Here is a 49,431-nt window from a genome sequence, read left to right as displayed (position 1 = left end):
AACAATTATACCAAAAAGAGGGGGTCATTGTTTTTTTGTTATAAAAACAGTTTAAACCCTTGCTAAAGCAGGGATTTATATAAATAAAACAAAGATAGTGTTAACACTATCAAACAATGCTAGGAGGATATAAAATGAAAGTACCAGTTAAATGGCTTAAAGATTATGTTGATATAGATATTTCACCAAAGGAGCTTTCCGATAAACTAACTATGTCCGGTTCAAAAGTAGAAGAGATTATTATATCCGGTGCTGAAATTGAAAATGTAGTTACGGGTAAGATAATAGAAATAGTAAAACATCCGGATGCCGACGCATTAGTTGTATGTCAAGTAAATATAGGACTAGACCTGCCAATACAAATTGTTACTGCAGCTACTAATATGAAGGAGCAGGATATTATACCAGTAGCGCTTCATGGATCAAGTTTGCACGGAGGATTAAAGATAAAAAAAGGGAAGCTTCGTGGTATACTTTCTAATGGTATGTTCTGCTCTGAGGAAGAGCTAGGAATTGCTGGGGATGAACCCGTTCATGGACTAATGATTCTTCCAGGGGATACACCTATTGGAAAAGACATAAAAGAAGTTTTAAATCTTCAAAGTGTATTAATAGATTTTGAAATAACTTCAAATAGGCCAGATTGCTTAAGTGTTCTAGGCATAGCTAGAGAAACAGCTGCAACTTTGGGAATTGAATATAGAAAACCAGCTCTTGATTACACTGCTACTTGCGTCGAGAATGTGGAAGATGCTTATAAAGTTAATATTAAAGATGAACTTTGCAGAAGATACATGTTAAAGGGTATAAGAAATGTAAAAATAGAGCCATCTCCACAATGGATGCAAGAAAGACTAATAGAGGCGGAACTTAGACCTATAAATAATATAGTTGATATTACAAACTTTGTAATGCTTGAGCTTGGTCAACCTATGCATGCTTTTGATGCTAGGCAAATTACTACTAATAATATAGTGGTTGAAAGAGCTAACCCTAACGAAAAATTTATTACGTTGGATGAAGTAGAGAGAGAATTAGATGAAAGCATTTTAAATATTAAAGATGGAGATATAACTATAGGTCTTGCAGGCATAATGGGAGGCTTAAATTCCGAAATTAAAGAGGATAGCAGTAGCATAATATTTGAGAGTGCAAACTTTGATGGGGTAAATATAAGGCTCGCTTCTAAAAAATTATCACTAAGAACTGATGCCTCTTCAAAATTTGAAAAAGATTTAGATCCTAATATGGTACAAATGGCTATGGATAGAGCTTGTCATTTAGTACAAGAATTAGGTGCGGGTGAAATAATGGAAGGATGTATAGATGTATATCCAAAAATTTTAAAACCTCATACACTAGAAGTAGATTCAAATTGGATAAATTATTTTTTAGGAACTGATATATCAAAAGGTTATATGAAAATATACCTCGATAGATTGGAACTAGCTACAGAAATACTAGGTGACTTACTAATAATAAAGGTACCTACAAATAGAGCTGACATTAATATCAGAGAAGACATCGCCGAAGAAATAGCTAGAATATATGGCTATGATAGTATACCATCAACTGTACCTAATTGTGCAACTTCAAAAAGTGGAAAAAGTGAAAAGCAGAAATTAGAAGATAAAGTGGTACTTTCTTTAATTTCCAGTGCGCTTAATCAATCCATAAGCTATTCCTTTGTAAGTCCTAAAATATTTAATAAAATTCTAGTGCCAGAAGATAGCCAGCTTAGAAAAGTAGTTACTATAAAAAATCCTCTAGGAGAAGATTATAGTATAATGAGAACTACTACCATAGCGTCTATGATGGAATGTTTAGGTCGGAATTATTCAAGAAATAATGAAGAAGCTAGATTATTCGAAATAGGAAAAGTTTATATACCTAATGAAGATTCTACGATGCTCCCAGAAGAGAGAAATATATTAACTATAGGAATGTATGGAAATGTTGATTATTTGGATTTAAAAGGGGTTGTGGAAAATGTAATAGATAGTTTGGGACTAAGAAATATTTCATTTAAAAGAGAAAGTGAGAATTCGACTTATCACCCTGGAAAAACCTCGAATTTATATGTAAAGAGAGAACTTATAGGTGTTGTTGGTGAAATTCATCCTAAAGTGTCAGAGAATTATGAAGTGGAACAAAGATGTTATATAGCAGAATTAAACCTAGATATTCTTTATAAATATGCTGACTTAAATAAGAAATATACTTCACTTCCAAAATTCCCTGCTGTAACAAGAGATATTGCACTTATAGTTGATGATGAAATTCTAGTTCAAGATATTGAGGATGTAATTGTAAAACAAGGTGGAAATATTTTAGAAAGTACTAAGTTGTTTGATGTATATAAAGGCATACAAATAGCTGAAGGTAAAAAAAGTATTGCCTATGCTATTGTGTATAGACGTGAAGATAAGACTTTAACGGATGAGGAAGTAAACAAAGTGCACGAAAAAATATTAAGAACTTTAGAACATAAATTAGGTGCTCAGCTTAGATAATAATCTCAAATAAAAACTCTCTTAGGAATAAGAGGGTTTTTATTATTACTAGGAATATTAAAGAAATATTCTGTTAATTAATTTCAAGATATGGTTTTATTAAAAGGTATATTGTGGTACAATGAATATAACTAATCTGTCTAAGAGGGTGTTTTAGATGAACGTTGTAACAATAAAGATAAATGGCAATGAATATAACTTAAAAGGTGAAGAAAGAGAAGAATATTTACATATGGTAGCTAGCTATGTGGATAAAAAAATTAAGGGCATAATGGGTAACAATGAAAAGCTTAGCACTTCTTCCGCAGCAATTTTAACTGCTTTAAACTTAGGCGATGATTTGTTTAAAAGTCATTCACTTTGCAAGGAGCTTTCAAATAAAAGTGAATCTTTAGAGAAGCATGATAAGGAATCTGTTCTGCAACTAGAAGATTTTAAAAAACAATTAAATCATATGGAAGCATATAATGAGGAATTGCACAATAAATTCAAAAATATAGAAAATGGTGAGTATATAAAAACCTTAGAGCAAGAAAATATAAGGATTGGGAAAGAATTAGAAGCAATGAAAGAGTCTACGAAATTTTGTATTGAAGAAAATAGAAAAATAAAAGTAGAGAATAAAGACATGAGATTTAAGCTCCAATCTTCTAAGTACAAAATAATTGATTTACAAAACAAATTGATAGAGTACCAAATTAGTTTAGCTAAACAAAGAAAAATTAGTAATCCGCTTTTAACTAAGGATCAAAAATAAATTTATTTCATAGAATACAGCTAAATTATCGCCGAAAGGCGGTTTTTTTTATTGGATATTATACACAGATATACAATGTTTAAACTAATATAAAATCCGTAAAAATTGTGAAAAAACAATTAAAAAAATTAACGTAATGGAGTAATAGAGGCCTTGTGACATAATATAATTTATAAATATTAAAAATATGTATTGCATATTTATGCAATGTAATGTATTCTTATAGAGGTAATATATATACAAGGGGGAATAACATATGAAGAATATTAATAGTAAAAAGATAATTAGTATGATAATAACAATTCTTATAGCCTTTAGTTTGTCTGGGTGCGCACAAGGAAAAGCGTCCGCTGGACTTTCAAAAATGGACAAGCTCAAAGAGAAGGGGAAAATAGTAATTGGTACAAGTGCAGATTATCCACCCTATGAATTTCATAAATCAATTGATGGCAAGGACACAATTGTGGGTTTTGATATTGAAGTAGCAAAAGAAATAGCAAAGGATTTAGGCGTTGAGCTTGAAATAAAGGATATGAAGTTTGATGGCTTGCTTGCAGCCTTGCAAACAGGAAATGTTGATTTTGTTGGCGCAGGTATGAATCCTACAGAAGATAGAAAAAAGAATGTAGATTTTTCTAAAATCTATTATACTGCGGTACAATGCGTTGTTATAAGAGCGGAAGATGAGGGAAAAATTAAGTCTATAGAAGATTTAAAGAGTAAAAAAGTAGGAGTTCAAATGGGTGCGACACAAGAGCAGTTAGCAAAAAAACTACTTTCAGGTTCAGAAATAAAACCATTAGGAAAGGTATCAGACCTTATACTGTCTTTGAAGACTAAAAAGGTGGATGCGGTAATTGTTGAATCACCAGTTGCAAAATCATACATTCAACAGAATCCTTCGCTAATAATATCAACAGTACAGATTAAAAGTGAGGAATCTGGTTCAGCCATAGCAGTAAAAAAAGGAAATGAAGATTTAGTAAATTCTGTAAATAAAACTATTGATAGATTAATCAAGGCTAAAGCTATTGATAAATTCGTTGCAGATGCTGATAAAATTTCTGAATAAGGCAATTAAATAAATAACTAATATAAAATAATTATTTAAATTATAGGAGAAGAGGAATATATGGATTTTTCATTTTTGAGTGAATACTACATGTTTTTTATAAATGGTGCTAAATTTACCTTGATAATTGCATTTTTTTCTGTGTTACTCGGAGTTATAGGTGGAACTATTTTTGCACTAATGAAAATATCTAAAAGTGTAATTTTAAACATTATAGCATCAATATATATTGAGATTATAAGAGGAACACCGGTTTTAGTGCAGTTATATATTATTTTTTATGGCTTGCCATATGCTGGAGTACAATTGCCAGATATGGTAGCAGGAATTATCGCTCTTTCTATAAATAGTTCTGCTTATGTAGCAGAGATTATTCGTGGAGGAATAAATTCTATTGATAAGGGACAAATGGAAGCGGCTAGGTCACTTGGGATGTCTTATAACATGGCTATGATAAGTATTATAATTCCACAAGCTGTTAAGACTATAATACCAGTGCTAGGGAATGAATTTATAGTAATTATTAAGGAATCTTCTATAGTTTCCATAATAGGAATTCATGAGTTATCTTATAATGCAGATACGGTAAGAGGGAACATATTCAAACCCTTTGAGCCATTACTAGTCTCAGCTTTTATATATTTTGTTATGACATTTACACTTTCTAAATTTATGAAACGTGTGGAAGAGAGGTTGAAAATTAGTGATTAAAGTTTGTAACTTAAAGAAAAGTTTCGGAAAATTGGAAGTACTTAAGGGTATTGATATTCATGTAGAAAAAGGAGAAGTTGTTGTAGTTATTGGGCCAAGTGGTTCAGGAAAAAGCACTTTTTTAAGATGCTTAAATTTACTAGAACAGCCAACTTCTGGTGATATATATTTCCAAGAGGTTTCAATAATAAGTAAACATAATAATATTGATATGCAAAGACAAAAGATGGGTATGGTTTTTCAAGGATTTAATCTCTTTCCGCACATGACAATACTAGATAACGTAGCTTTTTCTCCTATTAAGGTTAAAAAACTCTCAAAACAAAGTGCAGAAAAATTAGCCTTTGAATTACTTGAAAAAGTTGGACTGGAAGGTAAAGCGAGCAGTTACCCAGCTCAATTATCAGGAGGGCAAAAACAAAGAATAGCAATTGTTAGAGCTCTTGCTATGAAACCAGATGTAATGCTATTTGATGAGCCAACCTCTTCTCTAGATCCTGAAATGGTAGGAGAAGTTCTGGAAGTTATGAAGGATCTAGCCGTGGATGGAATGACTATGGTAGTTGTAACTCATGAAATGGGCTTCGCTAAAGAAGTAGGAAGTAGAGTGTTATTTATGGACGATGGATATATTGTTGAAGATGGAACACCAGAAGAAGTTTTTAATAACCCTACCAATCAACGAACAAAAGAATTTTTAGCGAAAATTTTATAATAATTTTAAAGTCATATATTAAAAAGAACTAGAAATAGTTCTTTTTTTATTTATGCACTTTTATAAGCAGCAACCTTCATGATTATAATTTATCTCCATAAATACAAATAAAATATATTTTAAATATTTACATTTACTCTATATAATTAATTGTAGTATTATATATTTATAGCTATTTATTGGGTTATAAAGATAGTTAAGTATTAAAAGGAAAAGTATTGAATACAATAAAGAAAAAAATATTATTTGACAGGAGATAGAGTATGAAAAAGCAATCATTTATAAATATTAAAAAGTTTCAAAAGGTATTAAGCGTATTCCTAATATTATTATTTTTAAATCCCATATACGCTAAGGTACTAGCCCAGCCTAATGTACTTCAAGAGGGGAAGGCTATTATACAAAGCAATTATGTAAATACAGTGTCAGATTACGTATTAAATGCACCGGATTTAACAGAAATGGTGAAGAGACTCGATGATCCTTATTCTGATTATTTTACAAAGAAGGAGTATACGGAATTTGTAGATAGTATAAACAATACAGTTAGTGGAATAGGTATTGGAATTGACCTAGTGCCTGAAGGAATAAGGGTATCTAAGGTTATGGAGAATTCTCCAGCAATAGATGCGGGACTCGTGGCAGGAGATATTATTGTACAAGTAGATAACAATAGTTTAGTTGGAATTTCGTCTACTGAAGAAGCAATAAAATTTATAAAAGGCGTTGTAGGTACTTATGTGAAAATTACAGTTAGAAGAGGCTCAGAAGTACTTAATTTTAATATTCAACGTAGAGAAATAAAGTCACCAACAATAAGCAGCGAAATGCTAGCGGGTAAGGTAGCGTATATATCTATCCTGTCTTTTGGAGAGGATACTGGTGATTTGTTTTCAGCAGCAGTAAAGAAAATGAAGGACTTGGGAGCTAACAGTTACATTATAGACCTTAGGTATAATGGTGGGGGGTATTTGGGTACAGCACTAGATATAGCGGGCCACTTTATTGGAAATGTCCCTGGGATTATTATAGAAGAAAGGGATTTAGTAAAATATAATATTAAAGCTATAGATCATGGAAAAATTATAGACAAGCCAATAATTTTTTTAATAAATGAATATTCTGCTAGTGCATCGGAGATATTAGCAGCTGCTGTTAAGGATTATGATAAGGCCACTTTTATAGGCACAACAACCTATGGAAAAGGAGTTGCTCAGCAACTCTTCCCATTGTCTGACGGTAGCTATCTTAAGCTTACTGTGGAAAAATTTTACTCTCCCTATGGAAATATAATTCATAAGACGGGAGTGTCTCCAGATTTTGAAGTAGTTGCTGATGGGATTGATTCTTTGAAGGTAGCAAATTTACTTCTAAGTAGTACAAGTGTGCCTAAAGACAAAAGCGGTTATATGAAAATTGATTTGGATGGCAAAGAGTTTTATATTAACCTTAAAATGGCTAGAAGTGAGGAATATTGGACTGAATTTAAGTACATGCTGAGCAAAAATTTATCTTACAATGCTTATCGTGGAAGTAAAGTAGGTTGGGAAAAAATAACCAAGGAAGAGTTAAGTAATAAAATTATTCAGGGTTTTTCTAACTATAAGATATTAGCTGACTTAAAAAAAGATATAAATGTAGATAAGCATTTTACCATCAATTTTAATATGCCTATAGATTACGATAGTATAAAGTCACAAGGAATTGAACTTATGAATGAGACAACGGGAAAAAGAATTCCAATAAAATTAGATGTTAATAATAAGTCCGTAATAGTAACGCCAAATGAACAGCTAGAAAAAGGTCAAACATATTATTTAATAGTCAATGATAGCGTATTGGATGCAAAGGGAAAAAACATTGAACGAGGTACTGTAATTAAATATATTGTACCTTAAAGCACATGGTATTTTTAAAATTCATATAAGGTTTAAAACTTTAGAAAACAAATGAATATAAGGATAAGGGTATATTCCTAAAAGACTCACAATTTTAAAAAAATTGTGAGTCTTTTTTATATTACAGTGAACCGATAAATTTTATACTAGGCTAGGTGGTACAGCGCTTTGTAGATAGAGTGTTAAGAGAATGGAATTAGTTGAAAAAATCTTATGAGGTAATCCTTACATTTTTTAACTTAGTATTTGTACAATATAAAGACTGAATATTGCAAAAACAATCACATTTCCCAAAAATGTGTAAATGAAGAAGGGAAATAGAAGTCGAAGGAAAAATATTGCCATTGTATACCAATAACATTATAATTTAGTTAAATTGTAATGAAATAACATTAAATTATTTACTAACCCATATAATTATATGGGTAGCAAAATTAGAGTCTATTAAATTAAAAGGGGGAAAAAGCATTGAAAAAGAAAATTGTTGGATTTTTAAGTTTAGCTATGTCAATGACCCTATTATTTTCGGGTTGTGGTCAAAGCGGTAATGGAGGAGCAGGAAAGGATTTGAAGGCATCAGAAGTCATAGCTGCCGTAAATCCAGAAAAATTGCCAGCTACAGCAGCAAATAGAAAAGATACTATAATTATTGGATTTACAGCACCAGAAGGAAAGTTCAATCCAATATATGGGGGCTCAACAGATGATGGTTATGTTTATGAGCTAGTTTTTGAGGGATTAATGTCAAATGATGTTCAGGGAAATCCTATAGGGCTTGTAGCTAAGAAGTGGAAGATTTCAGAGGATAATAAAACCTATACCTTCACTTTAAATAAGGGAATTAAGTTTAGCAATGGGGAAGAATTAACTGCGAAAGATGTTGAATTTACTTATACAGCTATTTGTGACCCGAAGTATGATGGGCCAAGAGCAGATGCAGTAGAAAAATTAGCTGGATACAAGGAATACAATAAAGGTGATGCTAAAACTGTCACAGGAATAAAGGTTATAGATGATTATACAATTTCCTTTACTTTAACGGAAGTTAAAGCACCAGCTCTAAGTGGTGATTTTGGTTATGGAATTATGTGTAAAAGCTATTACACTTTTGAAAAGGGTAATGTAGCCAGATTAAAAGAATTATTTTTAAAACCAATGGGCTCTGGTCCATATGTTTTTAAAAATTATAAGGCAGGTCAAGAAGCTGACTTTGAGAAAAACCCTACTTATTGGAAGGGTGAGCCTAAGATTAATAAGTTAATACTAAAAGTTACTAATGCACAGACTGCCATTCAATCATTATCAGCTGGTGAAGTAGATATTGATAGAATTGGAACTTCACCAGAAAACATTCAAATGCTTAAAACTGCAGCATTTGTAAATATGCAACTATATCCAGGAAATTCATATGGATATATGGGTTTAAACCTTAAGGATGAAAAATTAAAAGATGTTAAAGTACGTCAGGCGCTTACTTATGGTTTAAATAGAAAAGGCTTTATAGATGCTAGATATAAAGGCTATGCTGAAATTTGCAATGCACCAGTGTCACAAGTTTCTTGGGCATATACTGATGATGTAACCAAATATGCATACGATCCCGTAAAAGCAAATGCTTTATTAGAAGAAGCAGGTTGGCTTAAAAAGGATGATGGCTTTAGATATAAGGATGGCAAAAAGTTCACAATTCATTGGATGACTTACAAAGGAAGTAAATACGTTGATATGTTAATCCCAATAGTAAAAGAGAATTGGAAGGCTATAGGAGTAGATGTTATTCCTGAATTAATGGAATTCAATACTTTATGTACAAAGGTTTATGACGAGCAAAAATTTGAAATGTTCAATATGTCTTGGAGTTTAAGTATAGACCCAGATCCATCAGGAATTTTTTCAGCTAAACAAGCAGAACTAGGTGGATACAATGCAGGAAACTGGATAAATCCACAAAGTCAAAAATTAATGGCAGACGCTCTTAAGACTACGGATACAAAAGAAAGAATGAAATTATATGGAGAGTGGTTTAAACTATTTACAGAGGAAGTTCCATATATTTTATTAGACCAAAGTAAAGAGATGTGGGCTGTGAGTTCAAGAGTTAAAGGTATAAGCTTATCTCCATATATTAAGTTTACTTATCAAATTGCAGAGGCAGAATTAATTGTGCCTAAGGCTAAATAGTTAAATAAAACTTTAATTATGTTAATATATTTTACTATGCTTGGTTAAACCCAAGCATAGTTTAAAAGGGGGATTATCATGAGGCAATATATAACTAGAAGATTGCTGCAAATGATACCAGTTTTAATAGGGGTATCTATAGTAATATTCTTAATAGTGCAGTTGGCTCCAGGTGATGCATTAACAGGCAAAATGGATAAAGGATTAACAGCAGAAAGAAAGCAAGAATTAAGACACCAAATGGGTCTAGATCTACGATTGGACAAACAGTACCTTAGATGGGCAGGTGGAGTGATTCAGGGGGATTTTGGCGAGTCTACTAACTTTAAACAACCAGTAGGAAAAGTTATGAACACATATATATGGAATTCTTTTTTATTAGCTGTACTTTCATTAATACTAAGTGTATTAATTTCAATTCCAATCGGGGTAGTTTCTGCTACAAAACAGTACTCAAAATTTGATGGATTTTTCACCGTATTTGCCTTGATAGGGATTTCTATGCCCTCTTTCTTTTTTGGAATGCTTCTCATTAAAATATTCGCTGTAGATCTTGCAATACTCCCAGTTACTGGCATGACAACAGCAGGAAATGTATCAACAGGTCTTTCCTATGGGCTAGATGTAGCCCGTCATATGCTACTTCCATTAATTGTGCTTACGTTAGGTAGTGTTGCAGGTCTTATGAGATACACAAGGTCTAGTATGCTAGAGGTTATAAGGCAGGATTACATAAGAACTGCTAGAGCTAAAGGCCTTAAGGAAAAAGTGGTTATATATAGACATGCACTTAGAAATGGTATGATTCCTGTTATTACATTACTTGGATTTTGGCTTCCTGGATTATTTTCTGGAGCCTTTATTACAGAGACAATTTTTGGGTGGCCTGGTATAGGACCTATAGCAATTGGTGCAGTAAGTAACCGCGATTATCCACTGCTTATGGGTATAAATATCTTACTTGCAGCGTTAACGTTGTTTGGGAACTTAATTGCAGACGTTACTTATGCTGTAGTTGATCCGAGAATAAGGCTTAAATAGGAGGTATCAAAATGCAATTAGAAGTAAAACCAAAAGTGAAGGTAATTAAAAAAGAAGAAATTTTAAGCCCTTGGAAGATAATAAGAAAAAGATTAAAAAAGAATAAGCTAGCTATGTTTGGAATGTATATACTGCTTTTTATGATACTTATGGCGGTTTTTGGTCCAATCATATCTCATTATAAAATGGAAACCATAGACTTATATAATGTATCGGCACCTCCATCTTTTAAACATATTTTGGGTACGGATGATGTGGGAAGGGATGTTTTAGTAAGAGTTATGTATGGTGGTAGAATATCTCTTTCAGTAGGAGTACTTGCAGTACTAGTTGAAGTGATAATTGGTAGTATATTAGGGGGAATAGCAGGCTTTTATGGTGGAATGGTGGATAGCATAATAATGAGGATAGTTGATATATTTTTATGTTTTCCATCACTTCCACTACTTATAATGCTGGCGGCAGTAATGTCAGATTTACAAGTTCCAACACAGTATAGGATGTATGTGGTTATGTTTATTATAGGATTACTTGGATGGCCAGGGCTTTGTCGTATTGTTCGTGGTCAAATATTATCCCTTAGGGAACAAGAATTTATGCAGGCAGCAGAAGCTTTAGGTCTTAAAGACAGAAGAAAAATATTTAGTCATCTACTACCAAATACTTTTTCGTCTATTATAGTTTCAGCTACTTTGGGTATAGGCGGTGCAATACTAACGGAGTCAGCATTGAGTTTTCTAGGACTTGGAGTTACTCCACCAACACCATCTTGGGGTCAAATGATTCAGTCAGTTAACGATGCATATATATTACAATTTCAACCTTGGGTTTGGGCGCCACCTGGTATATGTATTTTCTTAACGGTAATGGGTATAAATTTATTTGGAGATGGACTTCGGGATGCCATCGATCCAAAACTAAAGGTTTAGGAGGCATGCTATGAGTAAAAATTTAGTTGAAATAAAGAATTTAAAAACCTATTTTTATACGGAAGATGGCATTGTAAAAGCAGTTGACGATGTTAGCTTTAACATTAGAAAAGGTGAAATTATAGGTGTGGTTGGAGAATCAGGTTGTGGCAAAAGTGTTACAGCAATGTCCATAATGAAATTAATTCCGTCACCACCAGGAAAAATAGTTGGGGGAGAAATTATATTTGAGGACAAAAAGATATTAGAACTTAAGGATGATGAAATGAGAAAAATTAGGGGCAATGACATAGCCGTAATATTTCAAGAACCTATGACCTCCTTAAACCCTATATTTACTATAGGCTACCAAATAGAAGAAGTAATTCTGCTCCATCAAAAATTAAGTAAAGTTGAAACTAAGAAAAAGGCAATAGAAATGTTAAAGCTAGTTGGGGTACCAAGACCAGATGAAATAGTGAGGTGCTATCCTCATGAACTTAGTGGGGGCATGCGTCAAAGGGCAATGATTGCCATGGCAGTGTCATGTAATCCAAAGCTTTTAATAGCAGATGAGCCAACAACTGCCTTAGATGTAACCATTCAAGCACAGATACTTGATATTATGAAGGATTTAAAGAAAAAGCTTAATACTTCAATAATGCTTATTACTCATGACCTTGGAGTAATAGCTGAAATGGCAGAGTATGTAGTAGTAATGTATGCTGGTAAGGTTGTTGAGGAAGCATCTGTAATTGAATTATTCAAAAATCCAATGCATCCATATACTGATGGCTTAATGAAATCTAAACCTTCACTAGATAAAGAGGTAGATAGATTATACTCAATACCAGGACAAGTTCCAAATCCAATTGATATGCCAGAAGAATGTCATTTTTGTCCAAGGTGTCCAAAGGCTTTAGATATTTGTAGAAAGCAGCAACCACCTATTAAAGAGATAAGACCAGGACATAAGGTAGCCTGCTTTTTATATGAGGAACAAAGCAACCTATAATTGTTTTGTACTACGGAGTAACGCATGCAATGTAATGCAAGGGGGGGAAAGTAAGTGCAAGAATCATTAGTTAGAGTAGAGAATTTAAAAACATATTTTCCTATTAGAGGTGGAATACTTCAAAAGACTGTAGGTTATGTTAAAGCTGTAGATGGAGTATCTCTATATATAAATAAAGGAGAGACTTTGGGACTAGTTGGTGAATCTGGTTGTGGTAAAACTACAGTTGGTAGAACTATGTTAAGACTTTTAAACAAAACAGATGGAAATGTTTATTTTAAAGATCAAAATGTATTTGAACTTTCAAAAAAAGATTTAAGAAAAATAAGACCAAAGATGCAAATAATTTTTCAAGACCCATATAGTTCTCTTAATCCAAGACTTACTGTAGGGCAAATAGTTGGAGAAGCACTAATAGATCATGGGATATTACCTAAGAGTGAAATCGCAGGTAGAGTTCAAGAAGTTCTAGAAATTTGTGGACTTGCGCCTTACCATATAAGAAGGTACCCCCATGAATTTTCAGGTGGGCAAAGGCAAAGAATAGGAATAGCAAGAGCTCTTATATTAAATCCAGAATTTATAGTGGCAGATGAACCGGTATCGGCACTGGATGTTTCTATTCAATCTCAAATAGTAAACTTAATGTGCGAACTTCAAGAAAAAATGGGCTTTTCATATTTATTTATTTCACATGATTTAAGCGTAGTAAAGCATATTAGTCATAGAATAGGGGTTATGTATTTAGGATCTTTGGTGGAATTGGCATCGAAAAATGAATTGTATAATAATCCTCTTCATCCATATACAAAGGCATTGTTATCTGCTGTACCAATGCCAGATCCAACAATAAAGAGGGAGAGAATTATATTGCAAGGGGATATACCAAGTCCCGCAAATCCACCGTCTGGCTGTAAATTTCACACCCGATGCCAATATGCCATGGAAAGGTGCAAAAATGAGTGCCCACAGTATAAAGATGTAGGTGGAGAACATTTTGTAGCTTGTCATCTATTGTAAGGTAGCAATTATGAACTGCTATTTATTTCAATGGCATTAAATACAAGGGGGAGAAGTGTATGAGAAAGGCAAAAGAAGTTGAAAGGATAAAATATATCAATTTACAATGTAAGGACATGCAATTTAATGAGACTATAGGTTGGAAGGATATTGTAGGAATTATTATAGCACAATTTCAAATATTGATGCCTATAATGATTGGAGCAGCCTTTGTTATGGGCTTCTTATTATTTATTATAATGAAAGTATGGATTAGAAGTTAATAAGAGAAAATAAATATACGTATCATAACCCTGTAAAATGGAGTTTGAACTTAAATAAATACGCCCCAGTGATAGCGGAAATTTGCCTATTATAAATTTCCACTATCACTGGGGTGTTTATTTGGGTATAATTAAAGTATAAAGTTATAACATGAAAAGGGTGGTACGTATGAATATATTAACAATTGAAGAAGTGAGTAAAAGTTATAGTGAGAGAATACTCATTAATAAGGCATCACTGGGTATAAGTGATGGTGATAAAATTGGATTAATCGGAGTTAATGGTACGGGAAAATCCACTTTTTTAAAAATAATAGCTGGACTTGAAGTTCCTGACGCCGGAAGAATTTTAAAAGGAAGTATGATCAATATAGAATATTTACCTCAAGATCCTGAATTTGACCCAGAAGCTACAGTGCTGGAGCAGATTTTTAAAAGTGATACTGATGTTATGAAGGTAATTAGAGGATATGAAGTTGCTATAGAAAAATTACAAGAGAACCCAGAGGAGGAAATACTCCAAAGGTCTTTAATGAGCCTCAATAATAAAATGGATGCTTGTAATGGATGGCAAGTTCAAAATGAAGCTAAAATTATATTAACAAAGCTTGGCATAACAAATTTTAAGGAGCGCATTGGAAACCTTTCTGGTGGACAAAGAAAGAGAGTTGCCCTATGTAGTGCACTAATTACTCCTTCGGATTTATTAATTTTAGATGAGCCTACAAACCACATGGATAATGAAATAATAGATTGGCTAGAGAACTTTCTAAACAATAGAAAAGGCGCACTGCTTATGATTACCCATGATAGATATTTTCTGGATAGGATAACAAATAAGATTCTGGAACTTGATCGTGGCAATTTATATAGTTACCAGGGAAATTATAGTGTGTTTCTGGAAAAGAAAGTTGAAAGAATGGCTTTAATGGATGCACTAGAGAGAAAAAGAGAGAGTTTATTTAAAAAGGAACTAGCGTGGATAAGACGTGGGGCAAAAGCTAGAACTACAAAACAAAAGGCTAGAATAGATCGCTTCGAAGAGCTTCAAGATGGGAAAATAGACATTTCAAATGATAAATTAGAACTATCTTCTGCATCAACTAGGCTTGGGAAAAAGATTATTAATGTAGAGAGCATTTATAAAGCCTATGGGGAAAAAAAGTTAATTGCAGATTTTAGTCATATATTTACCAAGAGAGATAAAGTTGGAATTATAGGACCTAATGGTATTGGAAAGTCCACTCTTATGAATATTTTAAGTGGAATGATAAGTCAGGACGCAGGCCAAATAGAATGGGGAGAAACAGTTAAAATTGGCTATTTCCATCAAGAAAATGGTGCTATGGATGAAAATATGAGAGCCATTGATTATATTCGTGAAGGAGCAGAATATGTATCTACAGGGGATGGGGAAAAGATTACAGCGTCTCAAATGCTGGAGAGATTTTTATTTGATGGAACTACCCAATATTCTTTTATTTCTAAATTATCTGGTGGGGAAAAAAGAAGATTGTACTTATCAAGAATTCTTATGGAAGCTCCAAATGTACTGTTTTTAGATGAGCCCACCAATGACTTCGATATTCAGACCCTAGCAATACTAGAAGATTATTTAGATGGGTTTGCAGGTGTGGTTATAGCTGTATCACACGATAGATACTTTTTAGATAGAGTTTCAGAGAAAATATTTAGTTTTGAAGGTAATGAAAAAATAATTCAATTTGTAGGAAACTATTCTGAGTATCAAGAATATATAGAAAAAAATTCAAATTTACTCCAAGATAATAGTATAGTAATTAAAGAAGATAAAAAGACTAAAAATTACGATGCGCAAAAGGATAAGCCTTTGAAGTTTACTTTTAAAGAGCAGAAGGAATTCCAGGAAATTGATGAAAAAATTGAGGAAAAAGAAGCAGAACTAGAAGAGATGAATAAAAAAATTAATGGTGGTAGTAGTGATTTTGAATATTTGCAAAAACTAGTGGGCCAGCAAAAGGAAATAGTAGCAGAACTTGAACACTTGATGGTGAGATGGACTTACCTAAATGAATTAGATGAAGAAATAGAGTCTCAGAAAAACAACTAAAACTTATTGATAGTAAAACTTATTAAGAAGGTAAAATTAATGGAGAAAAATAGAGATATAAAGATATCTGTGCGTAATTTAGTAGAGTTTGTACTGCGTGCTGGTGATTTAGATATGAGATTTATGGGCAGTAATAGAGCTGTAGAGGGTACCAAAGCTCATCAGAAAATTCAAAAGGAAAACAGAGAAAAATATTCTGTATTTCTTGGAGAAGAATATTTGTCTGAAGTGAGTTTAAAGCATAGTGTACCTTATAATGGTGGCAATATTCTAATTGATGGGCGTGCTGATGGTATTCTAATAGAAAATAAGGTCGTAACTATAGATGAAATCAAAACAGTTACTAAAGATTTAGAATTGCTTCGTGAGGATCATAATAGTCTTCATTGGGCTCAAGCCAAGTGTTATGCATATATATATGGAATTCAAAATAATCTACAGGTTATTAATGTGCAATTAACCTATTACCAAATAGATAATGAAAAAATTAAAAGATTTATTAAAGTTCTTTCAATTAAAGAACTTCAAGAATTTTTCGATGAAATTATATCTAATTATTTTATATGGGCAAATATTACAAGTGATTGGAATGAAACAAGAGATAACACTATAAAAAATTTGAAATTTCCTTTTGATAATTACAGGGAAGGTCAGAGGGAACTGGCTGTTTCTGTATATAAGACAGTAGTAGAACATAAGAAAATGTTCCTGCAAGCCCCTACTGGAGTAGGTAAAACAATATCTACACTGTTTCCAGCTGTTAAAGCAATGGGAGAAGGCTATACTTCAAAAATTTTTTACTTAACAGCTAAAACGATAACAAGGCAGGTTGCAGAGGATGCCTTCAGTAAAATGAAGGACAATGGGCTAAAATTTAAGACTATTACAATAACGGCAAAGGATAAAGTCTGTTTTAGTAAGGGGAGTGCCTGTAATCCTGAGCAGTGTAAATTTGCAAAAGGACATTTCGACAGAGTTAATGAAGCTCTGCTGGATATTCTAGAGAATGAAAATACATTTAGTAGAGAAATCATTGAGATTTATTCAAATAAGTATAATGTTTGTCCCTTTGAATTTTCATTGGATTTAACGATATGGTCTGATTGTGTTATATGTGATTATAACTATGTATTTGACCCAAGAGTTTACCTGAAGAGATTTTTTATGGATAATAATGGGGATTATACTTTTTTAGTTGATGAGGCTCATAACCTAGTGGATAGAGCTCGTGAAATGTTTTCGGCAGAGTTTCATAAAAAACCGCTTCTAGGATTAAAAAGAGAAATAAAAGGTCGCGACGACAACTTGTATAAAGTTTTGAATAAGTTAAATGCTTTTATGCTCAGTATGAAGAAAATGTGTAATGAAGATGGATATTACAAACAAAATTCTCAGCCTGTGGATTTATATAATCTTCTTAATAACCTTACTAAAATATTAGAAGTATGGCTGACAAAGAACGAAAAATCTGAAATGTTTGATAATTTTTTAGACTTGTATTTTAATTCTTTGAGCTTTATTCGCATAGCCGAGCTTTATGATGATAAATATGTAACCTATGTAGAGAGTACTGCGGAAGACGTAGTATTAAAGATGTTTTGCTTGGATCCATCTAAGCTTTTGAGAGAAGCCTCGAAAAGAGGGAAATCAGTGGTATATTTCTCTGCAACTTTGCTACCATTATTATACTTTAAAGAAATTTTAGGTGGAGAAAATGAAGATTACCATCTAACGTTAGATTCTCCCTTCGATAAAAAAAACCTTAAAGTAATGATAGCTAAGGATATTTCTACTAAATATAAATGTAGAGAAAATAGTTACTCCAAAATAGTAGAATACATATATGCTGTAACAAGTGCTAAAAATGGAAATTATATGGTATTTTTCCCTTCATATAAGTATATGGAGGGAGTTAGTGATATGTTTGTTCTAAAATACCCACAAATTAAAGTAAGGATTCAAACTAGTTTTATGACTGAAGAGGCCAGAGAAGCTTTCCTACAAAATTTTAGTGATATTGATTCTGAAAATATTTTGGGTTTTGGAGTTTTAGGTGGTATATTTTCGGAAGGCATTGATTTAAAAGGTGACAGGCTAATTGGTGCAATAATAATTGGTGTAGGACTTCCTATGATTTGTTTTGAAAAAAAAATTATTGCGGAATACTATGATAAAAAAAGCAATTGTGGTTATGAATATTCTTATATGTACCCAGGAATGAATAAAGTACTACAGGCAGCGGGACGAGTAATTAGAACAGAAGAAGATAAAGGCACTGTGCTCTTAATAGATGATAGGTTTCTTCACCAAAGGTATAGGCGACTATTTCCAAAGCAATGGGATGATTATCTTAAAATAAATAATAAGGCTGATGCCAAAAGACAGATTTGTGAATTTTGGGAATAAAAAAAACTTGAGCATTCGCTCAAGTTTTTTTATAATAATTTTAAATTATCTACAAAATATATTGGGGGGGATAAAGAAAAGGAAACTAGTTACTCATAATTGCTACAAATATATCTACATTAATATAAGATATTTACAACCATGAATACGATAATAGTTCTCTGTTTGTTAGCACCAATATTAGTACAAATAATCACCATCATTGCTAAATATTTATAAGTAACAGTTTCCTTCTTATCTTTTGTTTTTGGGGAATATTAATCTTTGTAGGTTTTTATCGAAATAAGATTTATCTTTAGTAGTTACACTGTTGCTGTGTTTCGACTTATTTCTTATTTAAAGAATAACATCATTAGCACAAATAGTCAATAGATTTTTGTAAAATTTAATATGATAAAGAGTATAAATAAAAAACTATAAATATCTTCGACAAAAAATATAAAATTTGGAAAACAAACATCGTAAGTTGAGATTTCATTAATATATTTCAACAATTTACTTACTACAATGTTTGGAAAAAAATGTTGAAATATGCTATCTGCTTCTGAAAATCATTCTGAAAGGGTAATTATAGGAGTATTTTTTTTATTTCTAATAAAGAATGAGATACTACCAATAAGTCTAAAGAAGCCAGAAGCGCATAGTACAAAATAAATATTTGTGTGGCTAAGCATGAAATCACCCAAGGTGGGTGCTAAAAATAATGTAATATTTGTTAATGTAACATGAACTCCAATATATAAAATTCTATTTTTCTCGGGGGTAACTTCTAAAAGGGAGGTGAGTAAACCAGTAATAGTACCAGCAGTAAAAAATCCCGTTATTAATCCCGTTATTGTAATTATGTATAAGTTTGGAGATAGCGCAAAAAGTATAGGGGTTGCGGCCATTCCAAGGGTGGCAGTGGACATAACAAAAGAGTTTCCCTTTTGGTGAATCAGTTTTTTCCAAAATCCAAAACTGAAGAACATAACTATAGATGAAGATACAGTAAGGAGGGTAAGCCACCATTCATCTGCGCCTAAGTATTTTATTTGATAAATACTGAAGAGTGGCCAGCCCATTTGCCAACCAAAATGAAAAAGTAATGAACAAATAAGAAAAATATTAAATTGTTTATTCCTAAAAATTTCTGAAAATGCACTTTTTAAATCTATATTTAACTTTGGAGAACATGAGGTTTCCTTTATTTTATTGAAAGTATATATTTCAAATAAGCCAATTATAAAAGCTAACACAAAAAATATTTGATACATCATAATAATTCCATTGCCTGAATCTCCAAAACCTTTAAGGATTCTACCAACTATAAGTACGCTAATAATTTGGGCCAATGTAGAAAATTTATTTCGCGCAGATATAGCTGTAGGGCGCATTTCTTCTATGAAGATGTCTCCAGAAAAACTTTGCAATGCGGTTGAAGATACAGATTCAGGAAAATTCATCAAAGAAGATAAAATTACAAAAGCCATAGGCTGTAAAGATTTTGGAAAAAAGGGAATTGTGGCGAAGGATAAAATAAATAATCTGCTACCTAAAAAAAAATTAATCATAATTCTTTTCTTGTTTGATGCATTAGTCATGAGTATTAATGAAGGTATTGTAACAAATACAGCTATTAAACCTGGTAATGAAGTAGAAAGAGCTACATGAGAGTCAGTTCCGCCAAGCCTAAATATAAATTTGCTGGCAAAGGGTTTGTATAGATTGACTACTATAGTAAATAATATGCCGTTTAGCGCATAATACATAATATTGTAGTCTTGAATGGAAAATTTATGTTTTTTATTGAAAAATTTTTCAAACATAGTTACCATAATCACACCTCTAAATTTTTTTAAAATAGTAAATTATTTTTTTTCACAAGAACAAAAAGAAGAATTATATATTATGTCTAAATATTTTATGAATTCTATTCTATTATCAGAATCTGTCGATTTCAACGCTTCATTTACAAATTCACATCTTTCATTTACCACTTTATCAATAATATTGTAGCCTTTTGGCAGCACAGTAACTCTAACTACCCTTCTATCCTTTATATCTCGAGACCTTTCTACAAGTTGACTACTTTCCATTCTGTCCACTAAATCAGTAATTGTACTAGGAGCTTGAAAGAGTTTTAAGCTAAGGTCGCTTATAGTTAATCCTCCATTATTTATTAAACACTGTAGGGCATCAAATTGAGGTGGAGTAATTTTATATTCTTCAAGGATAGCTCTACCTCTTTTTTTAATGCCAAAACATACTTTTCTTAATAAAAATTCGATTTTAATTATATTTTCATCATAATGTTCATCCATATTTAACCCTCCTCGTAATTTTTTATAGAGTGACAAAATTTAATCATAGCCTTTTGAATATATTTCGTTACACGAATAATTATATACCCTCAAATTTAGACAGTCAATTAAAATCTTACTGTGATTCCTTAATTAACCAAATACATCTTAAATGTAATTAAATTAAAATTTTTACATAAATTTGTGAACTTTTACCAATATTTTTTACAGAAAATTAATAATGATTCATGCATTATAGTGCTAAAATATAAGTATGAATAAGAAGGATAATAGCAATTGTGAATTGTTATTGACTCCAGAAAATAATAGGAGGAATAGTATAAATGTCTGTTAATTTTGCTAGAGAATTTTATGGCTGGGATGGATTTTCAAAAGTAATCTTATTTGTAGGAATACTTTTGTTAGTAACTGGATATGCAGGGGTTTTAGGAACAGCACTTATTATCTATTCAATTTGGAGAAGCAAATCACTTAAAGCAAATGGTAGAAATAATAAAAAATTTGTTTTTGAGAGTACGAAAAGAGGTTTTGATCATAAAATGAGTAATATCAAAAAAAACATGAAATTAATCAATATCAAGAAAAATATTGAATTACTTAATATTAAGGAAAGTATGGAACTACTTAATGCTAAAATTAAGAAATATAAACCTATTGAAAAATTAAAAGAAAGAAGAAAGTATATAGTCACTAGTTGTCCTAAATGTGCGCAAAAGTTAAGGCTACCAAAAGGAAAAGGTAAAATCATTGTAACTTGCTCTAAGTGTTGTAGTGAGTTTAGGCTGAAAACATAAAAAAGACAAAAGAGATTTCCTAGTTAAAGAAATCTCTTTTGTCTTTTTTACTTTATGACCTAGTTTATTTAAGTCATGGTTTAAATAAACTAAAAAATTTTTAAATTATTTACCTGAACCTAATTCAGCAAGACAATCTTTACAAATATTCTTACCTTTGTAGTTGACAACATCTCTTGCGTTTTGACAGAAAATACAAGCTGGCTCATATTTTTTAAGGATGATTTGTTCACCATCTACATAGATTTCTAAAGCATCTTTGATATCTATATCCAAAGTCCTTCTTAATTCTATAGGAATAACAATTCTTCCAAGTTCGTCCACTTTTCTTACTATACCTGTTGATTTCATATAATTTCCTCCTCAAACATCTTTCGACTTATTTATAATTAAATTATAGCAAAACTAACATAAAACGTCAATAGGTTTATGAAAATATTTAATAATAATAATGATATTAAATAAACTTTTACGTATTATGCAAAAAGACCATAATAGTCTGTCATTTTTAATAGTATTATAATGCCATCTACATTATACATAATTTTTTATATAAATACAATATATATAATGAATTGTAATTAGTGTAAAATATTAAAGTATATAAAATTAAAATAGCATTAAAACAAAAGTAAATAAAAAGGTTAGTACCAGAGGTACTAACCTTTGAGCATATAACTATCTATAATTAGTGAACTGAAGGGCAATATCAAAATCTTTTGATTTTACCAGTGTCATTACTTCTTGCAAATCATCAAGGTCCTTACCAGAAATTCTTAGTTGGTTATCCATAATTTGAGCTTGAACTTTGATTTTACTAGCTTTAATTTCTGCAATTATTTTTTTTGCTTTTTCTGTAGAAATGCCTTTTACAATTTTAGCGGTTTGTCTTGCAGAACCTAAGGTAGCAGGCTCTTGCTTACCTAGATCTAATGCTTTCCCAGATATACCTCTTTTAATTAATTTACTTACAAGAACTTCTATAACTGATTTCAATTTAAAATCATCATCAGATATTATTTTAATATCTTCTTTCACTAAGTTGATCTCAGTAATAGTGTTTTTAAAATCATATCTCTGTTTGATTTCTTTCAATGCCTGATTAATCGCATTGTCTACCTCTTGTAAATCTACATCAGATACTATGTCAAACGAATGTGCAGCTGCCATAATTAAAAACCTCCTCTATACTTAATAGAATTCATCTATTAATAGAATTCTCTTAATTAATAGTAAATTAATAATAAGAAAATGTAAAGGAGTTAATTAATAAAGATTATAATTCACATGAATTTAAAACAATCTTCAAGTTTTTTTAAGAAAATTTAGCGGTGAGAAATGTATTGGTAGAATATATAATTTTTTTCCTAAGGTATTTACAAAATTTATCGATATACTTACTAGATATAAAAACAAGATATAAAAACAAGATATCTTAAAACTGCACAGATCATGGAATACGTAATATGCATAATAATGTGTAGCATAAATAGCAATAAGGAGAAAAAATGGGTGAGAGTACATGAAAAAAATTAAATTAAATAGCATAAGCAATATTCAAATCGATAAGGACCCTAAACAAATGCTACCTTCCATAAATCAACATTTCTTGTTTAATACATTAAATAGCATACTATCCTTGTGTAGGGAAAATTCTGAAGAAGCTAGGAAAGTTGTTTTAGAGCTTAGTAGCTATCTAAGATTTAATTTTGATGTAACTGATGGAATCGTTTTTTTGCATGAGGAAATAGAGTGTATAAAATCTTACTTATATATTCAAAAGGTAAGGTTTGGTCACAGATTAAAAATTGTGTGTGATATCCAAGGAGATGTAAATTTTTTAATCCCTAAAAATTCACTATACGGTATAATAGAAAATGCAATTAACCATGGAATTTTAAAGAAAAATCATGGAGGAACAATAATTTTTATGGTTATGCGTGACAGTGAAAAAATAATAATAAAAATTAGTGATGATGGTGTTGGTATGGATGATACGCAAATAAGAGGCTTATTTAAGGATGAAAATAGAGGCTCAATTTCAACTTTAAATTCTCAATATAAAAATTTGTATAATGCAAAATTAGAAGTAGTTAGTAAATTAAACATTGGTACCTACATAACAATATATATACCAATAGAAAATATAAAATATGAATAGCTTTACTTTTATTATTTTAATGAAATTTAAATGTGGGTGGGGTTTATATGTTAAGAGTAGTTTTAGTAGATGATGAAAAATTGTCCTTAGAGGAACTAAGTTTTATTTTAAGTAAAAACAATGAGATAGAAATTATAGGTAAGTACGTGGACCCATTAACTGCTTTAGAATTTATAAAAAAATCTAAACCGGAAATTGTGTTTCTCGACATAGAGATGCCAGAGATTGATGGGTTTACCTTAGCTGAAGAAATATGTAATATGGATTTTCCAGTGAGTATTGTATTTGCAACAGTATTTGATAAGTATGCCGTAAAAGCTTTTGAAATTAATGCTGTTGATTATGTTTTAAAACCATTTTCTGAGAAAAGGCTACAGATTACCATGGAAAAAATAAATGACCGATATAATTGTGATGAAAATATACCTGAATGTAGCTATAATAATATAATTCCTGAAAAACAAGAAATTAAAGGGATGAAAAAGATACCGCTTTGGAAGGATGAATGCATATATCTTGTGCATCCACAAGATATATTATATTGTACGGTGTTAAATAAAGAAGTGCTTGTTTTAACTAAGGATACGAATTTTACAACACAATATACTTTAAATCAATTAGGAAATAAATTGAGCAATCATAATTTCTTCAGGAGTCATAAAAGTTATTTAGTTAATTTAGACAAAATTCATAAAATAGTGCCTTGGTTTAATAGTACCTTTGTCTTGAAAATAGAAGGATGGAAAGAAGAAGTGCCTGTAAGTAGACACTACGTTAAGGATTTTAAAAAGTTAATTGATATGTAAAGTTAATTGATATGTAATGTATAGTTAATTTTTTGATTTTTATAATTATTATCATGAATAAAGGTAGTGAGAGATAAATGAAAAAGATACTAATAGTAGATGATGAAGTTAATAATAGATTATTATTAGAGGAAATACTTGAAGAATTTAAAGAACAAGGAGTAGAAATACTTCTTGCGGAAGATGGAAGGCAAGCACTTGGTATAATACTAAGTGAGAGACCAAATTTGGTATTTTTAGATATTATGATGCCTGAAATAAATGGTTATGAGGTATGTTATATAGTGAAAAAGGAATTAAAGCTACTCCATACCTATATAGTCCTCCTAACTGCAAAGGGACAAACAGAAGATAAAAATAGAGGTAAAGACGTGTTATGTGATAAATACCTTACTAAGCCTTTTTATTTTGATGAAGTTTTAGCTATAGCTGAAAAGGTATTGGGATTAAAACTTAATTAGAATCACTATAGATTTTTAGATTTATTCTTTCATTTTCGCAATGTGAAAATGAAAGAATAAGTCTTTTTTATTGGGTTATATTATTTTCGTGTGCATTAAAGGATAAAAATTCAATGCTAGCTATGTTTTAAAAATATAAAATTGGCGAAAATAATTATGAATAGTTTTTTTGTTTACAACAAATGCAAAGTTTGCCACCATAGTGGTACAAAGTTTTAAAAACAATGTTATACTATTATAAGAAATTATTACGGATGAGAGGTAGGATTATATGTTACTGAAGGCACAAGAAAAATTAAAGAAGTATTATGGATATGATAGTTTTAGAAAAGGACAAGAAAGTGTAATTGAAAGTATCATAAGTGGGAAGGATACTTTTGCTGTAATGCCTACAGGTGCAGGTAAATCAGTTTGCTATCAGATACCGGCACTACTCCTACCAGGAGTAACTCTTGTAGTATCACCACTTATATCTCTTATGAAGGATCAAGTAGATACCTTAAATAGTGTAGGTATAGCGGCTACATATATAAATAGCTCACTCAGTATTAATGAAGTTAATGAAAGAATTGATAAGACTTCCAGAGGAGAATTTAAACTTCTTTACGTTGCCCCTGAAAGGCTAGAATCAGAATTCTTTTGCAGTATGTTAAATAGATTAACAATATCGCTTTTAGCAGTGGATGAAGCTCATTGTGTATCTCAATGGGGACATGATTTCAGGCCTAGTTATTCAGCAATTTCTAGTTTGATAAAAAAACTTTCTGTAAGACCAATTATAGCAGCTTTTACTGCCACAGCAACAGAGGCGGTAAGAAAAGACGTTATAAAATTATTAGAACTTAGACAGCCAGATGTTTATGTAACTGGTTTTAATAGAGAGAATTTAAGCTTTACTGTTATTCGTGGAGAAAACAAAAGAGATTTTGTATTTAAATATATTGAAGATAACAAAGACAAAGTAGGTATAATATACACTGCTACAAGAAAAGAAACAGATAATCTTTATGAACTTTTGAATAAAAAGGGATATAATGTTGGTAAATATCATGCGGGGCTAGGAGATGCAGATCGGAAACAAAATCAAGAAAAGTTTTTGTATGATGATATAAACATTATTATAGCTACAAATGCTTTTGGAATGGGAATCGATAAATCAAATGTTCGATATGTAATCCATTATAATTTAACGAAAAGCATGGAGGCTTATTATCAAGAGGCAGGGCGTGGAGGCCGTGATGGAGAACCAAGTGAATGCATATTATTGTTTTCGGCTGCAGATGTACTTCTTCAAAAGTTTTTTATAGAACAAAGTGTTGTATCACCTGAAAGAAAAATAAGTGAATATAAGAAACTTCAAGCCATGGTGGATTATTCGCACACCAGTAGATGCCTTAGACAGTTTATTTTAGAATATTTTGGGGAAGAAAATGTTAGAGATATTTGTGGTAATTGCAGTACCTGCAATGATGAAAGTGAACTGGTAGATATAACAATTGAGGCTCAAAAAATATTTTCTTGTATCTTTAGGATGAAGGAGAGGTTTGGTACCACATTAATTGCAGAGGTGCTCCGTGGTTCTAAGAATAAAAAAGTTTTGGAGCTGGGATTTGACAAGCTATCTACTTATGGAATAATAAAGCAATATACTGTTAAAGAGATAAGAGATCTTATAAATGTGCTTACGGCAGAAGACTATTTGTCCCTTGCAGATGGTCAATTTCCAGTGGTTCATCTAAAAGATAAGGCTGTGGCAGTACTCAAAAATCAAGAAAAAGTCTATCAGAAGGTTGAGAAGAAAAAAGCTAAGGTAGCTCGAGATACTGGCTTATTTGAAATATTGCGTTCACTTCGAAAAGAAATTTCAGAGAGAGAAAAAGTTCCACCATATATTGTTTTTGCAGATAGTGCCCTAAGAGAAATGAGCGAATATTTCCCAGTAAATAAGAGTGAGATGCTTAATATCAAAGGGGTAGGTGAATCTAAGCTTAATAAATATGGCGAGGAATTTATTGCAGTTATAAAAAAATATATGAATGAAAATAATATAGAATTCAAGGAAGAAATACTATATAATGAAGAGGGTGATAGCCCGGCTTTAAATGAATTCGAGGTAGAACAGAAAAGTGAAAATGATGATAAGGTGCCTAGCTATCTTATTACTTATAATATGTATAAAGAGGGTAAAAGCATAAATGAGATAATTTTAGAGAGGCAATTGAAAAGTCTTACAGTACAAGATCATATATTAAAATGTGCTTATGAGGGTTTTGAAGTGAATTTAGATGATTTTATTCCGGAAAATCATGAAGCACTTATTATAGAGGTCATAGAAAAAATTGGAGCTTCAAAGTTAAAACCTATTAAAGACGCTCTGCCAAAGGAAGTAGATTATTTAGCTATAAAAGCAGCTATATTTAAGCATGCAAACAATAAAATTTCTTAGAAAAAAGGAGAAAATATGGAAAAAACATTTACGGAATTAGGATTACAAGAAAGTCTTATAGGAGGTTTAAAAAAACAAGGAATTGAAAGCCCTACAGAAATTCAAGAAAAGGCTATTCCCTTAGGACTTGAAAACAAAGATATCATAGGAGAATCAGAAACGGGCACGGGTAAAACACTAGCGTACCTTTTGCCTATATTTCAAAAGATAGACATAACATCAAAGGATATTCAAGCAATTATACTTGCGCCTACTCATGAACTTGCAATGCAAATACATAAGCAGATAGAACTTCTATCGGAAAACTCAAATAGTTTAATAAAATCTACTAGTATAATAGGAAATGTTAACATCAAAAGGCAGCTAGAGTCACTTAAGGAAAAACCGCATATAATAGTTGGATCTGCAGGAAGAATTTTAGAACTTATAACAATGAAGAAACTAAAATCACACTTCGTTAAAACTATTGTAATAGATGAAGGCGATAGAATGATAGATGAAAATAACATAGAGGGTGTAAAGGCTATAATAAAAACTACCCTTAGAGATAGACAAATCATGTTATTTTCAGCAACGGTGTCACCTAAAGCAGTAGAAATTGCTAAAACATTGATGAAGGATGCAGAGGTTATTAAAGTAGGGGATAAAAGCGTTGTAAACCCTAACATAGAGCATATGTATTTCCTAGTTGAAAAGAGAGAAAAATTGATTCTTTTAAGGAAACTTATAAGTGCCACAAACCCTGAAAAGGCAATAATATTTATAAACAAAAGCGATGAGGTAGAAATTACAACTTCAAAGCTTAGCTATCATGGATTAAAAGTAGAAGGAATTCACGGAACCTCTGAAAAAGAAAATAGAAAAAAAGCCATTGAGGACTTCAATGCAGGGAAAATTCAACTTTTGGTGGCTTCTGATTTAGCAGCTAGAGGGCTTGATATACAAGGAGTAACACATATATTTAACCTTGATATACCAGAGAACTCTAAGGATTATTTACATAGAGTGGGTAGAACCGCAAGAATGGGTAAAAATGGCCTAGCACTATCTATAGCAGAAGAGAGAGAGCTTGATCTTATTAAAACCTATGAAAAAGATTTTAATATTGAAATTCTGCAAAAGGATATCTACATGGGAAGAATTATTGATCCAAAGGATGCGCCTAAAGCTAAACGCGCAGAAAGGATCCAAAATCAAATATCCAACGCTAATAAATTCAATAAAAATAAATAAGTTAGGAATAAATTTCATTAGCCTACTATCCTTGCATGTGGTATAATGGCTTGGTAGTTTCGACTATAATGGAATTACTTAATGTATGGAGGTATTTATAAAGATATGATTAGTACAAACAATGTAAGTTTAAGATATGGTGCACGTAAATTATTTGATAATGTTAATATAAAATTTATACCAGGTAATTGTTATGGATTAATTGGTGCTAACGGTTCCGGTAAATCAACTTTTCTAAAAATATTATCAGGTGAAATTGAACCTAATACTGGGGAAGTTATCATTCCACCAAGAGAAAGATTAGCAGTTTTAAAGCAGGATCATTTTGAATTTGATGAACATGAAGTTATTAAAACTGTAATGATGGGACATGTAAGACTTTTTGAAATAATGAAAGAAAAAGATGACCTATATGCAAAACCAGATTTTACTGATGAAGATGGAATTAGAGCTGCAGAACTAGAAGGTGAATTTGCAGAACTTAATGGATGGGAAGCGGAATCAGAAGCTTCAACTCTTTTAATGGGACTTGGCATAACTGAAGATCTTCAAGACAAAAAAATGAAGGAACTAACAGGATCAGAAAAGGTGAAGGTATTGCTTGCTCAAACACTATTTGGTAAGCCAGATATTTTATTACTGGATGAGCCTACAAACAATTTAGATGCAAAATCTAAAAAGTGGCTTGAAAACTTCTTACTGAATTTTGACAGCACTGTTATAGTTGTTTCTCATGATAGACATTTTTTAAATAAAATATGTACTCATGTTGCAGATATAGACTTTAGTAAAATTCAACTATTTGTTGGAAATTATGATTTTTGGTATGAGTCTAGTCAGTTGGCTCTTCAAATGGCTAAAGATTCAAATAAGAAAAAAGAAGAAAAAATTGCAGAACTTCAAAACTTTATTGCTAGATTTAGTTCTAATGCTTCTAAAGCAAAACAGGCTACTTCTCGTAAAAAACAATTAGATAAATTGACTTTAGATGATATAAAACCTTCTTCACGTAAATATCCTTTTGTTGGGTTTAAACCAGAAAGAGAAGCTGGAAATGATTTATTAGTAGTCGAAAATCTAACTAAAATTGTAGATGGAGTAACACTTCTTGATAATTTGTCTTTTATAGTTAACAAGGGAGATAAGATTGCATTTACAGGCGCTGATGAAATAGCTAAAACTACACTATTTAAGATATTAATGGGTGAAATGGAGCCAGATAGTGGTGAATTTAAATGGGGAGTTACTACCTCTCAAGCTTATTTACCAAAGGATAACTCAGAGTATTTTAATGCTGTAGATTGTAGCTTAGTAGATTGGCTTAGACAATTTTCAGAGGAAAAAGCAGAGAGCTTTATTAGAGGCTTTTTAGGCAGAATGCTTTTTTCAGGAGAAGAAGCCCTTAAACAATCTAGTGTCTTGTCTGGTGGAGAAAAGGTTAGATGCATGCTTTCTAAAATGATGCTTAGTAATGCTAATGTATTAATATTAGACGAGCCTACTAACCATTTAGACTTAGAATCTATTACTGCTATAAATAACGGGTTAACTAGCTTTACTGGGACGATTTTGTTTACGTCACATGACTATCAGCTAGTTGAAACAGTAGCGAATAGAATAATAGAAATTACACCTAAGGGTATAATGGATAAACAAATGTCTTATGAGGAATTCCAAGAAAGCGAAGATGTTCAAAAAGAATTAGAACTTATGTACAAATAAAGAGAAGCACTTCTAATAGAATTCTATTAGAAGTGCTTTTTAAATCAACTATAGACCAAAGCCACCAAAGCCGCCACCGCAACCGCAACCGCCGCCTCGACCACCAATGCCACCACATCCCAAAAGTAAAAGAACTAACCAGATGCCACTTCCGCCGCCGCATCCATTTCCAAAACCGCCTCCACAGCCGTTTCCACAGTTATTACCGCAACTATTTCCACAGTTGCAAGCAGGCTTACAGCAACATTTATTATTACAACAGCAGTTATTATGTCTATGACTCATATAAATAACCTCCTTATTTATTAAGGTACATTCAATAAATAACAGGCTATTATCTTGTTATTTATTATCCTGTGCCTAAGTAAAAGTGTTAAAATCTACTAAGTGATGTACTTCATTTTTAAAAATCGTCAAATAAAAGAAGTTATAGCTGGTACTTTAATATATTCTGAATTTTACCAAGTGTGAATGAAATAAAGGGTGCCACCCACGTGGCAAGTGGCAAGTTTATATCCAAGAAGGTCTGCATGTAGAATTATACCCAAACATTAAAAAGCACATGGAATTCCATGTGCTTTTTAATATTTGGGTATGTTAGTAATAAATAGTTATATTATACATGAATTTAATATATTATGATATAATTGAGAAAAAAGAAAATGTGAATTATTATGGAAAATTATCCATAAAGGAGGATTTGCATGGGAATTAACTATTTTAATATTATTGCTGCAGTTATTAATTTTGCTATAATATTTGCAATTATAATAATGATATATAAAGCAATAGGCGTTTTTAAAAATTTTATTAATAGAAACAAAAGGATGGAGAAGAAGATAGATATTATTCTAAGCAAAGTAGAAGGTAGAGAGGATAATGTTTAGCAATGATTTTCGAATGGAATAAATAAGAGAAGAAGTTATTTATAAAAAGTGAAATTTTTAGGATTTTATTTTCTTAGTATTGTTCATTATTATTGGAATTACATCCACTTATTGTAAATTAATGTTATAATGTTTGTAGAATGCAATTATACGTAGTAGATTATTCAAAATAAGTATTATATTTATTTTATTTCTACAAAAAAAGGATTTTTTTAAAATGTATAGAATATAATAACAAACTAAAAAAAATTATTAATAAACGGAGGTAAAGGATATGAAAAAAGATAGTAATTTAACATCTGCTAAAGAGGCTGTAAAGTCAACAGCAGAAAAAGTTATAAAGTCTACGGAAGAAAAAGCAGAAGCAGCAATAAAATTGGCTTCGGATGTTGTCAAAAAAGAAAATGTGGAAAAAACTATTAATGCGGTGAAGGATACAGCTAAAAATGTTAAATCAAAGGCTACTAAGGTGGCGACCGCTGCAACAACTGCTGCAAAAAAAACAAGAGCAAAGAAAGTGGATGTTGCATTCTACGTTCAGTATCAGGGCAAAGAGATTAGCAAACATGCAATACTAGAAAAAATTCATGATGAGTGGGTTAAATCTAATAAACTTTCAGAACTTAAGACTTTAGATGTATATCTAAAAGTTGAAGATGATACTGCTTATTGTTTGGTAAATGGAGAAATCAAAATTGAATTGAAATTATCTTAATTTAATCTAAAAAAGAAGGCTAACGGCCTTCTTTTTTTATGCTATTAGAAGATTAATGGAGTAGTGATACTAAGCAATTTTGTCTTTTGATTAAGTGGGTTTACCCATGAATGATCGGTAGTTGAAGGATATTGTATTGAATCGCCTGCCTTTACTAAATAATCGGTTCCAGAAAGATTTACAATTAATGCTCCTTCAAGTACATAAACAAACTCTTCACCGGGATGACTAGATATGTTTCCATGCATTTTCTCAGGAGGAATAATGATTATTAGAGATTCTATTCTTCTTCCAGTAAAATCTCCGCTAATTCTAACAAATTCTGAATTTGATCCTTCTATTGTAAACACTTTTTCTTCTTCAGCCTTAACTAAAAAGTTGTGTATTTCAGGAGGCTTGAAGAAATAGTTCATTGGAACATTTAATGATTCTGCAATTTTTTTTAGTGAAGTTATTGCAAGTGAAGAGTAGCCATTTTCTACCTGAGATAGAAAGCTTACTGAAAGGCCAGTCTTCATGCTCAAATCTTTTAAGGTTAAGTCCTTTTCTTTTCTTAAATTACGAATTTTTCCTGATATTTCAGCTATCATTATTTTCCCCCAAACTTAACTGTTTATTACGATAGACAATAATATATTATTTAAAAGTTTTTTATTGTTTTACAAAAGGTGAGCTTAGCTATTATTTATTATAGTACCATACTAAAAAAATTCTTCAATATAAAATAGTACCTATTTATTATAACATAGACCATAATTATTATAATACTAAAATAATTATGGCATTAATAAAAAATATTGTTCTATTTAAATAATTAATGTAATATTTAAATGTGTGTTTGTATTACTTAAAAAAATTACTGTTATACTTAAAAAGTTATGTATATTATTATCTTTTATGATATAATGTATTACAAATAACACAATATACTGACTATTAGAATTGCTTATATGGTATTAGTTGTAGTAATAGTTAGTATAGGTCTATCAGTAGCATCTGTAATGCTTACTTTGAAAGAAAATACAATCATAATATTTTAGGAGGGATTTTTAATGATACAGGAAAGACTTAACAAAGTTTTGAAAATTATGGGGGATAAAAAAATACCTCAAATGATAGTTTCTGATTCAAATGCTATTTTCTATCTTACGGGCAAGTGGATACTAGCTGGAGAGAGAATGCTGGTACTTTATCTCAATACAAATGGAAACAACAAATTATTTGTTAATGAGCTATTCCCTATAAGTGAAGATTTAGGCGTAGAAAAAATATGGTATAGCGATACTGACAAACCAATAGATATTCTTTCAAGACATATTGATAAAGATTTGCCAATGGGTATAGATAAAGACTGGCCTGCTCATTTCTTATTAAGATTAATGGAGTTAAAGGGCGGTAGCGCTTTTGTTAATGGTTCTAAAATTATTGATAAAGTAAGAAGCTTAAAGGATGAAAAAGAAAAAGAATTTTTGAGAGCATCATCAAAGCTTAATGATATTGCCGTTGAAAAGATGATTAAACTTGTTTCTAAAAAATATACTGAAAAGAAAATGGGCAAAATGCTTGGTGATATGTGGGAGGAGCTTGGAGCGGAAGGGCATTCTTTTGACCCAATAGTAGGTTATGGTGCTAATTCAGCGGATCCTCATCATGAGATGGACAACTCAAAGGTTAAAGCAGGCGATAGTGTAGTTATTGATATTGGCTGTATTAAAGACTCATATTGTTCAGATATGACAAGAACTGTTTTCTACAAAAGTGTATCAGACCACAGTAGAGAAGTTTATGACATAGTCAGAGAAGCTAACAAAAGAGGAATCGAGAAAGTTAAACCAGGAGTTAGATTCTGCGACATTGATGCTGCGGCAAGAGATTATATTACAGAAAAAGGGTATGGAAAATACTTCACTCATAGGTTAGGACATTCTATAGGACTTCAAGACCATGAGTTTGGAGATGTTTCTTCTGCTAATACTGACAAAGTGGAAGTAGGGATGTGCTTTTCAATAGAACCAGGGATTTATATACCAGGTGATGTAGGCGTACGTATAGAAGATTTAGTAATAGTGACGCTGGATGGTTGTGAAGTACTAAATCATTATTCAAAAGACTTAATTATTGTAGAATAGTATAAAAATACCATTTAAAAAAGGTGGGAGGCTCATATAAAGTGAGACTCCCACCTTTTTTTATAACATTAATTTTATATTGAGGTAATGTGAACTATGTGCTACAATGTGTATAGGATTAAAAAGGTATTTAAGGGAAAATATAGAATATAGTAAAAACATTTAAAATATTTATAAATGGGGGTAAAGTATATGGAAAAAGATAATACTTTAATTTTGCCTAAACAAGCTATAAGCTCAACAGAAGAAACGGCAATTACAAAAGAAAATGTGGGAAAGACTATAAATGCATTGAAAGATATTGTTAAAGGTGTTAAATCAAAAGCTACTAGAACGGCTACTATAGCAAGCACTACTGCAAAAAAAACAGTAGCTAAGAAGACGATTACTAAGAAAACTGATGTTGCTTTCTATGTTCAATACCAAGGAAAAGAGGTTAGCAAGCAATTAGTACAAGAAAAGATTTATGATGAATGGTTGAAATCTCATAAACTTTCTGAAATTAAAACCATAGATATATATCTAAAGGTTGAAGAAAATACAGCTTATTGTTTGGTGAATGGAGAAATTAACATAGACGTGAAATTATCTTAACATAATTCTACAAAAATTAAAAAAGGCTTATGGCCTTCTTTTTTATTTTATTAGAATGTTTTTATTAGGTCAGCAGATTAAAGAGCTTCCAGAAATTTAATTTTTATGGGGGCTCTTATACATATTAATATATAAGTTTCGGATACACTAATTATTGATAATACATTTGACAAATTTAAACTTGAGGTGTTTAATCATTGATAAGCAGGATTACTACCTAATAAAATCGAATTTACTAAGTAGTAACAAAACAAAATGAGTAATGAAAAATTCTGAAGCGTAAATAGTTAATTAAGTAAAATTGATTTCTTAAGAGTATGCGGCGTGAGATATACTAAGGAGGGATGCAAATGACAAAGAGTTTTCCAAAAGGATTTCTATGGGGAGGCGCTGTAGCAGCCAACCAATGTGAAGGTGCATATAACGAAGACGGTAAAGGTTTCTCAACACAAGATATTGCACCTAAGGGTATAATGGGGGGAGTTACGCAGGAGCCTACAGAAGATAATATGAAATTAATAGGTATTGATTTTTATCATAGATATAAAGAGGATATTAAATTATTTGCTGAAATGGGCTTTAAAGTATTTAGAACATCTATTGCATGGTCTAGAATATTTCCAAATGGCGATGATGCAAAACCAAATGAGAAGGGCTTACAATTTTATGATGACCTATTCGATGAATGCTTAAAATATGGAATTGAGCCACTTGTTACAATTTCACATTATGAAACTCCGCTTGCTCTTGCTAAGAACTATGATGGCTGGGTAAACCGCAAGTTAATAGGCTTTTTCGAGAATTATGTAAGAACAATTTATGATAGATATAAAGACAAGGTAAAATATTGGCTTACATTTAATGAAATTAATTCAGTGTTAAATGCACCCTATATGAGCGGGGGCATATTCACAGATAAAGATAAATTAACAAAGCAAGATTTATATCAGGCAATTCATCATGAATTAGTAGCAAGTGCAATGGCAGTTAAAATTGGTCATGAAATGATTCCCGGTGCGAAATTTGGATGTATGATTCTTGGTGTACCAAATTATCCATTAACTCCTCATCCAAGTGATATAATTGAAGCAATGAAGCAGGATAGAGAGAATTTATATTTTGCAGATGTTCATGCAAGAGGGGCATATCCCAAATATATGGATAGATATTTTAAAGAAAATAATATTGAAATTCATAAGTCACCGGGGGATAAAGAGATTCTTAAAAATACAGTGGACTTTATTTCCTTTAGCTATTATATGAGTTCTTGTGCAACAGCTGATCCAAAAAAGAAGAAGGTTTCCAAGGGAAACATTATTTCCGGCGTTGCAAATCCATATTTAGAAGCTTCAGAGTGGGGATGGCAAATTGATCCACAGGGATTACGTTACATTCTTAATCTTTTTTATGACCGTTATGAAAAACCACTATTTATTGTGGAAAATGGTTTAGGTGCTGTGGATGAATTAATAACAGATGAAAATGGAAATAAAACAGTAATCGACGATTATAGAATTAATTATCTAAATGATCATTTACTTCAAGTTGCTGAGGCGATAGAAGATGGTGTAGAGATAATGGGATATACCTCCTGGGGATGTATTGACCTTGTTAGCGCGACAACTGCAGAGCTTAGAAAGCGCTACGGCTTTATATATGTAGACCGTAATGATGATGGTACAGGTACTTTAGACAGATATAGGAAAAAAAGCTTTCATTGGTATAAACAAGTAATTTCAACAAATGGGGCAAGTTTAGTAAAAAAACAAAACATTGATAGTGATAATACTATCAATACACTACTGGAGGAATAATTATGTTAAATATAGGTTGTCATTTATCAGTATCAAAAGGCTATAAAGCTATGGGAGAAGAAGCTCTTAAAATAGGAGCAAATACATTTCAGTTTTTCACCCGTAATCCTAGAGGTAGTAAAGCAAAAGAAATTGATCCAAAAGATGTAGAAGCACTATTAGAAATAGCAAAAGAAAATAAATTTGCTATAATTTTAGCACATGCACCATACACCCTAAATGCTTGTTCTGCTGATGAAGGTACAAGAGAATTTGCAATTAATGTTATGACAGATGATTTAAAAAGAATGGAATATTTACCGAATAGTCTTTATAATTTCCATCCAGGTAGTCATGTAAGACAAGGTGCAGAGGTGGGCATTGAATATATTATAAATATGCTGAACATCGTACTAAAACCAGAACAAACGACCACTGTACTTCTTGAAACAATGTCAGGAAAAGGCTCAGAGGTAGGCCGAACTTTCGAAGAACTAAAACAAATTCTTGATGGAGTCACTCTTTCTGATAAAATGGGCGTATGCCTTGATACTTGTCACATTTACGATGCTGGTTATGATATAGTTAATGATTTAGATGGAGTCATAGATGAATTCGATAGAGTAATCGGTCTTGATAAGCTATATGCAATTCACTTAAATGATAGCAAAAATCCTTTTGAAAGTCATAAGGACCGTCATGAAAAAATTGGTGAAGGGTCTATTGGAAAAGAAGTGATTATTAAAGTTATTAATCACCCAAAACTACGTCACTTACCATTCTTCTTAGAAACTCCAAATGAATTACCTGGTTATGCCCAGGAAATTAAGATTTTAAGAGAAGCATATATAGAGTAGTATGGTGCCACCACGTGGCAAGTGGCAAGTTCTAATGTTATTAAACTGTGGATAATTCACTATAAATAGATATGAAATGTGTGCAATTTTCTATGTATATTGAGTTTTCAAAGGAGAAATTATGTTAAATATAGGTTGTCATTTATCAGTATCAAAAGGATATAAAGCTATGGGAGAAGAAGCTCTTAAAATAGGGGCTAATACATTTCAGTTTTTCACCTGCAATCCTAGAGGTAGTAAAGCAAAAGAAATTGATCCGAAAGATGCAGAAGCACTTTTAAAACTAGCAAAAGAAAACAAATTTGCTATATTGCTAGCACATGCGCCATACACTCTAAATGCTTGTTCTGCTGATGAGAGTACAAGAGAATTTGCATTGAAAATTATGGCAGATGATTTAAAAAGAATGGAATATATGCCAAATAATCTTTATAACTTCCATCCAGGCAATCATGTAAAACAAGGTGCCAAGAAGGGCATAGAATATATTAGAAACGTGCTTAACACAGTACTAAAACCAGAACAAACTACCACAGTACTTCTTGAAACAATGTCAGGTAAAGGAACCGAGGTAGGCAGAAGTTTTGAAGAATTAAAACAAATTCTTGATGGAGTTTTGCTTTCAGATAAAATGGGGGTATGTCTTGATACTTGTCATGTTTATGATGCTGGGTATGATATAGTTAATGATTTAGATGGAGTAATACATGAATTTGATAGAATTATTGGTCTTGACAAGCTATATGCAATTCATTTAAATGATAGTAAAAATCCCTTTGAAAGTCATAAAGATCGCCATGAAGAAATTGGTGAAGGTTCTATTGGAAAAGAAGTGTTTGTTAAAATCATTAATCACCCAAAACTGCGTCACTTACCATTTTTCTTAGAAACTCCAATTGAATTATCTGGTCATGCGCAGGAAATTAAGTTTTTAAGAGAAGCATATGTAGAATAAGGTGTCGCCCACGTGGCAAGTTCCAACATGCTTAAAAACAAATAAACAGCTATGAGAGAGCCCTCATGGCTGTTTATTTAATGAAAACAAACTAATAGTACTTGCTACCATTTGATTTACATTTATCGCATATTCAAAATCAGGGATAGACACAAGGCTTACAGCAACTACCCTAAAGGGATAGTGGCTATAAGACCAAGGTTATAAAAAGAGCCTCCTAAGGTGCTTTGTTACACTTTAGGAGGCTCGTCTTAATTAAAGATGCCACTTGCCACGTGAGTGGCACCACAGATTCTATTTAAGAATTATAGGATTAGATAAATTCGTTCCAATATCAATAATTGGCTTTAGCAGCTGTAAAAGCGCACTTAGAATATCCGTTAAAATAGGAATTGTAATACCTACTTGTTGAAGCACATATGTTAAAAGGAATATACCAATTGTAATACTTATTATCCTTCCAATAATTTTAAATACCGCAATACCAAGATAAGCAAGTAATATAGCTAATGCAAACATAATAATGGTATTCAGATTAATATTCGAAAAATCAACGTTCATAAAAACACCTCCATTATTAATAAAATTATAACTTAAACAGTATGTATTAGCAAAGTAAAAATTTTCTGGAACTCAAGGTAAGATTATGTGAAAATAAAAAAACACCATATACGATATACAGCTTTTACTGCAATAGTAAATGATGATATTACTGTAACAGGCATTAACGATACAACAAGGAACTAGGTTCCTTTTATAGATTTTTCCTATATGTCTTTATAGTAATTAGCTAGAATATTCCTGACAGTAATTGCAACGTTATTAATTAATAACATTTTAAATATATCACTTGGCTACATAGCTGTTAAAAGTATTTTAATCCCAACCAGTGATAGAACAGAAGCACCAACACTCAGAGCAATTAAGATAGAAGATAATCTCGACATTTCATGCACATTTTCGTATTCAGATTTCATAATAAACTGTCTCCATTTCGGCCCTTAAAGGCTATAATATAAAATTCAATCTAATACTGACATGATGCAACTTTTTTAGTAACAGCACCATCTATTAACATAATACTAGATAATTGTTGCATTTACGTGTCAATAATGTAAACAATTTATAACTATTAGGGTGAAATATTGTGATATTATCTATGTATGATTGCATTAGCTTTCTTAAAGATGATACTTGGCATGTGGATGGTACCTTGAATTTTTTTATTGCATACTTTTAACAGCTATGGTATAAGCTTATAATAATAACATTTCATATACTTATAGGTGGTGGAAGTTTGGACATTAGAGAGTTAATAGAAAAAAATATTGATGCTATAAAAGACTTAAGAAAAAAATTAAATATTAACGCTGAATTATCCTTTGAGGAGAAGAAGACTCAAGGTATTATTATTGATTTTTTAAAAGATTTAAATATAGATACAAAAGTAGTAGCAAAGACCGGAGTGGTTGCTACTTTAAATTCTGGGGGTACCTGTATTGCAATTAGAGCGGATATGGATGCTTTACCTGTAAATGGTGTTTCTCATGCTTGTGGCCATGATTATCATATGGCTATTGTTTTAGGAACGGCACTAATACTGAAAAAATTGGGTTTTGATAAAACTGTAAAGTTTATTTTCCAGCCAGGTGAAGAAACAGAAGGTGGAGCTATGCCGATGATAAAAGAGGGGGTGCTTGAAAACCCACGGGTTAAATATATGATTGGATTTCATGTATGGCCCAATGTACCCGTAGGAACAATTGAAGTAGCGAGTGGTGCATCTATGGCCTCAGTTGATAATTTTTATGTGCGATTTATAGGTAAAGGAGGGCATGCTGCTATGCCTCATTTATGTAAAAACCCCCTATATCCTGCCATAGAATTCATTCAAAGCATGAACATACAATCCAGAATAGAAAATAATCCTTTGGATTCACATATAATCACTTTTGCTTCTATACAATGTGGCAATGTCAATAATGTAATAGCAGGAGAATGTGAGGTTCTAGGTACTGTTAGAACTTTTAATAGTGAACTTAGAAATAAGTTACATGATGATATATTAAAGAATACGCAGTTATCTGCAGAAAAATATGGTTGTACGCTGGAAGTGGAATATGATTTTCAATATCCTCCACTAATAAGTAACGAATTACTAACTAATAAATTTATTGAGATTACGAAAAAACTCATAGGGGTAGAGAAGGTTTTACCGCTAATAAAAACCTTTGCTGCAGAAGATTTCGCGTTTTTTGCTGAAAAGGTTCCGGCAGTACATTTTAGACTAGGTATAGAAGAGGGGCCGAAGGGAATTCATCCACTACATTCTCCAGACTTTAATGCTTCTGAGGATGCAATTTTAAATGGGATTTATATAATAACAAATTTTATAATTTCTATGTAGTACTAAGTAAATAGGATGTTTAACAAAGATGCCACCCACTTGTCATGTGGGTGGCACCTTAAGATTTATTTGTCCTCATATTTTTTTGTTTCGTGAATATAAATTGAAATTTGAATATTTAATTGTGAGTATTAGTAATAAAAGTGATATTATTATAGATGCTGTTGGGATCATTATTAAATACAATAATTCTTTGTGAAATACAACTGCATCCCAAACTGACACTGCTGCAGTAGCTCCAATAGCTATATTTTTCATGAGGTTCCTCATAATGATTAACAATGTTGTCTTTATTTTTATTTTGTTATAAATATAATCTCATTCATAATTGTATCACTATACATAATGAAAAAAAAAGGTATAGAATTGCAATAAAAGTCAAATAGTAAAGGATACCTCAAAATTTTAAAAGGAGATGATTTGTACAATAATTAAGTTTCTTTAAAATAAAATTAAGGAGGTTTTTATAATGAATACTACAATTATGGCTATAGCCTTAGAAAAAAGAAATAGGTTTGCCCCAGAGTTACAAGAAATTTTAACAAAACATGGTTGCATTATTAGCATGAGACTAGGACTACATGAAACATCCAAGGATTTATGTACAGAAAGAGGTTTAATTCTATTGCAACTTTGTGGTGAAGAAGGAGAAATATCTGCTTTAAAAGAAGATTTAAGTAAGATTGAAGATATTAAGGTAAACACAATGGCAATATAAAAATGTAAAATAAGGGGGCCTGTATTTTGAAAAAAATATTGTCACATATTTCCGTTATTTTATTTATAGTAGCGATGAGTATTGGGAGTAGTTTAAATATTAGTAACATTGCGTCGGGTGCTCCTATTATTGAAACCAAAACACAAGAAAACAAAGAGATAAAAAAGCCAGAGGTTTCCTTAAAGCTATTAAAAGACGGAAATGAAAGGTTTCAGAAAAATGCGCTAATGCAAGTTAACATAAGCAGTACAAAGCGGGAAGAATTAATAAGTGGTCAGCATCCTTTTGCAGTAATTATCACTTGCTCAGATTCTCGAGTACCACCAGAATTTATTTTTAATCAGGGACTTGGCGATTTGTTTGTTGTTCGGGTAGCGGGTAATGTAATAGATAAGATAGAACTCGGAAGTGTTGAATATGCGGTGGAACATTTAAAGACTCCTCTTATAGTTGTAATGGGACATGAATATTGTGGTGCTGTTGAAGCGGCAGTAAAAGAAAGCGGAAAAAAACAACATGGAAATATTGGAGCTATAATAGATAAGATACAACCTTCTGTTAAAAAAGTAAAATCTAATAATTTGCAAGGTGAAAATCTAGTTGAACAAGTGACCAATGAAAATATTAATAATTCTAGTCGTGAAATAAAACATTCAAAAATCATTAAAGAAGAACTACAAAAGGGTAACATAAAGATAGTAGAGGCTAAATATATGCTAAAATCAGGTGTGGTTCAGTGGTTTAGTAATTAATGCTTTCAATATATAGACAAAGAGGCAAGTCATTATTTAATGTGCTTGTCTCTTTGCAATGTTGTTTACAATGTTATAATTTTTACTTGGATTGTAATACTTATATTACAATAAAATCATGTCACTTGCCACGTGGGTGGCACTAGTGAAATGTATTGTTTTAATTCCGAGTTTATTAGCTGCTTCAACATTTACTAAGGTATCATCAATAAATAAGCACTCATCTGCATTTAGCTTATAAGTTTCTAAAAGTTTAGTGTAAATTTCAGCTTCTGGCTTTAAGAGGTTTTCTTTATAGGATATTATTTCTCCATCAAAATGATTGAAAAAATCATATTTAGAACAAATAGTTTCAAAAGCTAATGAGTGAAAGTTTGAAAGCAGATATAATTTATAACCTTTTTCTTTTAGCTGGCTGAGGATTTTTACGGTGTCTTCAATAGGTGTCAATATTTCAATCCAATTATCCATACACTTCTTAATATGTATTTCATTATTAGGGTTTCTTAAAGATATAATTTTTATTGCTTCATCTTGAGTTAATGTGCCTCTATCTAGGTGAAGCCATTCTTCACTTTGAAAAATTTCTTTGTAAAGGAACTTTTCAATATTATCATCGTTGAAAGTTCTTTTAAGATAAGCTAGTGGTTTAAATTCTAGTAATACATTTCCAATGTCAAAGATTATATTTTTAACCATTTTGTCCTCCGTAATAAGTTGTTGATTATATTTATAATACAGTTATTAGATAAATACTAACACAAATAGAATATGAATTCAGTAAAAATTTAATCATTATATTTTAGTTTTAGATGATTCTCTATAAACAATCTATATCCTATGCATGTATAGGATATAGAAATAAGAAGACAAAAGCACTACCTCACAAATTCACCATTCACGAAGCTACCCTTATTTTGTACGTTTTTATTATAATCATAATATATTCCTAAACCATGAAAATGATTATTTCTAAAACCGCCCTCGTAAATTACCTGTCCATTATGTTTATAATACATTTTGCCTTCTCCATCAGCGGCTTCTTCATTAATATCTCCAACATAAATAAAGTTGCCCCAATCTAAAAAAAACTTATTGTTTAGTATTTTATAAAGGACTATTTCACAGGTGTTTCTTACCGCTGTTGATTCTTTTTCTATATTATATAACTGTTGAACTGGCTGAATTGAGCTGCTATTACCTACACACAGAAGTGATTGCACAAGTGCTAGTCTAAATGCCGTACAATTATCAAATATATGATTATGTAAGGTATCAAGAACCTCTTGAGTGATTTTACTGCTGGTTACATGGGCTATTTTTAAAATTGTATCAGCCGTACTCATTCTAATGTATCTATTATTAAATGTTAAGGGGCTATTTGGGTATAGCGAATGTAACCGAGGTATATTAGTATGCTCTTTTAAAAGCATTTTATTTCCAATATTTAAAGCCTCATCATATTTTTGTAGCGGCATGAATCTCAAACTGAGATTTTGAAGTACATTATCCATTGCATTAAATTCATTCATCATAATAATTCATCACTCCTATAAAAAATTACAACAATTTTCTAACAACAATATCAATATTTATTAAAAATTTCCTTTATTCATAAAAAACACTATAAACAAGTTCTTTATATTCTTGATATTCTTTATACTCATGCAAGCTACTTAAACTTTCAGCCAATCCTTTATAATACCATCCATGCATGTTTTTATTCTTAACGTTAAACCTTTGCCATAGGTTTTCTTTTTCTATTTCATAGTTATTGTATAAGGATCTTATGTTTGAGAGCTTATCTCCTAGGCAAATTATCTTTATATCTTCATCTTTTTCATCTCGCATTGATTCTATTGTGTGTTTCTTTCTGTCAATCCAACTCTTTGTTTTATCTTCACTCTGTGACTGGACAAGGTCTGCTATTCTTTTACCAAACATCTTTTCAATTGTTTCATAACTAACATGCACGTCTTCAGTAATGTCATGAAGTATTGCGGCACAGATAAGATTCTCGTCATACTTTATCTGTGAAACAATAATGCCGGCTTCAAGTGGATGTAAAATATATGGGATAGTCGTACCCTTTCTACACTGATTGCTATGTGAAATAGTTGCAAACATTATAGCCTTATTAATCATTACTAATCTAACTCCCTTCTAAATTAACAATTACTCTTTAATTAGTTTTACCTTAAAATATATATTATTTTAGAGATAGGTCTATTAAACTTCTAAATATGTTTATTACCCTTAATTTTAATTAAAAAAATAAATTATAGATAAGCAAAATATACTTATGTATAACTGTATACTTCTACAAACGATTACATTTTCCTCCAAATAAAAAAAATAAATCAATAAATCAAATGTTACCAAAAAATAGAGATAGTGATCATAGGCAAGTTTAATATATAGGGCCAGGTAGATGACCTTTTGTCATCTACCTGGCCCTAGCCATATAAGGTTTATTTTATATCCTCTAAAATATTAACTACTCTTTTTAACTCTTCTCTAACTTTAAGGTGCTGAGGACATTTTGCTTCGCACATACCACAATCTACACAGGTATCTGGCATTGCACCCTTTTCTGGGTTCTTTTTATAGTCTTCAAATTCACTCTTAGCCGCTCCTGTTAAGCCATAAACATTGTGGTAGGTGTACATATTAAATATCTTGGGGATAATTATGTTCTTAGGACATGGCTGACAGTAATTGCACCCAGTGCAATATAATTCAGAAAACTGCTTAATCTCTTCCATAGCCATACTAACTTTGTACCTTTCTGAATTATTCATATAAGTCTCAACATTTGCGATAGCAAGATTTTTCTCTAACATATCCATATTCTCCATGCCTGATAGAGCAAGACTTATATCCTCATTTCCCAAGACAAACCTTAAAGCAAGCTCATAGGTAGCTATCGATTCTTTACCTGTAAGCTTTTTATAAAGTTCCGTAGGTGCGGCAAGTCTACCGCCTGCTACGGGACCCATAGCTGCGACTCCTAGCCCCTTTTTCCTGGCATAGGCAATAGACTTTTCATTTACCCTGTCAAGAAGATTATATTGGCATAAAACAGATTCAAAGATTCCCTCTCCGGCATCTATAATATCAATCATGTTTTCAGCATCATCATGGAACGAAAAGCTCAAATGTCTTATTAGTCCTTCTTCTTTTGCTTTTCGTGCCTCATTAAAAAGTTTATTGGTTTTAATGTTATCAAGAGAGCCTTTATTTATTCCCCAAAAATGGTAGAAATCTATATAAGGTGTGTCCATGTTTTTCAAACTGTTCTCAAGAAATTTTCTCATATCAGAAGGTTTTTTAACATCATCCAAAGGGAGTTTCGTAGTTAGCTTAACCCGATCTCTCACACTTTTCAAAGCTTTTCCCACTGCATGCTCACTATTTTTGTGGCAGTAATAAGGTGCTGAATCAAAGTAATTTATACCACTTGCATAACCACTAAAAAGTAGAGGTAAAGCTTTTTCCTCATCGATATACCATTTTCCATTTATTTCAACCTCGGGTAATCTCATGCAACCGAAACCTAAAGTTGAAACCATTTCTCTTGTATTTCCATAACTTCGATACTTCATTATCTTCATTCTCCTTTATACTTAATAAATTATAAAATTATTATTTGTTGAAATTAGAGCTACATTTGAATATATATATAATTATACTGGTTATCTAAAGTAAAAGCCATTTTAAATAACCTAAAAAAATGGTATTATGTCTTATAATACTAAAAGCGCAAGTATTGCTAATATCTGATGTACTAACTAATTGAGAATTTCTTAAAATGTTCTGATATTCAATGATCATGGCACAAAAAAATAAATTTTATTTTAAAAATAGTGAATTTTATCCCCCTAGGTATCTAATGTACGCTTAGTATTGGACACTGATTAGAACTTTTTTAGCTAATATATTAGTAAAACTTGCATTATATAATAAATTGTGATATTATTAAGCCATAACTTAAATGAATAGTAGATAAAGCAACACAGATATATTTCAATTAATTAGTACTCTTTAAATAAAGTATTTTTATATCGAAATTTTATAGGTGTGGTATTACAAAATGTTTAAGAAATATAAAATTTCGGAGGTACACATATTATGAATGGTACAGTTAAATGGTTTAATTCAGAAAAAGGATTTGGATTTATTACAGGAGAAGACGGAGTAGATGTTTTCGCACATTTTTCTCAAATAAATTCAGATGGTTATAAATCACTTGAAGAAGGACAAAAGGTTTCTTACAGCATCGTTGAAGGACCAAAAGGACCACAAGCAGAAAATATTACTATTGTAAAATAATAATTTTTAGCCACTAAATAGCTTAGCTATTTAGTGGCTTTTTTTTATTTCTGTATTATTTATAAATTCACGATTATAACCTAATAAATCAAGAAAGGAGTAAACTAATGAGTATTTTAGTGAAAAAGGGTCAAAAAGTAGATATGACAAAAGCATACGCTGAACTTCAGAGAGTGCGTGTACAGATGTATTGGAAGGTAGTTGATTTAAATCCTACTGATTTTGAAATTGATGCAGCTGCGTTTCTTCTTGGGGCTACAGGTAAAGCAGAAAAGGATGAGGACTTTATATTTTACAACAATCCCTTTGGAGCAGATAATTGTGTTACTCATATAAGCAATCCCCGTATAGGTGGTAATGAGCTAATAAAAATAAATTTAAGAACTATGCCTAATGCAATTGAAAGAATAGCATTTACAATAACCATAAATGATTCTGATAAAAAAGCTCAAAGTTTCAAACAGGTTAAGGATATAGCAGTTCGAATATTTAATGAAGAAACTAATGTAGAGGTACTTTCTTATAATATAAGCGATGCATATTCAGTGGAAACAGCTATAGTTGCTGCAGAAATATATAGGTATAAGGGTGAATGGAAGTTCAATGCTATTGGAAGTGGGTTTAAGGGTGGACTCGGAGCTCTCTGTGAAAACTTTGGAATTTCTGTTGAGGAGGAAAATCTGCCAGTTAATAATGGGAAATTATCAACTGAAAAACAGAAGCAACTTGGTGCTCCGACTCAGCCCAAAATAAATCTATCAAAAATAAACATCTTAAAGAAAAAGGTAGAAATAGTATTAGAAAAGAAAAAGCTTATAGGTGTTGTAGCAAGGGTTGCATTAGTAATAGATATTTCTCGTTCCATGTTTTCTTGCTATAAGGAAGGTAAAGTGCAAAAGGTTATTGATCGTATTGCAGCGGTGGCAGCTAAGTTTGATGATGACGGCACCCTTGATATGTGGATTTTTGATCATAGATTCCATAGGCTCCCTTCAGTAAATGAGAGTAACTATGAAGATTATATCAATAGAGAGATTTTAGATAAGCATAAACAGGGCCTGTTCAATGGTAAAATTTTTGGTGCAAATGATGAGCCACCAGTAATGGAGGATGTTATTAAATACTATACTGAGGAAAATAAAAGTGAATACCCTGCCTTTGTAGTATTTATAAGTGATGGTGGGATACATAAAAATAAAGAAATAAAACAAGTAATGATTGAATCAACTAAATACCCATTATTTTGGCAATTTATAGGTATAGGTAATGCAAACTATGGAATTCTTGAAAAACTTGATATTATGCCAGGAAGAGTAGTAGACAATGCAAACTTTTTTTCACTTGATGATGTAGACAAGATTTCAGATGAAGAATTATACAACAAATTATTAAATGAATTTCCAATGTGGTTAAAAGAAGTAAAGGAAAAAGGAATATTATAACTGAATAATAATAAAGAACATTCAATCCTATTTGGCTTGAATGTTCTTTTGCATTTATATATTTTAATTAAAACTAAATGCTTAAAATGAACGTCTAATTAGCATCTCTTTCGTCATGAAAAGTCTATTTGTTTATGCTTGCTAATTCTATCTTATAATTTCCATCAGGAGATTCTACCTCTACTATAGTTCCAATTGTCTTCCCAAATAACACTCGGCCTATTGGAGACTCAATACTAAACTTGCCATTTACTATATCCACTTGCAATGTTGTTACAAGTTCAATTTCTTCTATATCATTAGTGCCGACAAATTTTATCAGTAATTTATCACCTACGTTTGCACCACTAGTATTAACAATAACATCATCTATAACTTCAGCAGTTCTAATCATTTTTATTAAATAACCCATTCTTCTGTAGTTGTCGTACATATTTGATTTAGCAGCTTTATATTCAGCATTTTCACTTCTATCACCATGAGCTGCAGCGATCATTTTTTCACGTGCAATTTCCATTGTTAAGGGACCTTTACGATAATCAAATTCCTTTTGAAGTTCTTCAACATCTTTTTTAGTAAGTTTATTATTAATTTTGTCACCTTCTTTTATTTTACATTATATTATTACCAAGTTATTAATTAGATAATGTTTGAATGATGCAGTTATATGAAAAAAAAAGTTTTCTGATAATATTTATAATTTTAGACTATTAACAAATGTAAAACAAGTGGTATTAATATTTTATTAAGATTGCAATGGAATATCTTTATTTTGTAAAAATGAAGATGATATTTTTGGAAAGTTTCGCCAGAGAATGTAGGTAAGCTTATACTTGGACAAAGTCCTCACAATTATAAATCCGTAAGAAGAGGTTCGGACTCACTGTTTTTTCACTATAGAAATATTCTAATATATCTAATACTAGGATAAATATGTATGTAACTATTATTAAAAACTAGCCATGTGTATCGAAATGAGGTATATCGACTTATTTAAACTTATAACTAGGAATATGATGGTAATCTAGTTAGAATATCTGTGCACACGGATTATGTTATTAGATATGTGGTAGAATATTATTTGTAGTCACCAATTAGTGGCGCAGTAAGCTAAAAGTTAATTACTATTTAATAAGTTTTCTAATGGAATATAATTTTAAAAAGTAGTTGACAAAACAAGAAATACCTAGTAATATAGTAGAAGTCGTCACTTGATGACAAAACAAATTGGTCTTTGAAAATTAAACAGAGAAATAGGTAAAATAGCGAAATAATATTTCGTTAGACCAGTTAATTACTTTAGATAAAGAAGTAATTTTAGTCGTAAGACTAAAA

The 49,431-nt window shown here is 31.2% G+C and carries 47 protein-coding genes; 33 read left to right on the top strand and 14 right to left on the bottom strand.

Annotated features, from left to right (window positions below):
• The first annotated feature begins 134 nt into the window (after window positions 1–134).
• The 14 genes from pheT (at window position 135) to KPL50_RS22335 (ending at window position 18,589) form a co-directional block, all read left to right on the top strand.
• The gene (gene pheT / locus KPL50_RS22400) at window positions 135–2,513 is read left to right on the top strand and encodes a phenylalanine--tRNA ligase subunit beta (protein WP_216300753.1); all 2,379 of its coding nucleotides are present in this window, start codon (window positions 135–137) and stop codon (window positions 2,511–2,513) included.
• A 157-nt stretch (window positions 2,514–2,670) separates the two neighbouring features.
• A complete protein-coding gene (zapA, locus tag KPL50_RS22395) occupies window positions 2,671–3,270 on the top strand; it encodes a cell division protein ZapA (protein ID WP_216300752.1) in 600 nt (199 codons plus the stop codon).
• A gap of 256 nt (window positions 3,271–3,526) precedes the next feature.
• Window positions 3,527–4,342 (top strand): transporter substrate-binding domain-containing protein, encoded by an 816-nt coding sequence (locus tag KPL50_RS22390; protein ID WP_216300751.1) that lies wholly within the window; start codon window positions 3,527–3,529, stop codon window positions 4,340–4,342.
• A gap of 60 nt (window positions 4,343–4,402) precedes the next feature.
• Window positions 4,403–5,053, top strand: a complete 651-nt coding sequence (locus KPL50_RS22385; RefSeq protein WP_216300750.1) for an amino acid ABC transporter permease — start codon at window positions 4,403–4,405, stop codon at window positions 5,051–5,053.
• On the top strand, window positions 5,046–5,768 hold the full coding sequence (locus KPL50_RS22380; protein ID WP_216300749.1) for an amino acid ABC transporter ATP-binding protein: 723 nt from the start codon (window positions 5,046–5,048) through the stop codon (window positions 5,766–5,768). Before KPL50_RS22385 ends, KPL50_RS22380 begins: the two co-directional genes overlap by 8 nt.
• A gap of 263 nt (window positions 5,769–6,031) precedes the next feature.
• Window positions 6,032–7,666 (top strand): S41 family peptidase, encoded by a 1,635-nt coding sequence (locus tag KPL50_RS22375; RefSeq protein WP_216300748.1) that lies wholly within the window; start codon window positions 6,032–6,034, stop codon window positions 7,664–7,666.
• Window positions 7,667–8,134: 468 nt separating this feature from the next.
• Window positions 8,135–9,847, top strand: coding sequence for an ABC transporter substrate-binding protein (locus tag KPL50_RS22370; protein ID WP_253200759.1), 1,713 nt, complete (start codon window positions 8,135–8,137; stop codon window positions 9,845–9,847).
• 78 nt (window positions 9,848–9,925) lie between these two features.
• The gene (locus KPL50_RS22365; protein ID WP_216300747.1) at window positions 9,926–10,888 is read left to right on the top strand and encodes an ABC transporter permease; all 963 of its coding nucleotides are present in this window, start codon (window positions 9,926–9,928) and stop codon (window positions 10,886–10,888) included.
• An 11-nt stretch (window positions 10,889–10,899) separates the two neighbouring features.
• Window positions 10,900–11,817 carry an oligopeptide ABC transporter permease gene (gene opp4C, locus KPL50_RS22360; protein WP_216300746.1) on the top strand — a complete coding sequence of 306 codons (918 nt, stop codon included), beginning with the start codon at window positions 10,900–10,902 and terminating at the stop codon, window positions 11,815–11,817.
• A 10-nt stretch (window positions 11,818–11,827) separates the two neighbouring features.
• Window positions 11,828–12,811 (top strand): ABC transporter ATP-binding protein, encoded by a 984-nt coding sequence (locus KPL50_RS22355; protein ID WP_216300745.1) that lies wholly within the window; start codon window positions 11,828–11,830, stop codon window positions 12,809–12,811.
• 54 nt (window positions 12,812–12,865) lie between these two features.
• Window positions 12,866–13,831: an ABC transporter ATP-binding protein gene (locus KPL50_RS22350; protein WP_216300744.1), complete on the top strand. Its 966-nt coding sequence runs from the start codon at window positions 12,866–12,868 to the stop codon at window positions 13,829–13,831.
• Between the two features lie 59 nt (window positions 13,832–13,890).
• Entirely contained in the window at window positions 13,891–14,094 is a 204-nt protein-coding gene (locus tag KPL50_RS22345) for a hypothetical protein (protein ID WP_216300743.1), read from the top strand.
• Window positions 14,095–14,263: 169 nt separating this feature from the next.
• On the top strand, window positions 14,264–16,183 hold the full coding sequence (locus KPL50_RS22340; protein ID WP_216300742.1) for an ABC-F family ATP-binding cassette domain-containing protein: 1,920 nt from the start codon (window positions 14,264–14,266) through the stop codon (window positions 16,181–16,183).
• Between the two features lie 39 nt (window positions 16,184–16,222).
• Entirely contained in the window at window positions 16,223–18,589 is a 2,367-nt protein-coding gene (locus KPL50_RS22335) for an ATP-dependent DNA helicase (protein ID WP_216300741.1), read from the top strand.
• Between the two features lie 551 nt (window positions 18,590–19,140).
• On the opposite strand, the gene KPL50_RS22330 is transcribed toward KPL50_RS22335, so the two are convergent.
• Together KPL50_RS22330 and KPL50_RS22325 are read right to left on the bottom strand one after the other, a co-directional pair.
• Window positions 19,141–20,340, bottom strand: a complete 1,200-nt coding sequence (locus tag KPL50_RS22330) for an MFS transporter (protein ID WP_253200761.1) — start codon at window positions 20,338–20,340, stop codon at window positions 19,141–19,143.
• Window positions 20,341–20,439: 99 nt separating this feature from the next.
• Window positions 20,440–20,892, bottom strand: a complete 453-nt coding sequence (locus KPL50_RS22325; RefSeq protein WP_216300739.1) for a MarR family winged helix-turn-helix transcriptional regulator — start codon at window positions 20,890–20,892, stop codon at window positions 20,440–20,442.
• 323 nt (window positions 20,893–21,215) lie between these two features.
• On the opposite strand from KPL50_RS22325, the gene KPL50_RS22320 reads away from it, so the two are divergent.
• On the top strand, window positions 21,216–21,686 hold the full coding sequence (locus KPL50_RS22320; protein ID WP_216300738.1) for a hypothetical protein: 471 nt from the start codon (window positions 21,216–21,218) through the stop codon (window positions 21,684–21,686).
• A gap of 105 nt (window positions 21,687–21,791) precedes the next feature.
• Here the strand turns inward: KPL50_RS22320 and KPL50_RS22315 are convergent, their stop codons facing one another.
• Both KPL50_RS22315 and KPL50_RS22310 read right to left on the bottom strand, forming a co-directional pair.
• Window positions 21,792–22,037: an AbrB/MazE/SpoVT family DNA-binding domain-containing protein gene (locus KPL50_RS22315; protein WP_125004371.1), complete on the bottom strand. Its 246-nt coding sequence runs from the start codon at window positions 22,035–22,037 to the stop codon at window positions 21,792–21,794.
• Between the two features lie 327 nt (window positions 22,038–22,364).
• On the bottom strand, window positions 22,365–22,856 hold the full coding sequence (locus KPL50_RS22310; RefSeq protein WP_216300737.1) for a YajQ family cyclic di-GMP-binding protein: 492 nt from the start codon (window positions 22,854–22,856) through the stop codon (window positions 22,365–22,367).
• A 352-nt stretch (window positions 22,857–23,208) separates the two neighbouring features.
• Here KPL50_RS22310 and KPL50_RS22305 point away from each other — a divergent pair, with 352 nt between their 5' ends.
• From KPL50_RS22305 to KPL50_RS22280, 6 genes are all read left to right on the top strand, one after another.
• Window positions 23,209–23,847, top strand: coding sequence for a sensor histidine kinase (locus KPL50_RS22305; RefSeq protein WP_216300736.1), 639 nt, complete (start codon window positions 23,209–23,211; stop codon window positions 23,845–23,847).
• A gap of 47 nt (window positions 23,848–23,894) precedes the next feature.
• Complete coding sequence (locus tag KPL50_RS22300; protein ID WP_216300735.1) at window positions 23,895–24,653, top strand: LytTR family DNA-binding domain-containing protein; 759 nt, start codon at window positions 23,895–23,897, stop codon at window positions 24,651–24,653.
• A 77-nt stretch (window positions 24,654–24,730) separates the two neighbouring features.
• Complete coding sequence (locus KPL50_RS22295; protein WP_216300734.1) at window positions 24,731–25,114, top strand: response regulator transcription factor; 384 nt, start codon at window positions 24,731–24,733, stop codon at window positions 25,112–25,114.
• A gap of 271 nt (window positions 25,115–25,385) precedes the next feature.
• Complete coding sequence (gene recQ / locus KPL50_RS22290; RefSeq protein ID WP_216300733.1) at window positions 25,386–27,560, top strand: DNA helicase RecQ; 2,175 nt, start codon at window positions 25,386–25,388, stop codon at window positions 27,558–27,560.
• A 15-nt stretch (window positions 27,561–27,575) separates the two neighbouring features.
• Complete coding sequence (locus KPL50_RS22285; protein WP_216300732.1) at window positions 27,576–28,793, top strand: DEAD/DEAH box helicase; 1,218 nt, start codon at window positions 27,576–27,578, stop codon at window positions 28,791–28,793.
• 105 nt (window positions 28,794–28,898) lie between these two features.
• Window positions 28,899–30,515 carry an ABC-F family ATP-binding cassette domain-containing protein gene (locus tag KPL50_RS22280; RefSeq protein ID WP_216300731.1) on the top strand — a complete coding sequence of 539 codons (1,617 nt, stop codon included), beginning with the start codon at window positions 28,899–28,901 and terminating at the stop codon, window positions 30,513–30,515.
• Between the two features lie 48 nt (window positions 30,516–30,563).
• On the opposite strand, the gene KPL50_RS22275 is transcribed toward KPL50_RS22280, so the two are convergent.
• Window positions 30,564–30,800, bottom strand: coding sequence for a ground-like protein (locus tag KPL50_RS22275; RefSeq protein ID WP_216300730.1), 237 nt, complete (start codon window positions 30,798–30,800; stop codon window positions 30,564–30,566).
• 419 nt (window positions 30,801–31,219) lie between these two features.
• Between KPL50_RS22275 and KPL50_RS22270 the strand changes: the two genes are divergently transcribed.
• Window positions 31,220–31,402 (top strand): hypothetical protein, encoded by a 183-nt coding sequence (locus KPL50_RS22270; RefSeq protein WP_216300729.1) that lies wholly within the window; start codon window positions 31,220–31,222, stop codon window positions 31,400–31,402.
• Window positions 31,403–31,676: 274 nt separating this feature from the next.
• Complete coding sequence (locus tag KPL50_RS22265) at window positions 31,677–32,117, top strand: DUF6465 family protein (RefSeq protein WP_216300728.1); 441 nt, start codon at window positions 31,677–31,679, stop codon at window positions 32,115–32,117.
• Between the two features lie 44 nt (window positions 32,118–32,161).
• Here KPL50_RS22265 and KPL50_RS22260 read toward each other — a convergent pair whose 3' ends face one another.
• On the bottom strand, window positions 32,162–32,707 hold the full coding sequence (locus KPL50_RS22260; protein WP_216300727.1) for a helix-turn-helix domain-containing protein: 546 nt from the start codon (window positions 32,705–32,707) through the stop codon (window positions 32,162–32,164).
• Between the two features lie 462 nt (window positions 32,708–33,169).
• Between KPL50_RS22260 and KPL50_RS22255 the strand changes: the two genes are divergently transcribed.
• The 5 genes from KPL50_RS22255 to KPL50_RS22235 all read left to right on the top strand — a co-directional run bounded on the left by KPL50_RS22255 (window position 33,170) and on the right by KPL50_RS22235 (window position 38,445).
• Window positions 33,170–34,246 carry a Xaa-Pro peptidase family protein gene (locus KPL50_RS22255; RefSeq protein ID WP_216300726.1) on the top strand — a complete coding sequence of 359 codons (1,077 nt, stop codon included), beginning with the start codon at window positions 33,170–33,172 and terminating at the stop codon, window positions 34,244–34,246.
• A 192-nt stretch (window positions 34,247–34,438) separates the two neighbouring features.
• Entirely contained in the window at window positions 34,439–34,840 is a 402-nt protein-coding gene (locus KPL50_RS22250) for a DUF6465 family protein (protein ID WP_216300725.1), read from the top strand.
• A 350-nt stretch (window positions 34,841–35,190) separates the two neighbouring features.
• A complete protein-coding gene (locus KPL50_RS22245) occupies window positions 35,191–36,654 on the top strand; it encodes a glycoside hydrolase family 1 protein (protein WP_216300724.1) in 1,464 nt (487 codons plus the stop codon).
• A gap of 2 nt (window positions 36,655–36,656) precedes the next feature.
• Entirely contained in the window at window positions 36,657–37,490 is an 834-nt protein-coding gene (locus tag KPL50_RS22240) for a deoxyribonuclease IV (RefSeq protein WP_216300723.1), read from the top strand.
• Between the two features lie 121 nt (window positions 37,491–37,611).
• Window positions 37,612–38,445, top strand: coding sequence for a deoxyribonuclease IV (locus KPL50_RS22235; RefSeq protein WP_216300722.1), 834 nt, complete (start codon window positions 37,612–37,614; stop codon window positions 38,443–38,445).
• A gap of 294 nt (window positions 38,446–38,739) precedes the next feature.
• Here KPL50_RS22235 and KPL50_RS22230 read toward each other — a convergent pair whose 3' ends face one another.
• Window positions 38,740–39,006 (bottom strand): hypothetical protein, encoded by a 267-nt coding sequence (locus tag KPL50_RS22230; RefSeq protein ID WP_216300721.1) that lies wholly within the window; start codon window positions 39,004–39,006, stop codon window positions 38,740–38,742.
• A 293-nt stretch (window positions 39,007–39,299) separates the two neighbouring features.
• A complete protein-coding gene (locus KPL50_RS27610) occupies window positions 39,300–39,422 on the bottom strand; it encodes a hypothetical protein (RefSeq protein ID WP_290443284.1) in 123 nt (40 codons plus the stop codon).
• 320 nt (window positions 39,423–39,742) lie between these two features.
• Between KPL50_RS27610 and KPL50_RS22225 the strand changes: the two genes are divergently transcribed.
• On the top strand, window positions 39,743–40,852 hold the full coding sequence (locus KPL50_RS22225) for a M20 family metallopeptidase (RefSeq protein WP_216300720.1): 1,110 nt from the start codon (window positions 39,743–39,745) through the stop codon (window positions 40,850–40,852).
• 75 nt (window positions 40,853–40,927) lie between these two features.
• On the opposite strand, the gene KPL50_RS22220 is transcribed toward KPL50_RS22225, so the two are convergent.
• Window positions 40,928–41,110 carry a hypothetical protein gene (locus KPL50_RS22220; protein ID WP_216300719.1) on the bottom strand — a complete coding sequence of 61 codons (183 nt, stop codon included), beginning with the start codon at window positions 41,108–41,110 and terminating at the stop codon, window positions 40,928–40,930.
• A 211-nt stretch (window positions 41,111–41,321) separates the two neighbouring features.
• On the opposite strand from KPL50_RS22220, the gene KPL50_RS22215 reads away from it, so the two are divergent.
• On the top strand, window positions 41,322–41,570 hold the full coding sequence (locus tag KPL50_RS22215; RefSeq protein WP_216300718.1) for a hypothetical protein: 249 nt from the start codon (window positions 41,322–41,324) through the stop codon (window positions 41,568–41,570).
• Window positions 41,571–41,596: 26 nt separating this feature from the next.
• On the top strand, window positions 41,597–42,322 hold the full coding sequence (locus KPL50_RS22210; protein ID WP_290443283.1) for a carbonic anhydrase: 726 nt from the start codon (window positions 41,597–41,599) through the stop codon (window positions 42,320–42,322).
• Window positions 42,323–42,427: 105 nt separating this feature from the next.
• On the opposite strand, the gene KPL50_RS22205 is transcribed toward KPL50_RS22210, so the two are convergent.
• The 4 genes from KPL50_RS22205 to KPL50_RS22190 form a co-directional block, all read right to left on the bottom strand.
• Window positions 42,428–43,021, bottom strand: a complete 594-nt coding sequence (locus tag KPL50_RS22205) for an HAD family phosphatase (RefSeq protein WP_216300717.1) — start codon at window positions 43,019–43,021, stop codon at window positions 42,428–42,430.
• A gap of 179 nt (window positions 43,022–43,200) precedes the next feature.
• Complete coding sequence (locus tag KPL50_RS22200; protein ID WP_216300716.1) at window positions 43,201–43,857, bottom strand: hypothetical protein; 657 nt, start codon at window positions 43,855–43,857, stop codon at window positions 43,201–43,203.
• A 73-nt stretch (window positions 43,858–43,930) separates the two neighbouring features.
• A complete protein-coding gene (locus KPL50_RS22195) occupies window positions 43,931–44,467 on the bottom strand; it encodes an HD domain-containing protein (protein ID WP_216300715.1) in 537 nt (178 codons plus the stop codon).
• A 326-nt stretch (window positions 44,468–44,793) separates the two neighbouring features.
• Complete coding sequence (locus KPL50_RS22190) at window positions 44,794–45,927, bottom strand: aldo/keto reductase (protein WP_216300714.1); 1,134 nt, start codon at window positions 45,925–45,927, stop codon at window positions 44,794–44,796.
• Window positions 45,928–46,453: 526 nt separating this feature from the next.
• Between KPL50_RS22190 and KPL50_RS22185 the strand changes: the two genes are divergently transcribed.
• On the top strand, window positions 46,454–46,654 hold the full coding sequence (locus KPL50_RS22185) for a cold-shock protein (protein ID WP_125004432.1): 201 nt from the start codon (window positions 46,454–46,456) through the stop codon (window positions 46,652–46,654).
• A 107-nt stretch (window positions 46,655–46,761) separates the two neighbouring features.
• Window positions 46,762–48,096 (top strand): VWA domain-containing protein, encoded by a 1,335-nt coding sequence (locus KPL50_RS22180; RefSeq protein ID WP_216300713.1) that lies wholly within the window; start codon window positions 46,762–46,764, stop codon window positions 48,094–48,096.
• Window positions 48,097–48,220: 124 nt separating this feature from the next.
• Here the strand turns inward: KPL50_RS22180 and KPL50_RS27750 are convergent, their stop codons facing one another.
• On the bottom strand, window positions 48,221–48,688 hold the full coding sequence (locus KPL50_RS27750) for a GreA/GreB family elongation factor (RefSeq protein WP_309245207.1): 468 nt from the start codon (window positions 48,686–48,688) through the stop codon (window positions 48,221–48,223).
• Window positions 48,689–49,431 lie beyond the last annotated feature (743 nt).

The organism is Clostridium sp. CF012 (assembly GCF_018861755.1).
Lineage (GTDB): Bacteria > Bacillota > Clostridia > Clostridiales > Clostridiaceae > Clostridium_AD.
The sequence above is the reverse complement of the archived record's forward strand: the minus strand, read 5'-3'. Positions and strand labels throughout refer to the sequence as shown.

Bases quoted from the DNA above. Each gene is read 5' to 3' on its own strand.
- pheT (WP_216300753.1), top strand. From the start codon at position 135: ATGAAAGTACCAGTTAAATGGCTTAAAGATTATGTTGATATAGATATT.
- zapA (WP_216300752.1), top strand. From the start codon at position 2,671: ATGAACGTTGTAACAATAAAGATAAATGGCAATGAATATAACTTAAAA.
- KPL50_RS22390 (WP_216300751.1), top strand. From the start codon at position 3,527: ATGAAGAATATTAATAGTAAAAAGATAATTAGTATGATAATAACAATT.
- KPL50_RS22385 (WP_216300750.1), top strand. From the start codon at position 4,403: ATGGATTTTTCATTTTTGAGTGAATACTACATGTTTTTTATAAATGGT.
- KPL50_RS22375 (WP_216300748.1), top strand. From the start codon at position 6,032: ATGAAAAAGCAATCATTTATAAATATTAAAAAGTTTCAAAAGGTATTA.
- KPL50_RS22365 (WP_216300747.1), top strand. From the start codon at position 9,926: ATGAGGCAATATATAACTAGAAGATTGCTGCAAATGATACCAGTTTTA.
- opp4C (WP_216300746.1), top strand. From the start codon at position 10,900: ATGCAATTAGAAGTAAAACCAAAAGTGAAGGTAATTAAAAAAGAAGAA.
- KPL50_RS22355 (WP_216300745.1), top strand. From the start codon at position 11,828: ATGAGTAAAAATTTAGTTGAAATAAAGAATTTAAAAACCTATTTTTAT.
- KPL50_RS22345 (WP_216300743.1), top strand. From the start codon at position 13,891: ATGAGAAAGGCAAAAGAAGTTGAAAGGATAAAATATATCAATTTACAA.
- KPL50_RS22340 (WP_216300742.1), top strand. From the start codon at position 14,264: ATGAATATATTAACAATTGAAGAAGTGAGTAAAAGTTATAGTGAGAGA.
- KPL50_RS22335 (WP_216300741.1), top strand. From the start codon at position 16,223: ATGGAGAAAAATAGAGATATAAAGATATCTGTGCGTAATTTAGTAGAG.
- KPL50_RS22330 (WP_253200761.1), bottom strand. From the start codon at position 20,340: ATGTATTATGCGCTAAACGGCATATTATTTACTATAGTAGTCAATCTA.
- KPL50_RS22325 (WP_216300739.1), bottom strand. From the start codon at position 20,892: ATGGATGAACATTATGATGAAAATATAATTAAAATCGAATTTTTATTA.
- KPL50_RS22320 (WP_216300738.1), top strand. From the start codon at position 21,216: ATGTCTGTTAATTTTGCTAGAGAATTTTATGGCTGGGATGGATTTTCA.
- KPL50_RS22315 (WP_125004371.1), bottom strand. From the start codon at position 22,037: ATGAAATCAACAGGTATAGTAAGAAAAGTGGACGAACTTGGAAGAATT.
- KPL50_RS22310 (WP_216300737.1), bottom strand. From the start codon at position 22,856: ATGGCAGCTGCACATTCGTTTGACATAGTATCTGATGTAGATTTACAA.
- KPL50_RS22305 (WP_216300736.1), top strand. From the start codon at position 23,209: ATGAAAAAAATTAAATTAAATAGCATAAGCAATATTCAAATCGATAAG.
- KPL50_RS22300 (WP_216300735.1), top strand. From the start codon at position 23,895: ATGTTAAGAGTAGTTTTAGTAGATGATGAAAAATTGTCCTTAGAGGAA.
- KPL50_RS22295 (WP_216300734.1), top strand. From the start codon at position 24,731: ATGAAAAAGATACTAATAGTAGATGATGAAGTTAATAATAGATTATTA.
- recQ (WP_216300733.1), top strand. From the start codon at position 25,386: ATGTTACTGAAGGCACAAGAAAAATTAAAGAAGTATTATGGATATGAT.
- KPL50_RS22285 (WP_216300732.1), top strand. From the start codon at position 27,576: ATGGAAAAAACATTTACGGAATTAGGATTACAAGAAAGTCTTATAGGA.
- KPL50_RS22280 (WP_216300731.1), top strand. From the start codon at position 28,899: ATGATTAGTACAAACAATGTAAGTTTAAGATATGGTGCACGTAAATTA.
- KPL50_RS22275 (WP_216300730.1), bottom strand. From the start codon at position 30,800: ATGAGTCATAGACATAATAACTGCTGTTGTAATAATAAATGTTGCTGT.
- KPL50_RS22270 (WP_216300729.1), top strand. From the start codon at position 31,220: ATGGGAATTAACTATTTTAATATTATTGCTGCAGTTATTAATTTTGCT.
- KPL50_RS22265 (WP_216300728.1), top strand. From the start codon at position 31,677: ATGAAAAAAGATAGTAATTTAACATCTGCTAAAGAGGCTGTAAAGTCA.
- KPL50_RS22260 (WP_216300727.1), bottom strand. From the start codon at position 32,707: ATGATAGCTGAAATATCAGGAAAAATTCGTAATTTAAGAAAAGAAAAG.
- KPL50_RS22255 (WP_216300726.1), top strand. From the start codon at position 33,170: ATGATACAGGAAAGACTTAACAAAGTTTTGAAAATTATGGGGGATAAA.
- KPL50_RS22250 (WP_216300725.1), top strand. From the start codon at position 34,439: ATGGAAAAAGATAATACTTTAATTTTGCCTAAACAAGCTATAAGCTCA.
- KPL50_RS22245 (WP_216300724.1), top strand. From the start codon at position 35,191: ATGACAAAGAGTTTTCCAAAAGGATTTCTATGGGGAGGCGCTGTAGCA.
- KPL50_RS22240 (WP_216300723.1), top strand. From the start codon at position 36,657: ATGTTAAATATAGGTTGTCATTTATCAGTATCAAAAGGCTATAAAGCT.
- KPL50_RS22235 (WP_216300722.1), top strand. From the start codon at position 37,612: ATGTTAAATATAGGTTGTCATTTATCAGTATCAAAAGGATATAAAGCT.
- KPL50_RS22230 (WP_216300721.1), bottom strand. From the start codon at position 39,006: ATGAACGTTGATTTTTCGAATATTAATCTGAATACCATTATTATGTTT.
- KPL50_RS27610 (WP_290443284.1), bottom strand. From the start codon at position 39,422: ATGAAATCTGAATACGAAAATGTGCATGAAATGTCGAGATTATCTTCT.
- KPL50_RS22220 (WP_216300719.1), bottom strand. From the start codon at position 41,110: ATGAAAAATATAGCTATTGGAGCTACTGCAGCAGTGTCAGTTTGGGAT.
- KPL50_RS22215 (WP_216300718.1), top strand. From the start codon at position 41,322: ATGAATACTACAATTATGGCTATAGCCTTAGAAAAAAGAAATAGGTTT.
- KPL50_RS22205 (WP_216300717.1), bottom strand. From the start codon at position 43,021: ATGGTTAAAAATATAATCTTTGACATTGGAAATGTATTACTAGAATTT.
- KPL50_RS22200 (WP_216300716.1), bottom strand. From the start codon at position 43,857: ATGATGAATGAATTTAATGCAATGGATAATGTACTTCAAAATCTCAGT.
- KPL50_RS22195 (WP_216300715.1), bottom strand. From the start codon at position 44,467: ATGATTAATAAGGCTATAATGTTTGCAACTATTTCACATAGCAATCAG.
- KPL50_RS22190 (WP_216300714.1), bottom strand. From the start codon at position 45,927: ATGAAGTATCGAAGTTATGGAAATACAAGAGAAATGGTTTCAACTTTA.
- KPL50_RS22185 (WP_125004432.1), top strand. From the start codon at position 46,454: ATGAATGGTACAGTTAAATGGTTTAATTCAGAAAAAGGATTTGGATTT.
- KPL50_RS22180 (WP_216300713.1), top strand. From the start codon at position 46,762: ATGAGTATTTTAGTGAAAAAGGGTCAAAAAGTAGATATGACAAAAGCA.